The following is a 40,871-nucleotide window of genomic DNA, read 5'->3' as shown; positions in this document are numbered from 1 at the left end:
GGAGCCCCACCTCACCGATGTCAACGCCCTCGGCGGCTTCTCGGGACCGGCGGCGGTGGGGGGGGGCGGCCGCCCCCCCCCCCCCGGCGATCCCGCCTACCCCGAACACTGAAAGGAGGTCGTCGTGCGCTATCTGCTCGGAAAGCTGGGACTCTTCGTCCTCACCCTCTGGGCGGCCGTCACGGTCAACTTCATCCTGCCGCGACTGATGCCAGGCTCGCCCGCGGACGCGGCGATCGCCAAGCTCAGCCAGAACGGCCCGGTGTCGCCCGCGATGCGCGCCTCGATCGAAGCCCAGCTCGGCGTGCCGACCGGCAGCCTGTGGGACCAGTACGTGACGTACCTGGGCCAGGTCGTCCACTTCGACTTCGGACCGTCGTTCAGCTACTTCCCGCAGTCCGTCTCCAGCCTCATCGGCGCTGCGCTGCCCTGGACGCTCGTCCTGGTCGGCACCGTGACGGTCCTGGCGTTCGTCATGGGCACGCTGCTCGGAGTGCTGGCGGCGTGGAAGCGCGGCACCGCCTTCGACACCATCCCCACCGTCGGCGGGCAGTTCCTGTCCGCGTTCCCGTACTTCTGGATCGCGCTGCTGCTGCTGTTCTTCTTCGGCTACGTGGCCGGCTGGTTCCCCACCAGCGGCGCGTACTCGCAGACGGCGACGCCGAACTGGAGCTGGGACTTCTTCATGGATGCGCTGTACCACGGCATCCTGCCCGGCCTGACGATCCTGCTGACCGCGTTCGGCGGCTGGATCATCGGCATGCGCAACACGATGTTCAACACGCTCGGCGAGGACTACGTGACCTTCGCGGAGGCCAACGGCCTGCGCACGCGCACCGTCGCCCTGCGCTACGCCGCCCGCAACGCGCTGCTGCCCCAGTTCACGTCGTTCGGCATGGTGCTCGGCGGCGTGGTCGGCGGCTCGCTCCTGGTGGAGACCGTGTTCGCCTACCCCGGCGTCGGTCTCCTCCTCTTCCACGCGGTGACCAACCAGGACTACCCGCTGATGCAGGCGCTGTTCCTCATCATCACGGTGAGCGTCCTGATCGCGAACTTCCTCGTGGACATCCTGTACGGCGTGCTCGACCCGAGGACCAGACGATGACGCAGACCGAGAACCCCACCGAGAGCGCAGCGGAGGAGCCGGCGGCCGTCGGCACGACCACCGCGGCGGCCGCCGTCGTCGAGCGCGAGAACAAGAGCTGGAGCCCGTTCCGGGTGCTCGGCCGCGCGTTCGGCACCATCTGGTCGGAGCCGAAGGCGCGCTTCGGCGTCGTCCTCCTGCTGCTCTTCATCCTGATGGCGATCTTCGCGCCGCTGATCGCGCCCTACGATCCGCACGACACGTCGTTCCCGCACAGCCAGGACGGCAGCGCCGCGCACCTTCTCGGCACGACCGGCGTCGGCCAGGACGTGCTGTCCCAGCTCATCTGGGGCGCCAGGGTGTCGGTGACGGTCGCGCTGATCGCGGGCCTGCTGAGCACGATCGTCGCGATCCTGGTCGGGCTGAGCTGGGGGTACACCCGCGCGTTCTGGGGCGAGAGTGTCGGCTTCGTCGTCAACCTGTTCCTCGTCATCCCGTCGCTGCCGCTCATGATCGTGATCGCCGCGTACCTGCACAACGGCGGCATCGCCGTCATCGTGTTCGTCGTCGTGGTGACCGGCTGGGCGTGGGGAGCCCGCGTGCTGCGCTCGCAGACGCAGACCCTCCGCTCCCGCGACTTCGTCACCGCGGCCAAGTTCAGCGGCGAGAGCCCGAGCCGGATCGTGTTCCGGGAGATCCTGCCGAACATGACCTCGCTGATCGTCGCCAGCTTCTTCGGCGCGGCGACCGGCGCGATCCTCGCGGAGGCCGGCCTGGAGTTCCTGGGCCTCGGCGACCCGAACACGGTGAGCTGGGGAACCATGCTCTTCTGGGCGCAGAACAGCAACGTGCTGCTCACCGGCCAGTGGATCCAGCTCTTCGCGCCCGGCTTCATGATCGCGCTGTTCGCCGTCTCCATGACATTCATCAACTTCGGAGTCGACGGGCTGAGCAACCCCCGTCTGCGTGAGAGGAAGGCCGCACGATGAGCCTGCTGAAGGTCGAAGACCTGTCCGTCGTCTACGACGAGGCCAAGGGCCAGTCGTTCGAGGCCGTGAAGAAGGTGAGCTTCGAGCTCGGCCAGGGCGAGTTCGTCGGGCTCGTCGGCGAGTCGGGCTCCGGCAAGTCGACGCTCGGCTTCGCGCTGACCCGGCTGTCCAAGCCGCCGGCGCGGATCGCCGGTGGCCGGATCCTGTTCGACGGCACCGACATCGCCGCGCTCTCCATCGAGGAGGTGCGCACCCAGCGCCAGGGCGGTTTCGCGATGGTGCTGCAGTCGGGCATGAACGCGCTGAACCCCGTGCGCACCATCCGCAACCACTTCCTCGACATCTTCGCCGCGCACGGCCATGTGCCGCCGCGGGCGCGCGCCGCCCGCGCGGAGGAGCTGATCGCGAAGGTCGAGCTGCCCGAGGCCACCCTGGGCCGCTACCCGGGCGAGCTGTCCGGCGGGATGCGCCAGCGCGTCTCGATCGCGCTCGCGCTCGCCCTGGAGCCGCGGCTGATGGTGTTCGACGAGCCGACCACCGCGCTCGACGTGCTCGTGCAGCACGCCGTGATGAACACCATCCGCCAGCTCCAGGCGTCGGAGAACTTCACCGCGATCCTGATCAGCCACGATCTCGGCGTCGTGCTGGAGGCGACCCAGCGCGTGCTCGTCATGCACGACGGCGTGATCGTGGAGGACGCCCCGAGCGACCGCATCCTGAAGGCTCCGGAGCACTCGTACACGCAGATGCTGCTGAGCCACTACGGCGACCCGCGGGCCGCCGAGGTGACCGTGCCCGGGCTGGAGCGGCGGCAGGAGGGCATTGCCCGGCCGGCGCCGGTCACCGCGGCGGTCTCCGGCGCGCGGACCACGGGGAACGCCGCCCGGCAGCGCATCGGCGCCCGCGAGCCGATCGTGGTCTCCGACCTCGTGAAGGTCTATCCGAAGGGGCGGAGGGGGAGCGCCACGCGTGCCGTCGACGACGTGTCCTTCACCCTGGAGCCCGGGATGTCGATGGCGCTCGTCGGCGCGAGCGGCAGCGGCAAGTCCACGATCGCCAAGATGATCACCGGCGTGGAGCGGCCGACCTCCGGAACGATCCAGTTCGGAGACGTCCGCATCGACACCCTCCGCGGCCGGCGCGCGCTGAAGCAGCTCCACTCCGAGGTGCAGATGGTCTTCCAGGACCCGTACGCGGCGCTCAACCCGCTGCACACCGTGGAGTACATCCTGACCAGGCCGGTCGAGAACTTCACCGGCCTGCGCGGCAACGCCGCCCGGATGCGCGTGCTCGAGCTCCTGGAGACGGTCGGCCTCACGCCGGTCGAGAAGTTCGCGACCCGGCTGCCCCACCAGCTCTCCGGAGGCCAGCGCCAACGCGTGGTCATCGCCCGCGCGCTCGCCAGCGACCCGCAGGTGATCATCGCCGACGAGCCGGTCTCGATGCTCGACATGTCGCTGCGCGCCGGCGTCCTCGCGCTGCTGGAGGAGCTGCGCCGCACCCGCGGCGTGAGCATGCTCTACATCACCCACGACCTGCTCAGCGCGCGGCTCGTCACCGACCGGATCATGGTGCTCGACAAGGGCGTCGTGGTCGAGCGCGGTGACACCGCCGAGGTGCTGCAGCGCCCGCAGGACGACTACACTGTGCGGCTGCTCGACGCCGTGCCGACGCCGTCGCGCGGCTGACCCCTGCCTCCTACTCCGACTCCGACCGACTACACCAAGGAGAACTCCGTGCTCACCTTTCCCGACGGCTTCCTCTGGGGCGCCGCGACCGCCGCTCACCAGGTGGAGGGCAACAACGTCAACAGCAACTGGTGGGTCATGGAGCACGCGCCAGGCACGGCGATCGTGGAGCCGAGCGGCGACGCCGCCGACCACTACAACCGCTACCCGGAGGACCTGCGCCTGCTCGCCGACGCCGGCCTGAACAGCTACCGCTTCTCGGTGGAGTGGGCGCGCATCGAGCCGGAGCGCGGCTTCGTCTCGCGCGCCAACCTCGACCACTACCGGCGGATGATCGACGCCTGCCTCGACGTCGGCCTGGAGCCGGTCGTGACGCTCATGCACTTCACCGTGCCGCGCTGGATGGACCAGGCCGGCTTCTGGCGCAACCCGGAGGCGCCCGACCTGTTCGCGCGCTACACCGAGACTGTGCTGCCGATCCTCCAGGACGGCGTGCGCTACGTGTGCACGATCAACGAGCCGAACATCGCGGCGATGCTCGCCGGCGGCGAGAAGGCGGAGAACCTGGTCGCCTACGGCCTCCCCAACCCCGACCTCCACGTCGCCGACGCGCTGCTGGCCTCGCACCGGCGCTCCCGCGAGGTGCTGTCGTCGGTCTCCGGGCTGCAGAGCGGCTGGACCATCGCCACGCAGGACTTCATCCCGACCGAGGAGCCGGGCTCCGCCGAGATGCTGCACGAGTACGGCTACCCGCGCGACGACTGGTACCTGGAGGAGTCCGCCGGCGACGACTTCCTGGGCGTGCAGGCGTACACCCGCACGTTCGTCGGCCCGGAGGGCCCCCGTCCCGTCGCGGAGGACGCCGAGACGACGCTGACCGGCTGGGAGTACTTCCCGCAGGCCGCCGCCGACGGCATCCGCGCGGCGTGGGAGAAGAGCGGGCACACCCCGATCATGGTCACCGAGAACGGCATCGCGACGTCGAACGACAGCCGCCGGATCGATTACACAGAGGCGTCGCTGCGCGCCATCCACGAGACCATCGCCGACGGGGTGGACGTGCGCGGCTACCTGCACTGGAGCGCCCTCGACAACTACGAGTGGGCCAGCGGGTACCGGCCGACGTTCGGGCTGATCGGGGTGGACCTGGAGACCTTCGAGCGCACCCCCAAGCCGTCGCTCGGGCGACTCGGCTCGATCGCGCGGCAGAACGGCCTGTGAGCGCGGTGCCCGGCCTCTCCACCCGCCTGGCCGGCTCGCGCATCCTGATCGACGGCGAGCCCCGGATGGTGCTCGCCGGCGAGGTGCACTACTTCCGGGTGCCGCGGGACGAGTGGGCGGACCGCCTCGTGGCCGCCAGGGAGGCCGGGCTCAACGCCGTCGCGTCCTACATCCCGTGGATCTGGCACGAGCTCCCGGACGGCACGGTCGACCTGGCCGGGGAGACCCGGCCGGAGCGCGACCTGGGCGCGTTCATCGACCTGTGCGCAGAGCACGGGCTGTGGTTCATCGCCCGGCCGGGGCCGTTCCAGATGGCGGAGCTGAAGAACGAGGGCATCCCGTTCCGCGTGCTGCGCGAGCATCCCGAGGTCCGTCAGCTCGGCTGGGACGGGGAGCCGGGGTCGACGCACTCGCTCGACTACCTGGCCCCGGCGTTCCTGGCGGAGTCGTCGGCGTGGTTCGACGCCGTCCTCCCGGTGATCGTGGCGCGGCAGCGCGAGCACGGCGGTCCGGTGATCGCGGTGCAGCTCGACAACGAGGTCGGGATGCTCGACTGGGTGTCGAACACCCCGACGCTCACCGACGACGCGCTGCGGGCGTTCGCGCAGTGGTCGGGCGAGACGACGAACCCGCGCACCGGAGCCGCGCACACCGACGCGGAGCTCGCGCTGCACCAGCAGCTCGGCCGGTTCGTGCGCGGCCGGTACGCCGCCTACCTGCAGCGCCTGGAGGGCTGGGCGCGGGAGGCCGGGATCACCGCGCCGTTGCTCGTCAACATCCACGGCACCGACGCCGGCCGCGGGCTGACCTTCCCGATCGGGATCAGCCAGCTCGCGCAGTCGTACCGCGGCCGGCCGGGCGTCGCCGCCGGCACCGACATGTACCTCGGCGAGCTCACCGTGACCGACGCCGCCGACCTCTACGTCTCCAACGCCTTCACGGCCGCGGTGAACGACGCGGACCAGCCGCTGACCGCGCTGGAGTTCGACGCGGGCAGCGGAGACTACAGCGAGGATCTCGCTCAGCTCGTCTCCCCGGAGGCGACCGTGCTCAAGACGCTGCTGGACGTCGCGCAGGGCACCCGGCTGATCAACTACTACCTGTTCGCGGGCGGGATCAACCCGCTGCTCGACGAGCCGGTGGGGGATGGCAACGACCGCATCTCCTTCACGGGCGAGCGGCACGGGTTCGCAGCTCCCATCGGGCCGGAGGGCGAACCGTCCGCCGGGCTCGACGGCGTCGTGGAGGCCGCACGCACCGTGATGGAGCACGCCGAGCTGTTCGCGACGGCGACGCAGCTCACCGACGACCTGGTGCTCGGCTTCGTCGCCGACCACTACCTGACCGAGTACCGGCATCCGGCGGCCACCCGCCGTGCGGAGCAGGTGCGCGACCGCGAACTGCACCGCGGCCTCGGCGTGCGGCAGACCCTCGCCCGCGCGCTCGTGTTCGGCGGCTGGAGCTTCCGGGCGCTCGACCTGCAGGCCGCCGCCGGCAGCGACGAGGCGTGGAGCGCGGGCGTGCCGGCCGACACCAGGGACGGCCGGGACCGTGAGCTCATCGTCCTGGCGACGGGACGCGAGCTCGGCCGCGGCGTGCAGGAGTTCCTGGCGCGGCACCTCGCGACCGGCGGCCGGCTGCTGCTCGCCGGCGACCTCCCCGCGGAGGACGTCGACGGCTCGGCGTGCACCGTGCTCGCCGACGCGCTCGGCCTGGCCGGCGCGGGCGTCGTGGCGGAGAGCATGCACGCCGAGCGGCAGTACTTCCCGAGCGTGCGCGCGGTCGGCCCGCTCGCCGGGCACGGAGCGCGGGAGGTCCGCGTGACGCGCGCCCAGCTCCTCGCCGGGGCGGGGGAGCCGCTCCTCCGGGAGACCGGGAGCGGCCTCCCGGCGGCGATGCGCGTCGAGACCTCCGGAGGCGGGCTCGCGGTGGTGCTCGGCGCCGACTATCCCGTGCACGCCGGGTTCTGGCGGTCGCTGCTGGAGTCGCTCGGCGTGCGGCAGCGGCTGGAGCTCGGGGCCGACCGCGCGGGTGCGATCGTCGTCCCCATCGCGAGCGAGGAGGCGGCCGCCGTGGTCGCGATCAACGTCGCGCCGTACCCGGTGACGCTCCGACCTGTGCTCGACGGCGTCGCCGTGAGCGCCGTGCCGGTGGTGCTTCCGGCGCGCGGCCACCGCGTCCTTCCCGTGTCGTAACACCTCCCGCGGGTGAAGTTCTCGCCCCGCTGTTGCGCCGCGGCACCCTCGATGCCACTATTTACTGAACGATCGGTAAGGAACGAGGAGGTTCCGTGGGTGGTGCACACATGAGCTCAGAGTCACTTCGGCCCATGATGCTCCGGGACCGCGCATCCGCGGCGCTCGGCATGGTGGTCGAGAAGGACGAGCCCGGCGAGGCGATCGTCGGCATGGCGGTCCGCGAGGACATGACGAACGGCTTCGCCATCACGCACGGCGGCCTGGTGTTCGCGCTCGCCGACACGGCCTTCGCCATCGCCTGCAACGAGGACGAGCGGGTGACCGTCGCCGCCGGCGCCGACATCACCTTCCTGAAGTCCACCCGGGCCGGTCAGACCCTCACCGCGCGCGCCGTGCGCCGCACCGTGGTCGGTCGCAACGGCGTCTACGACGTCACCGTGACCGACGAGACCGGCGACGTCGTCGCGGAGTTCCGCGGCCGCTCGCTCACCACCAACCGGTCGGCCGTCGAGCACGGCAGCACCACCGAATGACCCCGTAAGGACACCATGTCGACGACGACACCGGCCCCCGCCGCCCCCGACCTGACCGAGATCGACCCCGTGGCGATCGGCCGCGACGAGCTCCGCGACCTCCAGCTCAAGCGGCTGCAGTGGACGGTGCGGCACGCCTACGAGAACGTCCCGCTCTACCGCGCGAAGTTCGACGCAGCGGGCGTCGGCCCTGACGACATCCGCACGCTCGAGGACGTCGTGCGCCTCCCGTTCACGACGAAGGAGGACCTGCGCTCGACCTACCCGTTCGGGATGTTCGCGGTGCCGATGGAGGAGGTCCGCCGCATCCACGCCTCGTCCGGGACGACCGGGCGGCCGACCGTGGTCGGCTACACGCAGGGCGACCTCGACCGCTGGGCCGGCCTGGTCGCGCGCTCGCTCCAGGCCGCCGGGGTCGGCGCCGGCTGGAAGGTCCACAACGCCTACGGCTACGGGCTGTTCACCGGAGGCCTCGGCGCGCACGCCGGAATCGAGCGGCTCGGTGCGACGGTCATCCCGATGTCGGGCGGCCAGACCGCGCGGCAGGTGCAGCTCATCCACGACTTCGAGCCGGACGCCATCATGTGCACGCCCAGCTACCTGCTCACCATCGCGGACGCCATCGAGGCCGCAGGGCTCGACCCGCGCGGCACGTCGCTGAAGGTCGCGATCCTCGGCGCCGAGCCGTGGACGAACGAGCTACGCCGCGAGATCGAGCACCGCCTCGGTCTGGACGCGGTCGACATCTACGGGCTCAGCGAGGTGATGGGGCCGGGCGTCGCGAGCGAGTCGGTGGTCACGAAGGACGGCCCGCACGTCTGGGAGGACCACTTCCTCCCGGAGGTCATCGACCACGAGACCGGCCTGCCCGTGGCCGACGGGACGACCGGCGAGCTGGTCTTCACGTCGCTGACCAAGGAGGCCTTCCCGGTCATCCGCTACCGCACGCGCGACCTGACCCGGCTGCTGCCCGGCAGCGCCTATCCGGCGCTGCGCCGCATCGAGAAGATCACCGGCCGCGACGACGACATGATCATCCTGCGCGGCGTCAACCTGTTCCCGACCCAGATCGAGGAGCTGGTCCTCGGCATCGAGACGCTGACGCCGCACTTCGTCCTCGAACTGCGCAAGGAGGGCCGGATGGACGCGCTCACCGTGCGCATCGAGCGCCATCCCGACCTCGACCGGGAGGTGTGCGAGGCCGCTGCGCAGGTGCTCCGGCAGAAGATCAAGGTGCACATCGGCACGAGCGTGGACGTGGTGCTCGCCGAGCCGGCGGAGCTGCCGCGCAGCGAGGGCAAGTACAAGCGGGTGTACGACTACCGCGGACCCTCCGTCAGCCCGTGTGCTCGGCCGGCAGGAAGACCCCGAGCGCTCGGGCGACGCGCCGCAGCGTCTGCTTGAGCTGTTCGAGCTCGCCGTCGTCCAGCCCGAAGTCGACCGCGGCCTCCGCGTCGAGGGTCTCGTGCTGGACGGTGCGGAGGAGGTCGGCGCCGGACGGCGTGAGGGAGACGTCGAGCCGCCTCCCGTGCACGGTGCTCTGAGTCCGCGTCACCAGTCCGCGCTCCAGGAGGCGCGCGATCGCCGCGGACATCGACTGCGCGGTCACGCCGGAGCGGTCGGCGAGCTGCGCGCCCGTCAGGGTGCCGGGATGCTCGATGTCGAGCTGCGCGAGGGCGGAGAGCTGGGCCGGGGTGAGCCCGTAGTCGCGGAGCCGCTGGTCGAGGCGATGGGCGAGGGCGCCATCGATGCGGCGGACGAGGTAGGTCAGCCGGTCGCCGAAGTCGCGCGGGCCGTGGATGTTCTGCTCGGGCATGGCTTACACTGTATCAGTCAACTTATATAAGTTGACTGATACAGACAGGAGATCGCCATGACTTTCGCATCCGTCCGCTTCCCCACCGACGACGTCCCCGGCCTCGTCGCCTTCTATGAGAAGGCTCTGGGCATCGACGCGCACTGGGCCAACGACCAATTCGCCGAGCTCGTCACCTCCGGCGGCACCATCGCGATCAGCGCCACCGCCCTCACCGACCGCTTCGCGGCCGCGTCCGTCGCTCCGCGCTCGAACGGCGGCATGATGCTGGAGTTCCTGGTCGGCGACGTCGACGCCGACCGCGACCGCATCGCGGAGCTCGCGGGCGGCCTGGTGATGGAGCCGACCACTCTGCCCTGGGGCAACCGCTCGATGCTGTTCCGCGATCCGGACGGGACGGTGATCAACTTCTTCACGCCGGTCACGCCGGAGGCGGTGGCGCGCTTCGGGGAGCGGTGAGGCGCCACCGCCTCCGCCCTCAGCGCGCCACGAGCAGCGAGTGGGACACGTTGCCGCTCGCGCCCCCCGCCCACGACGAACGAGCGCCGGACGAGATGAGCCACGCCCCACTGTCGCGGGGCCAGATCACGTCCGCCTTGCCGTCACCGTTCAGGTCGGCGAGTTGCAACTGGGCGGCGGGGACGTCCGCCAGGACGCCCTTGTCCCAGGACGATGCGGTGCCGTACGAGACCCACCAGCGTCCGTCCGTCGAGCTCGGCCACAGGACGTCCGTCGTGCCGTCGCCGTTCACATCGCCGAACTTCAGTTCCGCCACCGGCACGTCCGCCTTCACGGTCCTGCGCCACGGGCTCGACCCGCCGTCGGAGATCAGCCACGAGCCATCCGGGTGCGCGTAGAAGACGTCGGCCTTGCCGTCGCCGTTGAAATCGCCGATGCGGATGTCCTTGCTGGGCACCTCCGTCACGGGCAGCCGCTTCCATGCGGAGGTTCCGCCGTAGGAGACCCACCATTCGGCCTTGACCGGATTGGCCCAGAAGACGTCGGCCTTGCCGTCGCCGTCGAAGTCGCCGAGCTGGAGGTCCTCGCCGCGTGCGCCTGCGCCGTTGGCGAGCGCGGTCCACGGCGAGGTGCCGGAGTAGGAGACCCACCACTGGCCCTTGTCGTCGGGCCAGAACACATCGGCGACCCCGTCGCCGTTGAAGTCCGCGAACTGCATCCGATCGAGCGGGATGTTGCCCGTGGCCAGGGTGCGCCACGCGCTGGTCCCGCGGGCCGAGACCTGCCAGCGGCCGTTCGGGTGCGCGAAGAAGACGTCGGCGGAGCCGTCACCGTTGAAATCGGTGCTGTTGGCGCTGCGGGGCAGTGGGCAGCCGTCGTAGATCGCGTAACCGGCGTCGAACGGGCACACATCGGACGAGTCGGGAATGCCGTCCCCGTCGGAGTCCAAGGGCGGCGCGGGGGGTGTGCTTGCCACGTTCAGGCCTTGGGAGTTGCCGCGGTAGTCGGCGTGCTGGTGGCTGCACGAATCCTCGAAGGTCACGAAGTACGGCGAGCCGAGATTGACCGTACTGCAGTTCCTCTGTCCCATATGGGCGCCGGCGTTCACCTGGGGCACGATCGCCTTCATGAGGGCACGCAAGCGGAACGTCGCCGCGTCGTTGCCGTTGACCTTCCCGTCTCCCGTCTGGTCGATGTCCATAGCCGTCGTCGACATGAAGCCGTCGCTGTCCAGGGTCTTCTGGCAGTGCGGCGAGTTAGACGGGCAGGTGTTGACGCCGTCGTTCGCGCAGGTGCGGTTCAGGTCGGTCACGCGCACGCTGCCGGTGTGCCTGATGACGGCGATCAGGGTCTGCAAGGCCCGCTTGTCCACGCGGCACTCCGCCCTGACCGCGCCGGAGGCCAACGGCGCGATCTCATCGCCGATGATCGAGCCGGTGGTGATGGTCGCCTGGGTCAGCTGCCCGGTGGCGGCATACTGCATCAGGGCGTTCGCCGCGGCCTCGGGCGTGGCGGGGAGGTCGCGCGTGGCACACGCGATGTCGCAGTCCGCGGACGCCGCGACGGGCACGGCGAAGAATCCGCAGAGAATCGCGATCAGGACTGCGAGGGCTCCGATGCGCCTGGCGCCGAGGATCCGTCGATTGCGCACCCGAGGGCGGGGCTTTGTAACATTCACAGGTGAAGAATATCAATCTGACATCGACGATGGCCACCCTTGTGATAGTCGCGTGCTGCCTCCTGCTCACCGGGTGCGGCCCGGAGCCGACCTCCCCACAGCACCACCCCACGGCGAGTCAGGGCGCGACCCGGCACCCCGGAGCCACGAGCTCAGCGGCTCCGACGGAGCACCCGGAGGCGAAGTCTCCCGACGCCGGCGGCACCGCCCCCGGGAGCGACCCGACCGCGCAGATCCGAACCGCCTGCGCGCTCTTCGCGGCCACCTTCGAGCAGAAAGTGGCGGAGAAGTTCCCGAACCAGCGGAAGGCCGCCGAGCTCGCACAGGCGGCGGCTCGTGAGGATGCTCAGTGGCAGACCACCGCCGAGTACATGACCCTCATCCTGGACGTGGGCGAGCGCGTCAACCTGCCGGGCGGCCGGGTCGTGACGGTGGAGGAGGGCAACTCGGCGAATCAGGCGGTCGCCGAGGTCCGCGACCGCTGCGTGGCGGCCGGCGCGGAGTTCACGCTGCCGGCCGACTAGGAACGGGAAACGCCGCCCCTACAGCCCTTCCGACACCGCCGCCGCCGCGTGCAGCCATGCCCGCCTGGTCTTCGGCGCGAGCGTGTCGTACGACAGCCGTCCACCGTGCATCTCCGGGTCGAACGGGATGGTGACCGCGCTGCGGGCCAGCGGCTCGAAGCCCTTGGCGACGCGGGTCACGTTCGACTCCGGCCCGGTGCGCTCCGACTGCGACACGATCACGACCGCATCGCGCGCCAGCCGGGCCGACTGGGCGTCGCGCTGCATGAGGGCCTCCAGCAGCAGCGCGCCGGCCTCCGCGTGCTCGCCGAGCGCCGTCGTCGCGATGACGAGCTGGTCGGTGTGGTCGATCATCCGGAGCCAGCGCTCGGCCGACTCGTCGTTTCCGCTGTCGATGATCACCAGGCGGTAGAACTTCGTCGCCACCAGGTGGAGGCGGTCGAAGTCGGCGCTCGAGATGCGCTGCTGGGTCGCCAGCATCGTCGGGTTCGAGCGCAGCACGTCGTACTTGTCCGCGTTCTGGTGGTGGACGAAGTGGCCGATGTCGGCGCTGCGTGCGCCCGCCGAGAGGAGCTGGTCGGCGGCGGGCAGCAGCGACTGCAGGGTGGCGTCGTGGTCGTCCTGCTCGGTGCGCCAGCCGAGCGTGCCTCGGGTCTCGTTGTTGTCCCAGGCGAGCACGCCGGAGCCGCCGTTGCGGGCGAACACGGCCGACAGCAGCGCGGTGGTCGGCGTCTTGTTGGCGCCGCCCTTCCCGTTCACGATCGCGATGGTGCGCGGGCCGGCCCAGTGCCGGCTGACGGACTCGAGCTCCTCGCGCTCCTTCAGCTCCGCCGACGACGGAGACATGGGGATCCCCGCGCGGGAGAGCGCGCCGCGGACGCCGGAGCGCGCCAGGTCGGGGCGCGGCTTCTCGACGTGCAGGAACGACGTCCGCTCCGGCGCGCGCGGCACCAGCTCGACCGGCTCCGGCGGGGTGACCGGGGACGGGTTCACCGGCCGGGACGGGGAAAGCCGGGACGGAGTCTCCGGCTGAGCCGTCGGCAGCGGGACGGGCGCCGTCGGCTTCGACGAGCCGAGGAGGTCGTTGAAGGGCGCCGCCGCCGGCTCCGGGTCGCGCCCGGCCGCGCCGAGCAGGTCGTTGAACGCCGTCGGCTCGGGATGCCGCGCGGCCTCCCGCGCATCGGCGAAGGGCACGGGCTCGGCCATGCTCTGGGCGGCCAGCTCCTCCTCGTCGCCGATGGAGCCGTCCGGGTGCACGACCAGCAGCCAGTCGCCCTCCTCGTCGGAGACCGTGAGCTGCACCGGGTGCCCGGCGGTGGCGGCGATCTGGCCGACCCGGCCGAGGACGACCTCGCGCAACTGCTCGGTGTTCGGCTCGGAGAACCACTCCGGCGACCCATCGACCAGCAGTTCGCCGGTCGCGTCAGGGTCGAGGCGCACGCTGAGGTGCGGTGACAGGGGCAGGTTGAGGGCCACGGGACTCCTTCCGCGGTCCGCGCGCAGGAGAACGCAGACCGAAGATGGACAGTAGCCCTGTCGGCCCCGCCCGTCCACCGACATCCAGCGGACTGTCAGGAGCCGAGGGGCACGTAAACGCCCCTAAAACTGAGTTTTAGGGGCATCTACGTGCCCTTCGATCAATGGATGGCGACCGGGTCCGCCTCCGCCGGCGCGGGGGCATCCGCGACCACCGGCCGCTGCCGCCGCCGGTACAGCAGCGCCGACAGCACCGCCCCGAACGCGAAGAACCCCGCGCTCCACCAATACGCGGTCGAGTAGCTGTGCACCGCCGCCTCCTGGAGGACGTGCGGCGTCGGCGGCAGGTGCGCCGACAGGTAGTCGGTCAGCGCCGTCGCCGCGAGCGTGTTGAGCAGCGCGGTGCCGATCGAGCCGCCGACCTGCTGGCTCGTGTTCACCAGCGCCGAGGCGACGCCGGCGAAGTGGCGGTCGACGCCGAGGGTCGCCGTCTGGATGGCCGCGGGCATGATCGAGCCCATGCCGACGCCCATCACCATCAGCGCGGGGAGGATCTCCGTGCCGTAGTTCGCGGTCACGCCGAGGCGGGTGAGCAGCAGCATCCCGGAGCCGGCGATCACCATTCCGATCGGCACCATGACCTTCGGGCCGAATCTCGGCAGGAACAGGTTGGTGGAGAACTGCGCGGCGATGACCAGCATGACGATCATCGGCAGGAAGGCGAGCCCGGTCTGGATGGGCGTGAACTTCAGCGTCGTCTCGAGGTAGTACGTGACGAACAGGAAGATGCCGAACATCCCGGAGCCCGCGATGAGAATCGAGCTGTAGGAGGCGCCGCGGTTGCGGTCGAGCACGATCGGCAGCGGGAGCAGCGGGTGGGCAGCGCGGCGCTGCCACAGCACGAAGGCGATCAGCAGCACGCCGGACGCGGCGAGGAAACCCCAGGTCAGCGGCGAGTCCCAGCCGTCGCTCTCCGCGTTGGAGAAGCCGTAGACCAGCGAGAACAGCGCGCCGGAGACCAGGATGGTGCCGGGGATGTCGAGCTTCGGGCGCGGGCCTGAGCGGTGGCCGGCGGTGACGAACACCGTCGCCAGGATGATCGCGGCGATGGCGATGAAGACGTTGATGTAGAGGTTCCAGCGCCAGTTGAACTGCTGCGTCAGCACGCCGCCGAGCAGGAGGCCGACCGCCCCACCGGCGCCGGCGATCGCGCCGAAGATGCCGAACGCGCGCGCGCGCTCCTTCGGGACGGTGAAGGTCGTGGTGAGCACCGCGAGGGCGGTCGGGGCGAGGAGGGCGCCGAACGCGCCTTGCAGCGCGCGGGCGCCGACGAGCATCCCGAAGGTGCCGGCCGCGCCGCCCAGCGCGGAGGCGCCGGCGAAGCCGATCAGGCCGATGATGAAGGCGCGTTTGCGGCCGATCAGGTCGGAGATGCGGCCGCCGAGCAGCAGGAGGCTGCCGAAGGCGAGCGAGTAGGCGGTGACGATCCACTGCCGGTCGGCGTTGGAGAAGCCGAGGTCCTGCTGCGCGGCCGGGAGGGCGATGTTGACGACGGTCGAGTCGAGCACGACCATGAGCTGGGCCATCGCCACGGTGACGAGCGTCCACCAGCGCCGCGAGTGCGGAACGCCGCCGTCCGGAGCCGCGGGCGCGACCGAGGGGGAGGGAGAAGTCTGGGTCATGCCGGACAGCATATACGAAACTCAGCAGTTTCGGATCTCCCGAGTTCTAAAATTAACCTTAGAATGGTCCAGAAGACATCACCAGACGAACCAGGGGGAAGGCCGCAATGACGCAGCTCGACGCCGCAGACTCCGCGCCCAAGCTCGGCCGGAAACGCGATCACACCCGCGACGCCGACATCCTCGACGCCGCGCTGGAGGTCCTGGCCGAGACCGGCTACGACCGCATGACCATGGACATGGTTGCCGCGCGCGCCAAGGCGGGCAAGGCGACGGTCTACCGGCGCTGGGGGTCGAAGGGCGAGCTCGTCGTCGAGGCGATCGCCTGCATGAAGAAGAACGCGATCGACTTCGAGCACCTGCCCGACACGGGCACGCTGCGCGGAGACCTCGTCGCGATGGTCAAGCCGCACACGATCGAGGACGGCGAGCGCAAGCTCCAGATCATGGCCGGGCTCACCTCGATGCTCGCGCGCGACCCCGACCTGGTGGAGGCCGTGACGGCCGCGATCGTCGAGCCGCGCGCCTCCCTCAACCGGCTGTTCATGCAGCGGGCGATCGAGCGCGGCGAGATCTCGGCGGAGACGGACGTCGAAACGCTGGCCATGATCATGCCGTCGATGACGGCCTACCGGGTGCTGATCCTGCAGCAGCCCGTCGACCGCGCGTACCTGCTGTCGCTGATCGACGGCGTGCTGCTCCCGGCCGTGGGAATCCGGCCGGGAGCCTGAGCCGCGTCAGCGGCGGTCGAACCGGGCCCCCTCGGGCTTCGACGGGAGCACGTAGAAGACGAGCAGGATGATCGGGCCGACGAACGGGATGAAGCCGAGGAAGAAGAACGGCCCGGCGAGGTTGGCGTCGTGGAGGCGGCGCCAGATAAGCGCGAGGCTGGGCACCAGGATCGCGAGCCCCCACAGGGAGTAGACGACGATCAGGATCCAGGCGATCGGGCCGTAGCCCTTGCCGCCGTTGCCGATCGACCCGAGCGTTGTCAGCAGGATCGAGTAGACGATGCCGATGAGCACGGCGAACAGGAACCACCACCAGAACTCGCTGCGGCTGGCCCGCCCGGTGAAGTCGGCGTACTTCTTGAAGAATCGGCGGATGGCGTCGCCGAACGAGGCGCCGTACAGCGGCTGATCGAGCGGCGCGGAGGCCGGGCTCTGCGGTGCGGTCATGGTTGATCCTTTCGAGCAAGGTCGTGGCGGCATCGAGATGAAGCGGCCACAGTCAACCGCATCCACGCACGTCGCGCCTGCGATTCGTGCCGAATGTCGCGAAAACGCCGCCGTTTCGCGACATTCGCCACGAATCGTGCGTGGGCGATTCCGGTGCTACCGGCCGCGCGTCAGGATCAGGTGCGCCACCATCGCGGTCCAGCCGGTCTGGTGCGACGCTCCGAGGCCCTGGCCGGTGTCGCCGTCGAAGTACTCGTAGAAGAACACGTTGTCCTTCCAGCGCGGGTCGGTGGACAGCAGCGGGTACCGCGCGTCCGACGGCCGCCGCCCGTCCGGCCCGGGGAGGAACAGCGCGATCAGCCGCCGGGACAGGTCGTCGGCCGCCTCGCCCGGGGTGAGCGAGTTGCCGGAGCCCAGCGGGTCCTCGATCCTGACCCCCGTCTCGCCGTGCGACTGGTAGTGCTGCAGCGCCGCGACCAGCAGCGCGTTGAGCGGGAACCAGACCGGGCCGCGCCAGTTCGAGTTGCCGCCGAACAGGCCCGTGGTCGACTCGGCTGGCTCGTAGTCGACCGAGGCCTCCACGCCGTCGACCTCCACCGTGAAGGGGTGCTCGCGGTGGTAGGCGGAGACGCCGCGGACGCCGTGGTCGCTGAGAAGCCCTGCCGGGTTGAACACCTGCTTCAGGATCCGGGTGAGGCGCTCGGGCGACACCAGCGCGAGCAGGTAGACCTGCTCCGACCCGATCACCCGCCGGTGGAAGGCCGCCCCGAGCTCGGGATGCTTCACCAGGTAGTGGTTCAGGATGCGGCGGAACTCGGGCAGCGTCCGCACGCCGGGCTCGTCGTACGCGAGCGACGCGACGACCGGCACGAGTCCGACGAGCGAGCGCACCTTGAGCGGGACGTCCCGGCCGTCGGCCAGGTGCAGCACGTCGTAGAAGTAGGCGTCCTCGTCGTCCCACATGCCCGAGCTGTTGGCCGAGCCGGCGATGCGGAGGAACTGCTCGCCGAACTTCACGGCGACGTCCTCGTACACGTCGTCCTCGCGGGCCAGCCGCAGCGCGATCTCCAGCAGGTCGAGCGCGTAGCTCGCCATCCAGCCGGTCGAGTCGGCCTGCTCAATGGTCCCGACCTCCGGAGGCAGCGTCGACCGGTTCAGCGGCGCGATGTTGTCGAGGCCCATGAAGCCGCCCTCGAAGAGGTTGTCCTCGTCGGCGTCCTTGCTGTTCGTCCACCACGTGTAGTTGATCAGCAGCTTGTGGAGGATGCGGGCGAGGAAGCCGAAGTCCCGCCCACCGTCGATGAGGAAGACCTGGATCGCCGCCCACGCGTGCGTCGGCGGGTTCACGTCGGAGAAGTTCCACTCGTAGGCCGGCAGCTGCCCGTTCGGGTGCATGTACCACTCCCGCAGCAGCAGCACGAGCTGCGCCTTCGCGAACGCCGGGTCGATGTGCGCCGTCGTCACGCAGTGGAAGGCGAGGTCCCAGGCCGCGAACCACGGGTACTCCCACGGGTCGGGCATCAGGATCACGTCGTCCGCGTCGAAGTGCCGCCACTGCCCGTTGCGCACGTCGGCGCGGCCGGGCGGTGGCGGGGGACCGGCGGGGTCGCCGTCGAGCCACTTGTCGACGTTGAAGTGGAAGTACTGCTTCGCCCAGAGCAGGCCGGCGAACGCCTGGCGCAGCACGCGCGCCTCGTCGGGGTCGGCGGGCGCGTTGTCCAGGCCGGTGTAGAAGGCGTCGGCTTCCGCCCGGCGCCGGGCGACCGCGTCGTCGAAGCCGGTCCCGAGCTCCTGCGGCGCCAAGCCGGCCGGGTCGCCCGTGCCGCCGGTCAGCCGCAGCCGGAGGACCTGCGTCTCGCCCGGCCCGAGTGTGACCGTGTAGTGGAGGGCGGCCTTCGTCCCGACCTGCTGCGGGTCGACGGTCGCGGCGCCGTGGATGACGTGGTCCCCGATCCCGTCCTTCGGATACGCGGGCGAGTCCGACGCGCCGAACAGCCGCTCCGTGTTGGTCTCGTTGTCGCAGAACAGCGCCTCCGGCCCGCCCTCTCCGCTGAAGGCCAGCGCCCCGCCCGGCCCCGACCCGAGTACGCGCCCGCCCTCGAACCGCAGCGACGGCTTCTCGACGTCGTATCCCCACGACCAGGTGTTGCGGTACCAGAGCGTCGGCAGCACCTCGAGCGTCGCGGCCTCCGGGCCGGCGTTCTCGATCGTGACGCGCATCAGGAGGTCGTGCGGGCCGTCCTTCGCGTAGTCGACCGTGACCACCCAGTAGCGGCCGGCGTCGAAGATCCCGGTGTCGACCAGCTCGTACTCCGGCTCCAGCTTGCTGCGGCGCGCGTTGGTCTCGATCAGGTCCTCGTAGGGGTACGCGGCCTGCGGGTAGTGGTACCGCCAGGTGTTCCAGGAGTGCGTCGGGGTGCCGTCGAGATACCACCAGTACTCCTTGACGTCCTCGCCGTGGTTGCCCTGCGGACCGCTGAGGCCGAACATCCGCTCCTTGAGGATGGCGTCCTGCCCGTTCCAGAGCGACAGGCCGAGGCACCAGTTCTGCTTCAGGTCGGAGAACGCGGCCATGCCGTCCTCGTTCCAGCGGTAGGCGCGGCTGCGGGCGTGGTCGTGCGGGAAGAAGTCCCAGGCCTCGCCATCGGCGCTGTAGTCCTCGCGGACCGTGCCCCAGGCGCGCTCGGCGACGTACGGCCCCCAGTCGCGCCAGGCGGCCGTCCCGTCGTCGGCCTGGAGGATGCGCTCGCGCTCGGTGTCGGTGGGCTGGGCACGGTTCGCCTGGGTCATGTGGCCATTCTCGACGCTCGGCGCCGCGCTGGTCCAGCGGGCAGCGGTCGCCTCCCGCTCACCGCGCCAGCGTCTCGTGCGGGTTCTCGCCGTACTCGGTGCGGTAGGCGGCGGCGAAGCGGGGCACGTGGGTGAAGCCCCAGCGGTGGGCGATGGCGGAGACGGTGTCCCTGTGCACCAGGTCGGCCGCGAGGAGGTCGGCGTGCGCGGCGCTCAGCCGCAGCGAACGCAGGTACTGGGTGGGGGACACTCCGAGGATGCGGCTGAAGGCGTCCTGGAGCCCACGCGGCGAGAGCCGCGACGCCGCTGCGATGTCGACCAGCCCGATCGGCTCGGTGAGGTGCTCCTCCATGTACGCGATGGCCCGCCGGATCGACGCCGGCGTCGCCACCCCGCCGTCGTGCGCCGGCGCGAGGTCGAGCGTGTCGTTCGGGAAGTCGGAGAGCAGCGCCGCGGCGACCGTCCGGAACAGGGCGTCGCGCAGGAGGACGCGGTCGAACACGTCCGGCTCGCTGCCCGGCCCGCGCACGTGCTGCGCCACGCTCCTCCAGTGCCGCTCCCGGGCGGCGTCGATGGGTGCGCTGCCGGTGAAGCGGACGTGCATCCCTGGACGGTCGAAGTACTGCTGGGCGAGTGCGTCGACGGCCGCGATGTCGACCCGCACCGACGTCGCCCGGGACTCGTGCTCCCAGCTCGAGACGATCGGGGCGAGCGGGAACAGGAACGGCCGGCTCGTGTCGAGCTGGACGCGGCCGACCTCCACGCGCAGCCGCGTGGCCGACTCGCAGACGTCGTACACCGTCATCGGGTCCGCGACCCCGTGGCCCGTGCAGCGGAGGTCGAGCCGCCCGACCGAGAGCCGCTCGTCGCCGAGCCGGCTCACCGAGAACGAGAAGGCGGCGTCGTCCGCGGTTCGGGTGAAGTCGAAGCCCGGCTGGAGGCTGCGAACCGCCTCGAGGGCCACATCGGGCTCCCGGGACGTCAGCGACATCCGCGTGACCTGCATGCCGCGAACGGTAGCCGCGCGTGCGGGGTCCCGGTAGGGGGTGCGGTCTACTCCCTCGTCGGCTCCGGTGCGCTGTGGTGCCGAGGTCGTGATTCACCACCTCCGCCACTGAATCCCAGAACCAACCACTGTTGGCGCCACTGAATCGCATCTGCCTACGATCGAGTCGACCTCCCCTCGAAAGGAACGACAGTGCAGTTCAGACATCTCGGCAACTCCGGCTTCAAGATCTCCGAGATCACGTACGGAAACTGGCTGACCCACGGCTCGCAGATCGAGAACGAGACGGCCGCCGCGTGCGTCCGGGCCGCCCTCGACGCCGGGATCACCACCTTCGACACCGCCGACGTCTACGCCAACACCGCGGCGGAGACCGTGCTCGGCGAGACGCTGAAGGGCGAGCGCCGGCAGTCGCTGGAGATCTTCACGAAGGTGTTCGGCGCGACCGGGCCCAAGGGCCACAACGACGTCGGGCTGTCGCGCAAGCACATCCTGGAGTCCATCGACGGCTCGCTGACGCGCCTGCAGACCGACTACGTCGACCTGTACCAGGCGCACCGCTTCGACTTCTTCACGCCGCTGGAGGAGACCATGCAGGCCTTCGCCGACATCGTGCGTCAGGGCAAGGCGCTCTACATCGGTGTGAGTGAGTGGACGGCCGACCAGCTCCGCGCGGGCCACGCGCTGGCGAAGGACCTCGGTTTCCAGCTCATCTCGAACCAGCCCGAGTACTCGGCGCTGTGGCGGGTCATCGAGGCCGAGGTCGTGCCGACCTCCAAGGAGCTCGGCATCTCGCAGATCGTCTGGTCGCCGGTGGCGCAGGGCGTGCTCAGCGGCAAGTACCTGCCGGGCGCTCCGCTGCCGGAGGGCAGCCGCGCGACGGACGAGAAGGGCGGCGCGGGCGCGGTCAAGCGCTGGCTGACCGATGACGTGCTCACCCGCGTGCAGCAGCTCACCCCGATCGCGCAGGAGCTCGGCCTCACGCCGGCGCAGCTCGCGGTCGCGTGGGTGCTCCAGAACGACAACGTCGCCACCGCCATCATCGGCGCCTCCCGCCCCGAGCAGGTCGTCGAGAACGTGAAGGCCTCCGGAGTCACCATCCCGGCCGAGCTGCTCGGCAGCATCGACGAGGTGCTCGGCGGCGCCGTCGAGCGCGACGCGTCCCACACGGCGACGCGCTCCCCCCAGCACCGCGAGGCGTAGCCTCCACGATTCGTGGCGGAAGTAGGGGCGGGCGCGCGCCGAGGGGGCCTTAGGGACGCAATTTTTGGCGGGTCGAAGCGGGGGGTGTTCGGGGGGCCCGCCAGACGCTGGGCGCGGCCCCCCCCCCCCCCCGGGGCGTCTCCCCCACCACTTTGCGTGCCCTTGGCCGCCTGCGCCGCCCCCTCTTACTAACCGCCCCACGAATGTGTGCGCGCCTAGACGCGGCTCGTGACCGAGTCGCCGGCCAGACGCTGCGAGAGCCACACGGGGATGATGGCGAGGATCGTCAGCACCGCCGCGACCACGTTGACGACGGGCGCCTGGTTCGGGCGGAACAGGTTCTGGAAGATCCAGATCGGCAGGGTCTGCACGGCCGGTCCCGCCGTGAACGTCGTGACGACGATCTCGTCGAAGCTGAGCGCGAACGCCAGCAGGACGCCGGCGGCGAGCGCCCCGCGCACCTGCGGCAGCGTCACCCACAGGAACGTCTGCCAGCCGCGCGCGCCGAGGTCGCCGGAGGCCTCCTCCAGGGAGGTTCCCATCCGCCGCAATCGCGCCTGGACGTTGTTGTAGACGATGACGATGCAGAACGTGGCGTGGCCGATGATCACGGTCGCCATCCCGAGCGTCACGCCGAGCGGCCCGAGCACGGTCGTGAACGTCGACGCAAGCGCGATGCCGGTGACGATGCCCGGGAGGGTGATCGGCAGCACGACGAGGAAGTTGATGCTCTGCCGGCCGAAGAACCGGAACCGCTGCACCGCGAACGCGGCCATCGTCCCGAGCACCAGCGCGATCGCGGAGGCGCAGAGCCCGGCGATCACGGAGGTCGCCAGCGCGTCCGCCGCGCCGCGGGACTGGAACGCGTCCACCCACCACTGCAGCGTGAAGCCGGGCGGCGGGAACGAGAACGTCCGGGAGCTGTTGAACGAGTTCAGCACGATCAGCAGCAGCGGCACGTAGAGGATCACCAGGCCGACCAGCATGCAGAGGCCGACGACGATGCGCGCGGGGGTCGAGAGCAGCTTCACACGTTCTCCAAGGCGCCGGTGCGGCGGACCGCGAGCAGGTAGAGCACGACCGCGACGAGCGGGATCACCGACAGCGCCGCCGCGAGCGGCTGGTTGTTCGCCGTGACGAGCTGCCCGTAGATCAGGTTCGCGAGCAGCTGCGTCTTGCCGCCGACGATCCCCACCGCGATGTAGTCGCCGAAGCTCAGCGCGAAGGTGAAGATCGACCCGGCGACGATCGCGGGGAAGACCAGCGGGAACGCGACCGTCCTGATCGTGCGCCAGGTGGACGCGCCCAGGTCGTAGCTGGCCTCGAACAGCGAGTCCGGCACGCGGTCGAACCCGGCGTAGACCGGGATGATCATGTACGGCAGCCACAGGTACGCCAGCGTCATGATCGTTGCCGGGAGGCCGAACCCGGGCGTGTACCCGCCGGTCGCGACCGCGATCGGCCCGCCCGGCTCGACCAGGATCCGCCAGGCGTACGCCTTCACCAGGTAGCTGGCCCAGAGCGGCGTCGTCACGGCGACGAGGTAGATCGCGCGCCGGCTCGGCCGGGCCACCTTCGCGATGTACAGGGCCATCGGGAAGGCGACCACGGCGTCGATGAGCGTCACCCCCAGCGCGACGAGCAGCGTCCGCAGCGCCACCGTCCCGTACAGCGGGTCGGTGAACAGCGTCGCGTAGTTCTCGAGCGTGAAGGTCGGGACGACCGCGCCCGTGAACCCGTTCACCGTCCAGAAGGAGGAGACCAGGAGGACGGCGATCGAGCCCAGGTAGATGACGACGAGCCAGAGCAGGGGAGGCCCGAGCAGGAGGCCCAGGCGGGCCTTCATGCCCGGACTCCTGTCATCCCTTGATCTCCTGCCACTTGGTCACCCACTCGCTGTACGCGGTGCAGTCGTTGCCGCTGCCGTCGACGCACTTGGTCTGCGGCGTCGTCCAGTAGTGGATCTTGGACGCGTAGCCGGCGTCGAGCGCGTGGTACTGGTCGCAGAACGTCGGGTCCTGGGTCTTCTCGCACGCCTTCGTCTGGGCGGGGGCCTCACCGAACCACTCCGCGACCTGGGCGTTGACCGCCGGCGAGGTGATCCAGTTCATCCACTGGTACATGCAGTTCGGGTGCTTCGCCTTGGACGAGATCATCCAGGTGTCCGACCAGCCGGTCGAGCCCTCCTTCGGGACGGTCGTGCCGACCTGCACCTTGCCGTCGCTCTGGATGAGGTTCGCGATGACCTGCCAGGAGGTCCCGACGACGCTGCTGCCGGACTCGAACGACTGCACGGACTTGGTGTAGTCCGACCAGTACTCGCCGATGGAGTTCTTCTGCTTCTTCAGCAGCGAGACCGCGGCGTCGAGCTGCTTCTCGGTGAGCGAGTACGGGTCCTTGATGCCGAGCGACGGGTCGTGCGCCTTCAGGTACAGCGCGGCGTCCGCGATGTAGATCGGGGAGTCGTAGGCGGTGACCTTTCCGGCGTACTTGGACGCGTCGTCGAAGACGGCCGACCAGGAGTCGGGCGCCGGGGTCACGCTGGCCTTGTTGTACATCAGCACGTTGGCGCCCCAGCCGTGCGGGATGCCGTACATCTGGCCGTCGACGGAGTTCCAGGCCTTGTCCTTGAGGAAGCTGGAGATGGTCGTGTAGTTCGGCACCAGCTTGGTGTTGACCGGCGCGACCTGGCCGCCGTAGACCAGGCGGAGCGTGGCGTCGCCGGAGGCCGAGACGCCGTCGTAGTCGCCGGTGCGCATGAGCTGCACCATCTCATCCGAGGTGCCGGCGACCTTGGCGTTGACCTGGCAGCCCGTGTTCTGCTCGAACGGGGTCACCCAGTTCACCTTCGGGTCGTTCGAGCCGTCCTCGGCGTAGCCCGCCCAGACGATGAGGTTGAGCTGGTTCTCGTTGGCCCCGAGCTTCTTCGCCATCGGGACGTTCGGCACCGAGCCGGCCGAGCCGCCGGTGGGGCCGCCGCCGGAACAGGCGGCCAGCACCAGGAGGGCCGCGGAGGCGGCCGCGGCTACGGCCGCCGAGCGCGCCACGCGCTTCGTTGCACGGATCATGAGTCCTGCCTCTCTTCTACACCTCTGCTGCGAGGTACATCTGCGTCCTGGAGGTCGTCCGGCGCGTCGCCGCCGAGCCTCCGGAGGTCGTCGTCGTTCCACGTCACGTTCACGCGCGAGCCGCGTTCCAGCTCGGCACGGTGCGTGCGGTCGTTGCTCTCCAGCACCGAGATCCGGAGGCCCGCGTCGAGGTCCACCACGCGGCGGATGCTGTTGCCCGCGTACACCGACTCGACCAGCGTCCCGGCCGCGGACGGCGCGCCCGAGGTGTTCGGCAGCGTGTGCAGCTCCAGCTTCTCCGGGCGGATGGAGTACTCGCCGTCGAGGCCCAGGATGCTGCGGGCGCGCTCGCGGTCGAACAGGTTCGAGGTGCCGACGAAGTCCGCGACGAACCGGGAGTTCGGGTGCTCGTAGAGCTCGCGCGGCGTGCCGAGCTGCTCGATCCGGCCGTTGTTGAAGACCGCGATCCGGTCGGACAGCGTGAGCGCCTCGTCCTGGTCGTGGGTGACGAACACGAACGCGATCCCCAGCTCGTGCTGGAGCTGCTTGAGCTCGACCTGCATCTGCTGGCGCAGCTTGAGGTCGAGGGCGCCGAGCGGCTCGTCCAGCAGCAGCGCCTTCGGCTGCACCACCGTCGCGCGGGCCAGGGCGACGCGCTGCCGCTGGCCGCCGGAGAGCTGGGCGGGCTTGCGGTCGGCGAAGCCCGGCAACTGGACCGCCTCGAGAGCGTCCATCGCGCGCCTGCGCCGTTCCGTCCGACCGACGCCGCGCACCCGGAGGCCGTAGGCGACGTTGTCCAGCACGTTCATGTGCGGGAACAGCGCGTAGTCCTGGAAGACCGTGTTGACGTCGCGCGCGGCGGCGGGCTTGGCGGTCACGTCCTGGCCGAACAGCTCGATCGTTCCGGAGGTCGGCTGCTCGAAGCCGGCGATGCAGCGCAACACGGTGGTCTTGCCGGAGCCGGACGGGCCGAGCATCGAGAAGAACTCGCCGGCGGCGATCTCCAGGTCGAGGTCGTCGACGGCCGCGACCGTCCCGAATCGTTTGGTCAGTCCGGTCAGCCTGATGGCGGGCTGCTCGCTCACATCCAGTCTCCTTCGACGGTGGGCGTCGCAATCATATGCGATCAGATGTTGACGCGACTACGGTATCCGCAGGGAAATATCGCTTGGAGTGCCGATTTCCGCCGTTTCACGCCGACTTTCGGTCCGAAAGGTCAGCCCTCCGCCGTCGGCGAACGGGAGGCCCCTGCGGACTCCGGGAGGCGCACACTCGTCTCATGACGGATGCGGACGCGCTGGACGCCTACTCGACGGCGGTGGTGCGCGTCGCGCGCGTCGTCGGCCCGGCGGTCGCCGCCGTCACCGCGCGCACCTCCCGCGGCGTCGGCCTCGGCAGCGCCACCGTCATCTCCGCGGAGGGCCACGTCCTGACCAGCGCGCACGTCGTGGAGGGCGCAGGGAGCGTGGACCTCGCGTTCGAGGACGGCACCCGCGTGCGGGCGCGCGTCATCGGCCGCGACCCGCTCTCCGACCTCGCGATGCTGCTGGCCGACGCGCCCGTCCCCGCGCCGGTCGAACTCGGCGACGCCGCGAAACTCCAGGTGGGACAGCTCGTCGTCGCCGTCGGCAACCCGCTGGGCCTCGCGGGGAGCGTGACGGCCGGTATCGTCTCCGCGCTCGGGAGGTCGCTGCCGACCCGGTCGGGCCGCGTGGTGGACGAGGTGATCCAGACCGACGCCGCGCTCAACCCGGGCAACAGCGGCGGAGCGCTCGCGGACAGCAACGCCCGCATGATCGGCGTGAACACCGCCGTCGCCGGGACCGGCCTCGGCCTGGCCGTCCCGATCAACGCCACGAGCCGCCAGATCATGGACACCCTGATGCGCGAGGGCCGCGTCCGCCGCGGCTGGCTCGGCATCGCGGGCGCGGAGATCACGCTCAGCCCGGAGATCGCCCGCAAGGCCGGCGCGCGCACCGGCATCCAGGTGATGTCGGTGGTCCCGGACAGCCCCGCCGACCTCGCGGGGATCCGCACGGGTGACGTGCTCATCTCACTCGACCGCATGCGCATCCACGCGGTCGCCGACCTCCAGCGCCTCATGATCGCGAGCACGATCGGTCGCCGCCTGGAGCTGACGGTCTGGCGCAACGGCGCCCTCGTCGACGCCATAGTGGAACCCACCTAACTAACCGACGCCTAACCCCAACCACCCCCCCGCCGAAGGGCACGTAAACGCCCCTAAAACGCGGTTTTAGGGGCGTTTACGTGCCCTTCGACGGGGAGTGGGGGAGTGTGACGGTGACCTCGGCGCCGCCGGTGGGGCGGTCGGCGGCGGTGACGCGGCCGCCGTGCCGGTCCACCACCTCCGCGACCAGCGCAAGGCCGAGACCGTAGTGCCGCTCCCGTCCCGCCGTGCCGCCCTCCGCGCGCGCCGAGGCGAAGCGGTCGAAGGCGCTGCCCCGGAGGTCGTCCCCGAACCCCGGGCCGTCGTCCGAGACCGTGAGCACGACGTCGCCGCGGTCCGTCGACACGTCGACCGCGACCTGCGACGCGGCGTGGTCGAGGGCGTTGTCGACCAGTGCGACGATCATCCGGCGCAGCGAGACGGGTGCGCCGGTGACCACCGCAGCGGGCGCCGCCGTCGTGGTCAACGCGATGCCGCGCTCGTGCGCGCGCCCTTCGGCCGAGCGGGCGACCACCCCCGCGAGTTCGCCGATGTCGACCCGCTCCGGCTCCGCGTTCTGGCGGGGGTCCGCCGCCGTGAGGAGGTCCTCCACGATCTCGGTCAGGGCCCGGCTGTCGTCCACGATCTCGTCCAGCCCCGACCGCACGTCGTCGTCCGCGGCAGCGTCCGCGCCGCGGGAGACCCTCCGGCGCAGGAGCTGGGCGCGGGTGCTCAGCAGCGTCAGCGGTGTCCGGAGCTCGTGCCCAGCGTCCGCGACGAACCGCCGCTGCAGCGCGAGGGCCTCCGACATCGGGCGCATCGACCGGCGCGCCAGCAGCAGCCCGACCAGCGCGGCGGCCACCGTCGCGATGACGCCGGAGATGATGAGCGCGGTCAGCAGACGGCCCATCTCCTCCTGCTGCTCGGCCACGCCGTAGGAGATCTGCACCACCTTGCCGCGCCGCACGTCGGTCTGGGTGAGGTAGCTCTTCCCGTCCGCCGCCACGACGGTCTCGGTGATCGACCCGCCGTTCTGGGCGACGTCCTGCAGGGCGCGCTCGTCCGGGAGTCCCTTCGGCAGGTTGGGCGAGACGTCCCTGCCCTGCGGGAGGATGACCGTGATCAGGAGGTCGTGCGGCGCGTCGTGCACGGAGTCCACCTGCGACGCGTCCGCCAGCGCCCGCTTGGCGGCCTCCGTCTGGCCGGTGGACACCACGATGTAGACGACCCCGCCGAGCACGACGAACAGCGCCAGGATGATGCCGGCGAACTGCAGGGCCAGCCGCGCCGACGCCGTGCGCAGCTCGCGGAGGTCGGCCTTCATCCGACCCCGCCCAGCCGGTAGCCGACGCCGCGCACCGTCTCGATGAGGGTGCGGCCGAACTTCTTGCGGAGATGGTGCACGTACGTGTCGACCACGCCGGGGTCGTCCGCGTCGGCGAAGACCTCGTCCAGCAGCACGGCCCGCGAGAAGACCTGCTCGGGCCGGCGCGCCAGCAGTTCGAGGAGGCCGGCCTCGCGGTCGGAGAGCACCACGCGCTCGCCGGTGCCGAGCGTGACCGTGCGGCTGCCGACGTCCAGCTGCCCTCCCGGGAAGCGCACGGTCGGGACGTCCGACGACGCCCGGCGGACGAGCGCGCGCACCCGGGCGAGCAGCTCGTCGATGTCGAACGGCTTGGCCAGGTAGTCCTCCGCGCCCGCGTTCAGGCCGTCCACCCGGTCGGGGGCGGTGCCGAGCGCCGAGAGGATGAGGATGGGCGTCGTCACGCCGTTGCTGCGGAGGCCGCGCAGCACGCCGAGCCCGTCCACCGCGGGGAGGCCGCGGTCGAGCACGACGGCGTCGAAGCTCTCGGTGAGGCCGCGGTGCAGGGCGCGCTGTCCGTCGCGAGCCAGTTCGACGTCGTAGCCGTCGGAGACCAGCAGCGTCTCCAGCATCCCGGCGAGACGACTGTCGTCCTCGGCGACCAGGACCCGGCGGCGCTCACTCATGCCCGCAGTATAGGAGGAGTCGCCCGCGAGCCCGTCGCCGCTCACCGCTGCTCCCCCGCTCCCGCGAAGGCCAGCTCGCCGAGCCCGAGCAGCCGGCCGGCCGCGTCGACGGCGAGTACGCCGCGCGCGCCGTTGCCGATGGCCCAGCGGATCCCGTCCTCGCCGAGCGCGAACACGGCCGTCGCGAGCAGGTCGGCCGTCGTGAGGTCGGCGGCCACGACGGTCGCGCTGCGCAGCCCCGTCGCCGCCCCGTCCGTGCGTCCGTCGACGATGTGCGCACCGCGCTCGTAAGCGCCCGAGGTCGCCACGCCGCCGTCGCGGACCTCCAGCACGGCGAGCACATCTGCCGCGCTCTCCGGGGAGCGCACCCCCACGTTCCACGGCCGGCCCTCGCCCGGGCTGCCGGAGACCGCGACGTCGCCGCCCGCGTTGAGGCAGAAGTCCCGGAGGCCGCCCACGGCGAGCGTGCGCGCCGCGCGGTCGGCCGCCCAGCCCTTCACGACGCCGTCGAGGTCCCAGGTGCCGTCCGGGCGCCGGATGCGGAACGCGCCGCCGGAGGCGTCCGCCATCGCCGAGCCGAGCCCGACGACCTCCGCGAAGTCGTCGCTCGCCCCTGACGCGTCGCCGCCGCGGGCGTTCACCCGGCTGAGCTCGCTGTCGGGGCGATACGCGGAGAAGCGCGCGTCGGCCTCCCGCAGCACCCGGAACGCGCGCTGGGCGGCCGCCGCCGCAACGAGCTCGTCGGCCTCCCGGATGTCGAGCGACATCGGGATGCACATGACGGTCTCGACGAACCTCATCGGTGGTCGATGGCCGACTGCAGCGACTGGATGTAGCCCTCCGAGGTGTAGGTGGCGCCCGAGATGGTGTCGATCTTCGCCGACTGGGAGGCCATCGCCTCCTGCTGCAGCATCGGGATGGCCTGCGAGTTGATCTCCTGGTCCCTGCCGCTCTCGGTCGGGTACTGGATGGCGTCGACGGCGGTGATCTTGGTGCCCTCGAAGGTGACCTTCACCTGGACCGGGCCGTAGCGGGTGTCCACGGCGGTTCCGGTCACGGTCTTGGTCGCCGGCGCCGCGGCCGCGGGGGCCGACGCCGACGCGGAGGGCGTCGCGGTCGCCGTCGCGCTCGGCGCGCTGGAGGGAGTCGACGACGGCGTGGTCGTGGTCGCGTGCGCCGACGACAGCGCGCTGGTCTGCTCGCCGACCCCGTACAGCTTGAGGCCGACGGTGGCGCCCATCACCACCAGGATGATGGTGAACAGGACGGTCCCGCGCCACGACTTGTTGTTCATGACATGCTCAGTTCTTCTCGGTGGATGAAACGCTTGGGCACCCGCAGCTCGCGCAGCGAGGACTCCACCTGCTCGGCCATGCCCTCCGGCCCGCAGATGAACGCCTCCCAATTGTGGAGGTCGGGGATGATCCGCACGAGGTGGCCGGGGCCCAGCGGGTCGTAGCCGAGCTGGGCGCGGCGGCCGACGAGCGGGATCACCGTGACCCCCTCCATCGCCTGCAGCTCGCCGAGGAGCGCGAGCTGCTCGGGCGCGCTGACCCGGTACAGGACGACCGGGCGGCCGCCGCGGTAGACCAGCTCCTCCGCGAGCGCCCGGATCGGGCCGATGCCCGCCCCGCCGGCGATGAGGAGCAGCTTGCCACGGCTGGCGCGGTCCGCCGTGAAGTGCCCGAAGGGTCCTTCGGCGAAGACGAGCGTCCCCGGCTTCAGTGCGGTCAGGCGGCTGGAGTGGTCGCCGAGGGTGCCGACGGTGATGCGCAGCCGGCCGTTCGCCGGCACCGCCGACACCGAGTACGGGTGCGCCGTGCCGAGGTGGCCCCAGGCGAAGAAGCGGAACAGCAGGAAGTTGCCCGCGCGGACGCCGAGCCGGTCGACGTGCGGTCCCTCGAGCCAGACGCTGTTGAGGCCGTGGCCCTCCGGGACGACCGCGATGACGCGCATCCGGCTCTTCCACGCGTCCATCGTCGGCAGGATGAAGCGCCAGGTCAGTACGGCGGAGGCGGTGCCGAGGTAGAGGCCGATCCAGAGGATGCGGTTGACCGGGTTGCCGATGAAGTGCACGCCGGCGCTGAGCTGGTGGAGGAAGGTGAGGAAGATCGCGACGTAGGTCGTGAGGTGCAGCCAGTACCAGACCTCGTAGGACAGCTTCGTCCGAATCAGGCGTGCGCTGGAGAGTCCGACCGCGAGGAACGCGATGGTCCCGACGAGCGCCCAGAACATGTCCGGATACGAGTAGTAGACGGTCCAGAACTCGTCCCAGGGCGTGCTCTTGTCGATGACCTCGCTGCCCAGCACGATGAAGACGACGTGCGCGACGATGAGGAAGATGACCGAGGCGCCGAGCGACCGGTGCCAGGAGACCAGCTTGTCGAGCCCGACCGCGTTCTCGAACCACGGCACCCGGGCGATCAGCAGCACTTGGTAGCAGACCAGCAGCGCGCCGACCAGGCCGCTCAGCTCGCCGAGCGAAGTGATCGCGTTGGCGGGGGTCGAGGCGAAGTTCGCGGGGACGCTGAACCACCACATCCCGAGCACGGCGATGACGCTGGCGCCGAGCAGGATGCGCACGGTGAGCGCGCCGCGCCGGTGCCGGGTCGCGGCGCCGCGGCGCGCACGGGGGCGCCGCGCGGGTGCCGTCGTCGCGGCCCAGGTCTCTGTCATGCCTCCAACGATGCTGGTCGAATCTTTGTGGATTCTTACGTTGGCTGAGAACGGCCTAAGGATCGGCTATGGAGGTGGGTGGCTCGGCTATGGAGTGCGGCGCCGCGCCGTGACGGCGGGGCCGCCGCCGGTCGCCTGCCGGGTGCGGCTACGGTTTCCGCATGAGCTTCGCCCTCCTGGCGCTGGTGGTGGCCGTCGGCCTGCTCGGCCCGCTGGCGGCCGCGCGCTCGATCTGGCGCGTGCCCGTGGTGGCGGGGGAGCTGCTCGGCGGCCTCCTGATCGGCGTCTCCGGATTCCGGCTGGTCGACCCGGCGAACGACGACTTCACGCTGCTCGCCTCCATCGGGTTCGGGCTGACGATGGTGGTCGTCGGCTCGCACGTGCCCGTGCGCGACCCCGTCGTGCGTGCGGCCCTCGCGCGTGGCGCCCTCGGGGCGGGGCTGGTCGGCGCGGTCTCCGCCGTGCTCGCCGCGCTGCTGGCCGCCGTCGCGCACTCCGGCAACGGCCTCCTCTACGGGGTGCTGCTGGCCTCGTCGTCCGCGGCGCTCGTGCTGCCGATGCTGCAGTCCGTGAACGTGGACAAGCGCTCGGCCGCCCAGCTCGTCGCGCAGATCGCCGTCGCGGACGTCGTGTGCGTCGTGCTCCTCCCATTGATAGTTGTGCCGGGGAGGGCGCTGACCGCCGGGATCGGGGTGCTGGTCATCGCCGCGCTCGCCGTGGGGCTGTGGGTCGCGCTGACCCGCTGGGTCCGCTCCGACCACCGTCGCGTGCTGCACGCCTACTCGGAGCGCCGACGGTTCGCGCTGGAGCTGCGGCTCAGCCTGCTGGTGCTGTTCGCCTTCGCGGCGATCGCCCAGTTCGCGCAGCTCTCGATCATGATCGCGGGCTTCGCGCTCGGGCTCGTGCTGTCGGCCGTCGGCGAGCCGCACCGGCTGGCGCGGCAGCTCTTCGGGATGACGGAGGGCTTCTTCGGTCCGCTCTTCTTCGTGTGGCTCGGCGCCTCGCTCGATCTGCGGGCGCTCGTCGCGCACCCGGCGATGATCCTGCTCGGCGTCGCGCTCGGCGTCGGGGCGGTGCTGGCGCACCTGGCCTCACGGCTCGCCGGGCTCCCGTGGGCGCAGGCCGTCGCCTCAGCGGGGCAGCTCGGCGTGCCGGTCGCCGCCGTGACACTCGGCCTCCAGACCCACACGCTCGCTCCGGGGGAGGGCGGGGCGATCCTGCTCGGCGCGCTGATCAGCCTGGCCACATCGGCCGTCTCGGTGGCAGCGGTCGCGCGTCGGGCCGGAGGAGCCGTCGGGGCTACGCCAGCGTCATGAAGAGCTTCTCGAGCTCCTCGACGGTCATCGGGTCGGTGGTGTCGTCCGGGTCGTTCAGGCACTTCTCCATCGCGGTGGCGATGATCTGGAAGCCGGCCTTGTCGAGCGCGCTGGAGACCGCGGCGAGCTGGATCACGACGTCGCGACACTTTCCGCCGTTCTCGACGGCCGCGATCACCGCGTTCAGCTGACCCTGCGCGCGGCGCAGCCGGTTCAGCACGGGCTTGACGTCGGTGGCGGTGCGGTCCACGGTCAGCTCCGTCCGAACAGGCGGCCGAGGAAGCCGGGGCCGGGTGAGATCGTGGACTGCTCGGCATGGCCGTCGCACCACTGCGCGGCCGGGACGTTCCGGCGCACATCGGCGACGTGCTGGCCGCAGCCGTCCCACGTCGTCTTGGAGCAGGTGGAGCAGGTCACGGGATAACACATGAACAGGGTCCTCTCTCGGGGATTCGGGATACCCCCGGAGGTATAGTACGATACCGGTGGGGGTATCCGCAATCGGCTCCCTCGGACACCAGGCACGGAAGAAGGACCACCCCAGTGAGAACGATCATCGTCGGCGGCGTCGCCGGAGGCATGTCGGCCGCGACCCGGCTGCGCCGGCTGGACGAGTCGCGTGACATCGTGGTGTTCGAGCGCGGCCCGTACGTCTCCTACGCGAACTGCGGCCTCCCGTACTACGTCGGCGGGGTGATCCGCGATCGGTCGTCGCTGCTGCTTCAGACGCCGCAGTCGCTGGCGTCGAGGTTCCGGCTGGACGTCCGCACCGGTCACGAGGTGCTCGACGTCGACGCCGCGCGGCGCACGGTGACGGTGCTCGACCTCGCGAGCGGCGAGACGTCCACCGAGGCCTACGACGAGCTGATCCTCGCGGTCGGCGCCTCCGCCCGGGAGGCCGCGGGACATCCCGGCATCCGCACGCACACGCTGCTCACGGTGGAAGACGTGGACGCGATCGGCCGGCTGGTGGACGCCGCGGCCGACAACGCGTCCGCACTGGTCGTCGGCGGCGGGTTCATCGGCCTGGAGGCGGTGGAGAACCTGCTACGCCGCGGCCTCCACGTCACCCTCGTCCAGCGCGGGCCGCACCTCCTGAGCCCGCTCGACCCGGAGATGGTTGCGCCGCTGGAGGCCCGGCTCCGCAGCCACGGCGTCGAGGTGCGCACCGGCGTCACGATCGACACGGTGGAGGGCGGGGACGTCCTCCTCGACGACGGCAGCGCGCTGCGTCCCGCCTTCATCGTCGACGCGTCCGGCGTGGTGCCGAGCGTTGACCTCGCGCGGACCGCCGGTGTGGCACTCGGCCCGACCGGCGGGATCGCGGTCGACGCGCGCAACCGCACCAGCGACCCGCACATCTACGCCGTCGGCGACGGGGTCGAGAAGATCGACGCGCTCTCCGGCGAGGAGGCGCTCGTCACGATGGCCGGGCTGGCCAACCGGCACGGCCGCTCGGTCGCCGACGTGATCGCCGGCCACGACGAGCGCAACACGCCGGCGCTGGGCGCCGCCATCGTGCAGGTGTTCGACTCCGTCGCAGCGAAGGTCGGCTGGAGCGAGCAGCAGCTCGTGTCGGCCGGCCGCGAGCACCGCGTCATCCACACCCATCCGACCTCGCACGCCACCTACTACCCGGGCGCGCAGCCCATGTCGATGAAGCTGCTGGTCGACCCGGCGAGCGACGCGATCCTTGGCGCTCAGATCGTCGGCGGGGACGGCGTGGACAAGCGGATCGACGTCATCGCGGTGGCGATGGCGGGCGGCATCACCGCCTCCGGGCTCGCACGCCTGGAGCTCGCGTACGCGCCTCAGTTCGGCTCGGCGAAGGACCCGGTGAACCAGCTCGGCTATGTCGCCGACAACCTCCGCACCGGCACCACCAGCGCCATCCAGTGGCACGAGCTTGACTCCACCCTGGCCGCGGGCGCCACCCTCGTGGATGTCCGCAGCGCGGGCGAGCACGCGGCCGGTGCGATCCCCGGCGCGGTCAACATCCCCGTCGACGAGCTCCGCGACCGGCTCGCCGAGCTGCCGGCCGGACCAGTCGTCGTCCACTGCCAGGTTGGGCAGCGCGGGCACACCGCGGCACGCATCCTCGCCCAACGCGGGTACGGCGTCGTGAACCTCGACGGCGGCTACCGCACCTGGGCCGCGGGCGCGTCGACCCGGGCTCGGGAGGCCGTCGCCGCCTAGAGAACGGATAGCGGATCGTCAGGTTCTGCCCATGTGACGTAAGAATCCGTCAAGAATTCGCCGGGATGGTGGAGGTAACGACCTGGAGAAGGAGGGACGGATGGCGACCTGGACACGAGGAAAGCGGATCGTCGGTGTGCTGACCGGCGTGATCGGCGTGACGAGCGTCGGCGCAGCCGCAGCCGTGGGCACGGTGCTGTTCGACACCACGCCGACCAAGCACGCAGTGGCGGCCGCGCGACCGGTGAGCACTCCGGCGGCCACGCCATCGGCGACGCCCACCCCGACCGCCACGCCGGCCCAGGCCGCACCCGCTCCGAGTGTGGCCCCAGCCCCGGCCGCACCGGCTCCGGCTCCCGCTCCGGCTCCGGCTCCTGCCCCTGCCCCGGTCCAGCCGAGCCAAGGCGGCTCGTCCAGCGGCACGTCGTCAGGCTCCTGATGCGAAGGCCGACGGAGGGGGGCGACGATGACTGAGCTGCTCTGGGCCTTCGGCCGGGCGTCCGGCCTCATCGCGCTGCTGCTGTTCACCCTGACCCTGGTGCTCGGCATCGTCACGCGCTCCGGGCGTCCCCTGCCCGGGATGCCGCGGTTCTCGGTGTCGCTGATCCACCGCAACGTGTCGCTGCTCGCGTGCGTCTTCCTCGTGCTCCACGTGGGGACGCTGCTGTTCGACTCCTACGCCAAGCTCTCGGTGCTCGACATCGTGGTGCCGTTCGCCGGGTCGTTCAAGCCGTTCTGGCAGGGCCTCGGGACGGTCGCGTTCGACCTGGTCGTCGCGATCACCATCACCGGCCTGCTCCGCCGGCGCCTCGGCCAGCGTGCCTTCCGCTTCGTGCACTGGTTCACCTACGCGATGTGGCCGATCGCCGTCCTGCACGGCATCGGCAACGGGACGAACGGCACCAGCGGCTGGTTCCTGCTCGTGACCGCGGGGTGCACCCTCCTCGTCGTCGTGGCCGTGATCTGGCGGCTGTCGGCCCGGTTCGTGGAGCACTCGCACACGCGGCGCCTCGCCGCCGGACTCGCACCGTCTGGAAAGAAGGACGACGCATGACGATGACGATGGACCCCACCACCTCCGGAGCGCCGACGCGCGCAGTGGACGCCGGACGGCTCTTCGCCGCCGGCCACCGGGCGACCCTCGACGCGCACCTGCGCGCCTACGGCGAGCTGCCCCAGCGGAACCCCGACGCGATGCTCGCCGAGCTCGAAGCCTCCGGGCTCACCGGGCGCGGAGGCGCGGCCTTCCCGGTCTCGCGCAAGCTGTCCGCCGCCATCGACGCGGGCGGACGCCGCCGCGGCCGGGCGCCGATCCTCATCGCCAACGGCACCGAGGGCGAGCCGCTCAGCTCCAAGGACGCCGTCCTGCTGCGCAACGCTCCCCACCTCGTGATCGACGGGATGCTCGCCGCCGGACGCACGATCGGCGCGCGCAACGTGCTCATCGTGGCCGAGGGCGACGCCCTCCGGGCCGTCGAGCGCGCGATCGAGGAGCGGCGGGACGCACGCGGGATCGAGGTCGTGGAGGGCGCGGGAGGCTTCGTCTCCGGCGAGGCGAGCGCCCTGGTCAACCTGATCGAGAACGACGACGCGCGGCCGGTGGACCGCACGAAGCGCCTGACGACCGCGGGCCTCCGCGGCCGGCCGACCGTCGTGCAGAACGTGGAGACGCTCGCGCACCTCGCACTGATCGCCCGCCACGGCGCCCGCTGGTTCCGGTCGGTGGGCGACCCGGTCGACCCGGGCACCCGGCTGGTGACGGTCACCGGCGACGTGCCGAAGCAGGGCGTCTACGAGATCCGCACCGACGCCACCGTGCGCGAGACCCTGGCCCCGCTGCAGCTCGACTTCGGGACGGTCACCGCCGCGCTGATCGGCGGCTACCACGGCGCCTGGGTGCCGGCGCAGGCCTTCGACCTCCCGCTGACCGCGCTCGACCTCGCCCCGTTCGACGCGTCGCCGGGCGCCGGGATCATCCACGTGCTCGGCGACCACCGCTGCGCGCTCGACGTCACCGCCGGGATCGTGAAATACCTCGCCGGGGAGTCGGTCGGCCAGTGCGGTCCGTGCATGTTCGGCCTGCCGACGATGGCCGACCGGTTCGCGGCCGTCGCCTCCGGGCAGGCCGTCGCCGAGAACGCCGCCGACCTCAAACGGCTCGCCGGCCTCGTCGTCGGCCGCGGCTCCTGCCACCACCCCGACGGGACCGCCCGGCTCGTGCGGAGCGCGCTCACGGTCTTCGACCACGACGTGCGCTCGCACGCCCACGGCCGCTGCGTCCGGAGAGCGCGATGACCACCCCCGCGCTCCACATCGACTGGACGAAGTGCGACGGCCGGGGGCTCTGCGCCGAGATCCTCGACCGCGCCCTCACGCGCGACGACTGGGGTTACCCGGTCTCGCTCCGCGGCGCGGAGGGCTTCCGCTCGGAGGTGCCGCTGCGCACCGACGAGCTGGACGCGGCGGATGACGCCGTGGCGCTCTGCCCGGTGCTCGCGCTCAAGCGCGTGGCGGTCTAGGTCTCGTCCGTGTGCCCCTCCTGCTTCGGCTCCCCGGTGACGGCGAGGATGGCGTCCTCCTCCAGCCGCGCCCACCGACGGCGCCGATCGACGCCGAACAGGTAGACGGCGTCCAGCAGGCCGAGCGTGTTGCTCAGCAGCAGCGCGACGAACCACGGCTTGCTGCCGTTCCTGGCGGCGCGCCAGAGCGAAGCGCCCTTCCAGGCGAGGCTCCAGGCGACGACCGCGACGACGAGGATGCGGCCCGCGGGCGGCGCGTCGTGCATCCCCATGCGGGGTGATTCGATGTGGTCTCTCATGCGCTCATTCGACCGCCGGCGGGTGGGGTGCGGCAAGGGGTGGAGAGCTTGGGGTGGCGCTGCAGCAGATTGATGGTTTAGTATTTCAGAGCGGGCCGCAGTAGCGGGTCGAAGTAAGCCTGGCAGTCATCCGGACGGTTCGACGAGCCAGGCTCGCGCATTTAAGGCGCGAGGGTCCTGATGCCGGCGATCATCGGCAGCACGCGACGGTGCCACTCTCCGCCCTTGTAGCAGCACCAGGCGACCATGTCGCTGATCCACAGGAGTGCGTGGTCGTTCGGAGCGGTGTGCTCATTTCGGAGTGCGTGCCCGCCGTTCCGGTCGAGCGCCGCCGCGATCATCTGAACTTGCGTTTGCTGGAGTCGGGCTCCTCCGTGAAGTGGATGCGGCGTTGGCCGGGCGGTTGAGCCACTCAGGTTTCCGGGCTGGCCCGAAAGATCTCCATCGCCTCCCGCACCGCGTACCCCACGATCACGAGCCCCGCCAGCGGGTCCGCCCACCACCACCCGAACAGCCCGTTGAGCACGATGCCGACGAGGACGGCGGTCGCGAGGATGCCGTCCACCAGGGTCACCCGGCCTTCCGTGATGAGCACGGGGTTGCCGAGCCGGCGGCCGGTGCGGGTCTTGCCGAAGGCGAGGGCGAACATCACGAGCGCGGTCACGGACGTCCAGCCCGCGCCGCCGGGGGTCGGGGTGGCACGGTGGCCGGCGATCAGCGCCACGACGGCCTGGACGAGGAGGTAGGCGGCCAGCAGGACGAACGCCACGCCGATCAGCCGCAGGGCGAGACGCTGGCGGCGCTCGCCGGCGCCGGTCAGCTCCCAGATGACGACGACGCTGGCGAAGATCTCGATCAGGCTGTCCAGGCCGAAGCCGAGCAGGGCGACCGACGCGCTCGCGTAAGCGAGGACGGCGAGCACGATCACGCCGACGACGTTCCAGCCGAGCGTGACCGCCTCCAGCCCGATGCCGAAGCGGGTCAGGCGGCGACGGGTCGCGTTGTCGAGCTGCGCGTCGGTCACGGGGTCGGCGCGGGGCCGGGTGCGAGCTCCAGGTGCAGCTCGTCCAGGTTGCGGAGGTGCGCCGTCGCGTGCGCGCGGGCGGCCTCGGTGATGCGCTGGGCGTCGGCGAGGGTCGCGGCGTCGACGGTCAGCCGTGCGCTGCCGAGCAGCCGGTGGCCCACCCAGCGGAGCTGCACGCGCGGGACCGCCGTCACGCCCGGGGTGTCTTCCAGCGCGTGCTCCAGGCGGCCGACGAGCTCGGGCTCGATGCCGTCGAGAAGGCGGCGGCCGATGCTGCGGACCGTGCCCCACAGCAGCACGATGATCGCGGCCGAGATGAGGAGGCCGACGATCGGGTCGGCGAGCGGGAAGCCGAGCATGACGCCGATCGCGCCGATCACCACGGCGAGCGAGGTGAAGCCGTCGATGCGGGCGTGGACGCCGTCCGCGACGAGGGCGGCGGAGCCGATCCGCTGGCCGACGCGGATGCGGTAGATCGCGACCGCCTCGTTGCCGGCGAAGCCGATCAGGCCGGCGACGACCACCCAGCCGAGGTTCTCCAGCGGGTGCGGGTGGAAGAACCGGTCGATCGACTGCCACGCGGCGACGATCGCGGACAGGGCGACGACGGCGATGATGAACAGCCCGGCGAGGTCCTCGGCGCGGCCGTAGCCGTAGGTGTAGCGCCGGGAGGCCACCCGGCGGCCGAGCACGAACGCGACCCAGAGCGGAACGGCTGTCAGCGCGTCGGAGAAGTTGTGGACGGTGTCGGCGAGCAGCGCGACGGACCCGCTGAACCCCACGACGATCGCCTGCAGCAGCGTGGTGCCGAGCAGGACGAACAGGCTGATCTTCAGCGCGCGGACGCCCTCGGTGCTGGCCTCCAGGGCGTCGTCGATGGAGTCGGCAGCGTCGTGGGAGTGCGGGACGAAGAGGCCGTAGAGGAAACCCTTGAAGCCGGTGGGGTGGTGGTGGTCGTGTCCGTGCTCGTGGCCGTGGTCATGCTCGTGGTCGTGCCGGTGCTCGTGGTCGTGGTCGTGGTGGGTGTGCGTCTCTCCGCTCATGCCGACGCCTCCACGTGATGATGCCGCGGCGTCCCGCCGAGCGAGTGCTCCGCCTGGAAGATCGCGTCGGTGACCAGCCGGCTCGCGTGCTCGTTCTCCAGCCGGTAGAAGACCCGCTGGCCGTCCTGGCGCGTCGCCACGATCCGGGCGAGCCGCAGCTTCGCCAGGTGCTGGGAGACGGCGGCCGGCTGCTTGTCCAGGATGTCGGCGAGGTGGTTCACCGACAGCTCGCCGGCGTCGCGGAGGGCCAGGATGATGCGCACCCGGGTGGCGTCGGCGAGCATCCCGAACACCTCGACCGCAAGCTCGACGTACTGGCTGTCCGGTAGACGTCCGCATATCGGCTTATCTGCATCCATACGCAGATACTAACTCATCGAGGGGCACGCAAACGCCCCTAAAAGGGCGTTTTAGGGGCGTTTACGTGCCCTTCGACGCTGAGAACTCAGGCTTCGGGGCGGCGGAGCACCAGGAAGCGGACGCCGTAGGGGCCGATGCTCAGCGGGAAGCTGCTCAGGTTGTCCACCGTCGTCACCTCGCTGTCGTCGCCCGCGTCGATCACGGTCGCGCCGAGCGGCAGCGCGTCCGACCGCACCGTGCCGTCCACGGCCTCCGCGCTCATGTTGAGCACCGTGAGCTGCACGATCGGGAGGCCCTGCTCGTCCAGCGACTCCAGCTCGTGCACGAGCACCAGCATCCCGGGGTGCGCGACGTCGGGCACGTCGACCTGGCGGGCCGTCGCGATGCCGAAGCGGGAGCGGATGCGCAGGAGGTCAGCGAGCCCGCTCGCGAAGGAGTCCGGCCGGGAGAGCTGGTCGGGGAGGGTGCCGTACAGCGACCGGGACCGCGGCATGCCGGACGCCGAGCGCTCCTCCTCGGGGGCGACCCCGAGCAGGTCGTGGGCGCCGCGCTCGATCCAGCGGGTGTCGCCGTCCGCGATCAGGTCGGCCACCTGCTCGCGGGGGACCGTGAGCGAGCCGAGCAGGTCCCAGCCGGACATGGCGAAGACACCGGGCTGCCAGGCGTTGAACGCGGCGAGCAGCAGGTGC

General features: G+C 71.1%; 41 protein-coding genes and 1 pseudogene. 18 read left to right on the top strand and 24 right to left on the bottom strand.

Translation table 11 applies throughout. From position 1 onward, the window contains the following. Window positions 1-124 precede the first annotated feature (124 nt). From ACFQ9V_RS18775 to paaK, 7 genes are all read left to right on the top strand, one after another. A complete protein-coding gene (locus ACFQ9V_RS18775; protein WP_382460637.1) occupies window positions 125-1,105 on the top strand; it encodes an ABC transporter permease in 981 nt (326 codons plus the stop codon). Next, a complete protein-coding gene (locus ACFQ9V_RS18770) occupies window positions 1,102-2,073 on the top strand; it encodes an ABC transporter permease (RefSeq protein WP_382460636.1) in 972 nt (323 codons plus the stop codon). The genes ACFQ9V_RS18775 and ACFQ9V_RS18770 overlap by 4 nt, the downstream gene beginning before the upstream one ends. After that, complete coding sequence (locus ACFQ9V_RS18765) at window positions 2,070-3,761, top strand: ABC transporter ATP-binding protein (RefSeq protein ID WP_382460635.1); 1,692 nt, start codon at window positions 2,070-2,072, stop codon at window positions 3,759-3,761. Before ACFQ9V_RS18770 ends, ACFQ9V_RS18765 begins: the two co-directional genes overlap by 4 nt. A 48-nt stretch (window positions 3,762-3,809) precedes the next feature. Next, window positions 3,810-4,982, top strand: a complete 1,173-nt coding sequence (locus ACFQ9V_RS18760) for a glycoside hydrolase family 1 protein (protein WP_382460634.1) — start codon at window positions 3,810-3,812, stop codon at window positions 4,980-4,982. Then, a complete protein-coding gene (locus ACFQ9V_RS18755) occupies window positions 4,979-7,177 on the top strand; it encodes a beta-galactosidase (protein ID WP_382460633.1) in 2,199 nt (732 codons plus the stop codon). Before ACFQ9V_RS18760 ends, ACFQ9V_RS18755 begins: the two co-directional genes overlap by 4 nt. Before the next feature lie 134 nt (window positions 7,178-7,311). Continuing rightward, window positions 7,312-7,713: a hydroxyphenylacetyl-CoA thioesterase PaaI gene (gene paaI, locus ACFQ9V_RS18750; RefSeq protein ID WP_382460632.1), complete on the top strand. Its 402-nt coding sequence runs from the start codon at window positions 7,312-7,314 to the stop codon at window positions 7,711-7,713. A gap of 15 nt (window positions 7,714-7,728) precedes the next feature. Further along, entirely contained in the window at window positions 7,729-9,117 is a 1,389-nt protein-coding gene (gene paaK / locus ACFQ9V_RS18745; protein ID WP_382460631.1) for a phenylacetate--CoA ligase PaaK, read from the top strand. Here the strand turns inward: paaK and ACFQ9V_RS18740 are convergent. Further along, window positions 9,050-9,529: a MarR family winged helix-turn-helix transcriptional regulator gene (locus tag ACFQ9V_RS18740; protein WP_382460630.1), complete on the bottom strand. Its 480-nt coding sequence runs from the start codon at window positions 9,527-9,529 to the stop codon at window positions 9,050-9,052. The two genes, paaK and ACFQ9V_RS18740, sit on opposite strands and share 68 nt — an antisense overlap. Before the next feature lie 57 nt (window positions 9,530-9,586). Between ACFQ9V_RS18740 and ACFQ9V_RS18735 the strand changes: the two genes are divergently transcribed. Continuing rightward, window positions 9,587-9,988 (top strand): VOC family protein, encoded by a 402-nt coding sequence (locus tag ACFQ9V_RS18735; protein WP_382460629.1) that lies wholly within the window; start codon window positions 9,587-9,589, stop codon window positions 9,986-9,988. Window positions 9,989-10,007: 19 nt separating this feature from the next. Here the strand turns inward: ACFQ9V_RS18735 and ACFQ9V_RS18730 are convergent, their stop codons facing one another. Then, window positions 10,008-11,639 carry an FG-GAP repeat domain-containing protein gene (locus tag ACFQ9V_RS18730; RefSeq protein ID WP_382460628.1) on the bottom strand — a complete coding sequence of 544 codons (1,632 nt, stop codon included), beginning with the start codon at window positions 11,637-11,639 and terminating at the stop codon, window positions 10,008-10,010. A 29-nt stretch (window positions 11,640-11,668) separates the two neighbouring features. On the opposite strand from ACFQ9V_RS18730, the gene ACFQ9V_RS18725 reads away from it, so the two are divergent. After that, on the top strand, window positions 11,669-12,190 hold the full coding sequence (locus tag ACFQ9V_RS18725; protein WP_382460627.1) for a hypothetical protein: 522 nt from the start codon (window positions 11,669-11,671) through the stop codon (window positions 12,188-12,190). Window positions 12,191-12,208: 18 nt separating this feature from the next. On the opposite strand, the gene ACFQ9V_RS18720 is transcribed toward ACFQ9V_RS18725, so the two are convergent. Both ACFQ9V_RS18720 and ACFQ9V_RS18715 read right to left on the bottom strand, forming a co-directional pair. Beyond that, window positions 12,209-13,666: an AAA family ATPase gene (locus ACFQ9V_RS18720; RefSeq protein WP_382460626.1), complete on the bottom strand. Its 1,458-nt coding sequence runs from the start codon at window positions 13,664-13,666 to the stop codon at window positions 12,209-12,211. 161 nt (window positions 13,667-13,827) lie between these two features. Beyond that, window positions 13,828-15,348 (bottom strand): MFS transporter, encoded by a 1,521-nt coding sequence (locus tag ACFQ9V_RS18715; protein ID WP_382460625.1) that lies wholly within the window; start codon window positions 15,346-15,348, stop codon window positions 13,828-13,830. Between the two features lie 107 nt (window positions 15,349-15,455). Here ACFQ9V_RS18715 and ACFQ9V_RS18710 point away from each other — a divergent pair, with 107 nt between their 5' ends. Next, window positions 15,456-16,079 carry a TetR/AcrR family transcriptional regulator gene (locus ACFQ9V_RS18710; protein ID WP_382460624.1) on the top strand — a complete coding sequence of 208 codons (624 nt, stop codon included), beginning with the start codon at window positions 15,456-15,458 and terminating at the stop codon, window positions 16,077-16,079. Between the two features lie 6 nt (window positions 16,080-16,085). Here the strand turns inward: ACFQ9V_RS18710 and ACFQ9V_RS18705 are convergent, their stop codons facing one another. The 3 genes from ACFQ9V_RS18705 to ACFQ9V_RS18695 form a co-directional block, all read right to left on the bottom strand. After that, window positions 16,086-16,526, bottom strand: coding sequence for a DUF805 domain-containing protein (locus ACFQ9V_RS18705; protein WP_382460623.1), 441 nt, complete (start codon window positions 16,524-16,526; stop codon window positions 16,086-16,088). A 156-nt stretch (window positions 16,527-16,682) separates the two neighbouring features. Next, window positions 16,683-19,316, bottom strand: coding sequence for a glucosidase (locus ACFQ9V_RS18700; protein ID WP_382460622.1), 2,634 nt, complete (start codon window positions 19,314-19,316; stop codon window positions 16,683-16,685). 58 nt (window positions 19,317-19,374) lie between these two features. Next, a complete protein-coding gene (locus ACFQ9V_RS18695; protein WP_382460621.1) occupies window positions 19,375-20,322 on the bottom strand; it encodes a helix-turn-helix transcriptional regulator in 948 nt (315 codons plus the stop codon). Window positions 20,323-20,514: 192 nt separating this feature from the next. Between ACFQ9V_RS18695 and ACFQ9V_RS18690 the strand changes: the two genes are divergently transcribed. Beyond that, window positions 20,515-21,525, top strand: a complete 1,011-nt coding sequence (locus ACFQ9V_RS18690; RefSeq protein ID WP_382460620.1) for an aldo/keto reductase family protein — start codon at window positions 20,515-20,517, stop codon at window positions 21,523-21,525. 215 nt (window positions 21,526-21,740) lie between these two features. Here the strand turns inward: ACFQ9V_RS18690 and ACFQ9V_RS18685 are convergent, their stop codons facing one another. The 4 genes from ACFQ9V_RS18685 to ACFQ9V_RS18670 are packed head-to-tail and all read right to left on the bottom strand — an operon-like array spanning window position 21,741 to window position 25,678. Then, complete coding sequence (locus ACFQ9V_RS18685; RefSeq protein ID WP_370054712.1) at window positions 21,741-22,556, bottom strand: ABC transporter permease; 816 nt, start codon at window positions 22,554-22,556, stop codon at window positions 21,741-21,743. Next, window positions 22,553-23,371 (bottom strand): ABC transporter permease, encoded by an 819-nt coding sequence (locus tag ACFQ9V_RS18680; protein ID WP_382460619.1) that lies wholly within the window; start codon window positions 23,369-23,371, stop codon window positions 22,553-22,555. Before ACFQ9V_RS18680 ends, ACFQ9V_RS18685 begins: the two co-directional genes overlap by 4 nt. A 13-nt stretch (window positions 23,372-23,384) precedes the next feature. Beyond that, window positions 23,385-24,593, bottom strand: a complete 1,209-nt coding sequence (locus ACFQ9V_RS18675; RefSeq protein ID WP_382460618.1) for an ABC transporter substrate-binding protein — start codon at window positions 24,591-24,593, stop codon at window positions 23,385-23,387. Continuing rightward, window positions 24,590-25,678, bottom strand: a complete 1,089-nt coding sequence (locus tag ACFQ9V_RS18670; RefSeq protein WP_382460617.1) for an ABC transporter ATP-binding protein — start codon at window positions 25,676-25,678, stop codon at window positions 24,590-24,592. The genes ACFQ9V_RS18675 and ACFQ9V_RS18670 overlap by 4 nt, the downstream gene beginning before the upstream one ends. Window positions 25,679-25,872: 194 nt before the next feature. Here ACFQ9V_RS18670 and ACFQ9V_RS18665 point away from each other — a divergent pair, with 194 nt between their 5' ends. Then, on the top strand, window positions 25,873-26,781 hold the full coding sequence (locus tag ACFQ9V_RS18665; RefSeq protein WP_382460616.1) for a S1C family serine protease: 909 nt from the start codon (window positions 25,873-25,875) through the stop codon (window positions 26,779-26,781). A gap of 76 nt (window positions 26,782-26,857) precedes the next feature. Here ACFQ9V_RS18665 and ACFQ9V_RS18660 read toward each other — a convergent pair whose 3' ends face one another. From ACFQ9V_RS18660 to ACFQ9V_RS18640, 5 genes are read right to left on the bottom strand one after another with little or no spacing between them, the layout of a single operon-like run. Next, entirely contained in the window at window positions 26,858-28,084 is a 1,227-nt protein-coding gene (locus ACFQ9V_RS18660; RefSeq protein ID WP_382460615.1) for a sensor histidine kinase, read from the bottom strand. Further along, window positions 28,081-28,749, bottom strand: coding sequence for a response regulator transcription factor (locus ACFQ9V_RS18655; protein WP_382460614.1), 669 nt, complete (start codon window positions 28,747-28,749; stop codon window positions 28,081-28,083). Before ACFQ9V_RS18655 ends, ACFQ9V_RS18660 begins: the two co-directional genes overlap by 4 nt. A gap of 41 nt (window positions 28,750-28,790) precedes the next feature. After that, a complete protein-coding gene (locus tag ACFQ9V_RS18650; protein WP_382460613.1) occupies window positions 28,791-29,549 on the bottom strand; it encodes an FAD:protein FMN transferase in 759 nt (252 codons plus the stop codon). After that, entirely contained in the window at window positions 29,546-30,043 is a 498-nt protein-coding gene (locus ACFQ9V_RS18645) for an FMN-binding protein (RefSeq protein WP_382460612.1), read from the bottom strand. Before ACFQ9V_RS18645 ends, ACFQ9V_RS18650 begins: the two co-directional genes overlap by 4 nt. Then, window positions 30,040-31,425 (bottom strand): ferric reductase-like transmembrane domain-containing protein, encoded by a 1,386-nt coding sequence (locus tag ACFQ9V_RS18640; protein ID WP_382460611.1) that lies wholly within the window; start codon window positions 31,423-31,425, stop codon window positions 30,040-30,042. The genes ACFQ9V_RS18645 and ACFQ9V_RS18640 overlap by 4 nt, the downstream gene beginning before the upstream one ends. Window positions 31,426-31,586: 161 nt before the next feature. Here ACFQ9V_RS18640 and ACFQ9V_RS18635 point away from each other — a divergent pair, with 161 nt between their 5' ends. Continuing rightward, complete coding sequence (locus ACFQ9V_RS18635; protein WP_382460610.1) at window positions 31,587-32,741, top strand: cation:proton antiporter; 1,155 nt, start codon at window positions 31,587-31,589, stop codon at window positions 32,739-32,741. On the opposite strand, the gene ACFQ9V_RS18630 is transcribed toward ACFQ9V_RS18635, so the two are convergent. Both ACFQ9V_RS18630 and ACFQ9V_RS18625 read right to left on the bottom strand, forming a co-directional pair. Further along, a complete protein-coding gene (locus ACFQ9V_RS18630) occupies window positions 32,725-32,991 on the bottom strand; it encodes a metal-sensitive transcriptional regulator (protein ID WP_382460609.1) in 267 nt (88 codons plus the stop codon). The genes ACFQ9V_RS18635 and ACFQ9V_RS18630 overlap by 17 nt on opposite strands. Before the next feature lie 2 nt (window positions 32,992-32,993). Beyond that, entirely contained in the window at window positions 32,994-33,170 is a 177-nt protein-coding gene (locus ACFQ9V_RS18625) for a hypothetical protein (RefSeq protein WP_382460608.1), read from the bottom strand. A gap of 114 nt (window positions 33,171-33,284) precedes the next feature. On the opposite strand from ACFQ9V_RS18625, the gene ACFQ9V_RS18620 reads away from it, so the two are divergent. From ACFQ9V_RS18620 to ACFQ9V_RS18600, 5 genes are all read left to right on the top strand, one after another. Then, window positions 33,285-34,937 carry an FAD-dependent oxidoreductase gene (locus ACFQ9V_RS18620; RefSeq protein ID WP_382460607.1) on the top strand — a complete coding sequence of 551 codons (1,653 nt, stop codon included), beginning with the start codon at window positions 33,285-33,287 and terminating at the stop codon, window positions 34,935-34,937. Between the two features lie 100 nt (window positions 34,938-35,037). Further along, complete coding sequence (locus tag ACFQ9V_RS18615; protein ID WP_382460606.1) at window positions 35,038-35,376, top strand: hypothetical protein; 339 nt, start codon at window positions 35,038-35,040, stop codon at window positions 35,374-35,376. A 27-nt stretch (window positions 35,377-35,403) separates the two neighbouring features. Continuing rightward, window positions 35,404-35,991, top strand: coding sequence for a ferric reductase-like transmembrane domain-containing protein (locus ACFQ9V_RS18610; RefSeq protein ID WP_382460605.1), 588 nt, complete (start codon window positions 35,404-35,406; stop codon window positions 35,989-35,991). Then, window positions 35,988-37,232: an NADH-ubiquinone oxidoreductase-F iron-sulfur binding region domain-containing protein gene (locus ACFQ9V_RS18605; RefSeq protein ID WP_382460604.1), complete on the top strand. Its 1,245-nt coding sequence runs from the start codon at window positions 35,988-35,990 to the stop codon at window positions 37,230-37,232. Before ACFQ9V_RS18610 ends, ACFQ9V_RS18605 begins: the two co-directional genes overlap by 4 nt. Further along, a complete protein-coding gene (locus tag ACFQ9V_RS18600) occupies window positions 37,229-37,456 on the top strand; it encodes a ferredoxin (protein WP_382460603.1) in 228 nt (75 codons plus the stop codon). The genes ACFQ9V_RS18605 and ACFQ9V_RS18600 overlap by 4 nt, the downstream gene beginning before the upstream one ends. Here ACFQ9V_RS18600 and ACFQ9V_RS18595 read toward each other — a convergent pair. The 6 genes and pseudogenes from ACFQ9V_RS18595 to ACFQ9V_RS18570 form a co-directional block, all read right to left on the bottom strand. Next, window positions 37,453-37,755 carry a DUF5652 family protein gene (locus ACFQ9V_RS18595; RefSeq protein WP_382460602.1) on the bottom strand — a complete coding sequence of 101 codons (303 nt, stop codon included), beginning with the start codon at window positions 37,753-37,755 and terminating at the stop codon, window positions 37,453-37,455. The genes ACFQ9V_RS18600 and ACFQ9V_RS18595 overlap by 4 nt on opposite strands. A gap of 161 nt (window positions 37,756-37,916) precedes the next feature. Next, window positions 37,917-38,096 carry a hypothetical protein gene (locus ACFQ9V_RS18590; protein ID WP_382460601.1) on the bottom strand — a complete coding sequence of 60 codons (180 nt, stop codon included), beginning with the start codon at window positions 38,094-38,096 and terminating at the stop codon, window positions 37,917-37,919. A gap of 71 nt (window positions 38,097-38,167) precedes the next feature. Next, window positions 38,168-38,779: a cation diffusion facilitator family transporter gene (locus ACFQ9V_RS18585; RefSeq protein ID WP_382460600.1), complete on the bottom strand. Its 612-nt coding sequence runs from the start codon at window positions 38,777-38,779 to the stop codon at window positions 38,168-38,170. Further along, window positions 38,776-39,822: a cation diffusion facilitator family transporter gene (locus tag ACFQ9V_RS18580; RefSeq protein WP_382460599.1), complete on the bottom strand. Its 1,047-nt coding sequence runs from the start codon at window positions 39,820-39,822 to the stop codon at window positions 38,776-38,778. Before ACFQ9V_RS18580 ends, ACFQ9V_RS18585 begins: the two co-directional genes overlap by 4 nt. Further along, complete coding sequence (locus tag ACFQ9V_RS18575) at window positions 39,819-40,181, bottom strand: ArsR/SmtB family transcription factor (RefSeq protein WP_382460598.1); 363 nt, start codon at window positions 40,179-40,181, stop codon at window positions 39,819-39,821. Before ACFQ9V_RS18575 ends, ACFQ9V_RS18580 begins: the two co-directional genes overlap by 4 nt. A gap of 86 nt (window positions 40,182-40,267) precedes the next feature. After that, window positions 40,268-40,871: pseudogene (locus ACFQ9V_RS18570) on the bottom strand (maltose alpha-D-glucosyltransferase); the annotation flags it as partial.

The organism is Leifsonia sp. NPDC056665 (assembly GCF_042791795.1).
In the GTDB taxonomy this organism is placed as follows: Bacteria; Actinomycetota; Actinomycetes; order Actinomycetales; family Microbacteriaceae; genus Leifsonia.
Note: the sequence above shows the minus strand (reverse complement) of the source record. Positions and strands in the feature narration are given on the sequence as shown.

Coding starts and splice junctions, on each gene's coding strand:
- ACFQ9V_RS18740 (WP_382460630.1), bottom strand. CDS start 9,529: ATGCCCGAGCAGAACATCCACGGCCCGCGCGACTTCGGCGACCGGCTG.
- ACFQ9V_RS18680 (WP_382460619.1), bottom strand. CDS start 23,371: ATGAAGGCCCGCCTGGGCCTCCTGCTCGGGCCTCCCCTGCTCTGGCTC.
- ACFQ9V_RS18600 (WP_382460603.1), top strand. CDS start 37,229: ATGACCACCCCCGCGCTCCACATCGACTGGACGAAGTGCGACGGCCGG.
- ACFQ9V_RS18645 (WP_382460612.1), bottom strand. CDS start 30,043: ATGAACAACAAGTCGTGGCGCGGGACCGTCCTGTTCACCATCATCCTG.
- paaK (WP_382460631.1), top strand. CDS start 7,729: ATGTCGACGACGACACCGGCCCCCGCCGCCCCCGACCTGACCGAGATC.
- ACFQ9V_RS18635 (WP_382460610.1), top strand. CDS start 31,587: ATGAGCTTCGCCCTCCTGGCGCTGGTGGTGGCCGTCGGCCTGCTCGGC.
- ACFQ9V_RS18580 (WP_382460599.1), bottom strand. CDS start 39,822: ATGAGCGGAGAGACGCACACCCACCACGACCACGACCACGAGCACCGG.
- ACFQ9V_RS18650 (WP_382460613.1), bottom strand. CDS start 29,549: ATGAGGTTCGTCGAGACCGTCATGTGCATCCCGATGTCGCTCGACATC.
- ACFQ9V_RS18765 (WP_382460635.1), top strand. CDS start 2,070: ATGAGCCTGCTGAAGGTCGAAGACCTGTCCGTCGTCTACGACGAGGCC.
- ACFQ9V_RS18715 (WP_382460625.1), bottom strand. CDS start 15,348: ATGACCCAGACTTCTCCCTCCCCCTCGGTCGCGCCCGCGGCTCCGGAC.
- ACFQ9V_RS18770 (WP_382460636.1), top strand. CDS start 1,102: ATGACGCAGACCGAGAACCCCACCGAGAGCGCAGCGGAGGAGCCGGCG.
- ACFQ9V_RS18615 (WP_382460606.1), top strand. CDS start 35,038: ATGGCGACCTGGACACGAGGAAAGCGGATCGTCGGTGTGCTGACCGGC.
- ACFQ9V_RS18655 (WP_382460614.1), bottom strand. CDS start 28,749: ATGAGTGAGCGCCGCCGGGTCCTGGTCGCCGAGGACGACAGTCGTCTC.
- ACFQ9V_RS18710 (WP_382460624.1), top strand. CDS start 15,456: ATGACGCAGCTCGACGCCGCAGACTCCGCGCCCAAGCTCGGCCGGAAA.
- ACFQ9V_RS18700 (WP_382460622.1), bottom strand. CDS start 19,316: ATGACCCAGGCGAACCGTGCCCAGCCCACCGACACCGAGCGCGAGCGC.
- ACFQ9V_RS18595 (WP_382460602.1), bottom strand. CDS start 37,755: ATGAGAGACCACATCGAATCACCCCGCATGGGGATGCACGACGCGCCG.
- ACFQ9V_RS18735 (WP_382460629.1), top strand. CDS start 9,587: ATGACTTTCGCATCCGTCCGCTTCCCCACCGACGACGTCCCCGGCCTC.
- ACFQ9V_RS18705 (WP_382460623.1), bottom strand. CDS start 16,526: ATGACCGCACCGCAGAGCCCGGCCTCCGCGCCGCTCGATCAGCCGCTG.
- ACFQ9V_RS18665 (WP_382460616.1), top strand. CDS start 25,873: ATGACGGATGCGGACGCGCTGGACGCCTACTCGACGGCGGTGGTGCGC.
- ACFQ9V_RS18660 (WP_382460615.1), bottom strand. CDS start 28,084: ATGAAGGCCGACCTCCGCGAGCTGCGCACGGCGTCGGCGCGGCTGGCC.
- ACFQ9V_RS18640 (WP_382460611.1), bottom strand. CDS start 31,425: ATGACAGAGACCTGGGCCGCGACGACGGCACCCGCGCGGCGCCCCCGT.
- ACFQ9V_RS18575 (WP_382460598.1), bottom strand. CDS start 40,181: ATGGATGCAGATAAGCCGATATGCGGACGTCTACCGGACAGCCAGTAC.
- ACFQ9V_RS18590 (WP_382460601.1), bottom strand. CDS start 38,096: ATGATCGCGGCGGCGCTCGACCGGAACGGCGGGCACGCACTCCGAAAT.
- paaI (WP_382460632.1), top strand. CDS start 7,312: ATGATGCTCCGGGACCGCGCATCCGCGGCGCTCGGCATGGTGGTCGAG.
- ACFQ9V_RS18695 (WP_382460621.1), bottom strand. CDS start 20,322: ATGCAGGTCACGCGGATGTCGCTGACGTCCCGGGAGCCCGATGTGGCC.
- ACFQ9V_RS18605 (WP_382460604.1), top strand. CDS start 35,988: ATGACGATGACGATGGACCCCACCACCTCCGGAGCGCCGACGCGCGCA.
- ACFQ9V_RS18675 (WP_382460618.1), bottom strand. CDS start 24,593: ATGATCCGTGCAACGAAGCGCGTGGCGCGCTCGGCGGCCGTAGCCGCG.
- ACFQ9V_RS18625 (WP_382460608.1), bottom strand. CDS start 33,170: ATGTGTTATCCCGTGACCTGCTCCACCTGCTCCAAGACGACGTGGGAC.
- ACFQ9V_RS18610 (WP_382460605.1), top strand. CDS start 35,404: ATGACTGAGCTGCTCTGGGCCTTCGGCCGGGCGTCCGGCCTCATCGCG.